Origin of the sequence: Sulfitobacter sp. TMED3, assembly GCF_002167505.1 — a bacterium.
In the GTDB taxonomy this organism is placed as follows: domain Bacteria; phylum Pseudomonadota; class Alphaproteobacteria; order Rhodobacterales; family Rhodobacteraceae; genus Sulfitobacter; species Sulfitobacter pontiacus.
Genome location: NZ_NHBI01000041.1, coordinates 1 through 57,671 on the forward strand (window position 1 = coordinate 1; position 57,671 = coordinate 57,671).

At 61.9% G+C, this 57,671-nt stretch carries 46 protein-coding genes and 1 pseudogene (1 of these 47 running past the window's edge); 24 read left to right on the forward strand and 23 right to left on the reverse strand.

Annotated elements, in window-relative coordinates:
• The 6 genes and pseudogenes from CBB63_RS11340 to CBB63_RS11365 form a co-directional block, all read left to right on the forward strand.
• Positions 1-566 (forward strand): annotated as a pseudogene (locus CBB63_RS11340) (cell division protein FtsZ); the annotation flags it as partial.
• Between the two features lie 349 nt (positions 567-915).
• On the forward strand, positions 916-1,839 hold the full coding sequence (gene lpxC / locus CBB63_RS11345; RefSeq protein WP_286699220.1) for a UDP-3-O-acyl-N-acetylglucosamine deacetylase: 924 nt from the start codon (positions 916-918) through the stop codon (positions 1,837-1,839).
• A gap of 211 nt (positions 1,840-2,050) precedes the next feature.
• Complete coding sequence (locus CBB63_RS11350; protein WP_286699221.1) at positions 2,051-2,923, forward strand: outer membrane protein assembly factor BamD; 873 nt, start codon at positions 2,051-2,053, stop codon at positions 2,921-2,923.
• 38 nt (positions 2,924-2,961) lie between these two features.
• The gene (gene recN / locus CBB63_RS11355) at positions 2,962-4,623 is read left to right on the forward strand and encodes a DNA repair protein RecN (RefSeq protein WP_286699222.1); all 1,662 of its coding nucleotides are present in this window, start codon (positions 2,962-2,964) and stop codon (positions 4,621-4,623) included.
• A gap of 79 nt (positions 4,624-4,702) precedes the next feature.
• Positions 4,703-6,388 carry a chloride channel protein gene (locus CBB63_RS11360; protein WP_286699223.1) on the forward strand — a complete coding sequence of 562 codons (1,686 nt, stop codon included), beginning with the start codon at positions 4,703-4,705 and terminating at the stop codon, positions 6,386-6,388.
• A 237-nt stretch (positions 6,389-6,625) separates the two neighbouring features.
• The gene (locus tag CBB63_RS11365) at positions 6,626-8,293 is read left to right on the forward strand and encodes a calcium-binding protein (protein WP_502695908.1); all 1,668 of its coding nucleotides are present in this window, start codon (positions 6,626-6,628) and stop codon (positions 8,291-8,293) included.
• Positions 8,294-8,350: 57 nt separating this feature from the next.
• On the opposite strand, the gene CBB63_RS11370 is transcribed toward CBB63_RS11365, so the two are convergent.
• The 5 genes from CBB63_RS11370 to CBB63_RS11390 form a co-directional block, all read right to left on the reverse strand.
• On the reverse strand, positions 8,351-8,695 hold the full coding sequence (locus tag CBB63_RS11370) for a DUF427 domain-containing protein (RefSeq protein WP_005854099.1): 345 nt from the start codon (positions 8,693-8,695) through the stop codon (positions 8,351-8,353).
• A 40-nt stretch (positions 8,696-8,735) separates the two neighbouring features.
• Positions 8,736-10,526 carry an aminopeptidase P family protein gene (locus CBB63_RS11375; RefSeq protein WP_286699225.1) on the reverse strand — a complete coding sequence of 597 codons (1,791 nt, stop codon included), beginning with the start codon at positions 10,524-10,526 and terminating at the stop codon, positions 8,736-8,738.
• Positions 10,527-10,583: 57 nt separating this feature from the next.
• Positions 10,584-12,461, reverse strand: a complete 1,878-nt coding sequence (gene cobT, locus CBB63_RS11380) for a cobaltochelatase subunit CobT (protein ID WP_286699226.1) — start codon at positions 12,459-12,461, stop codon at positions 10,584-10,586.
• A 155-nt stretch (positions 12,462-12,616) separates the two neighbouring features.
• Complete coding sequence (gene cobS, locus CBB63_RS11385) at positions 12,617-13,603, reverse strand: cobaltochelatase subunit CobS (protein ID WP_005854093.1); 987 nt, start codon at positions 13,601-13,603, stop codon at positions 12,617-12,619.
• 242 nt (positions 13,604-13,845) lie between these two features.
• Complete coding sequence (locus CBB63_RS11390) at positions 13,846-14,472, reverse strand: J domain-containing protein (RefSeq protein ID WP_005854091.1); 627 nt, start codon at positions 14,470-14,472, stop codon at positions 13,846-13,848.
• Positions 14,473-14,547: 75 nt separating this feature from the next.
• Here CBB63_RS11390 and CBB63_RS11395 point away from each other — a divergent pair, with 75 nt between their 5' ends.
• A complete protein-coding gene (locus tag CBB63_RS11395) occupies positions 14,548-14,805 on the forward strand; it encodes a BolA family protein (RefSeq protein WP_005854089.1) in 258 nt (85 codons plus the stop codon).
• Between the two features lie 21 nt (positions 14,806-14,826).
• On the opposite strand, the gene CBB63_RS11400 is transcribed toward CBB63_RS11395, so the two are convergent.
• The 3 genes from CBB63_RS11400 to gatB form a co-directional block, all read right to left on the reverse strand.
• Positions 14,827-15,384, reverse strand: coding sequence for a hypothetical protein (locus tag CBB63_RS11400; protein ID WP_286699227.1), 558 nt, complete (start codon positions 15,382-15,384; stop codon positions 14,827-14,829).
• A 46-nt stretch (positions 15,385-15,430) separates the two neighbouring features.
• Positions 15,431-15,898: a thioesterase family protein gene (locus tag CBB63_RS11405; protein WP_286699228.1), complete on the reverse strand. Its 468-nt coding sequence runs from the start codon at positions 15,896-15,898 to the stop codon at positions 15,431-15,433.
• Between the two features lie 79 nt (positions 15,899-15,977).
• Positions 15,978-17,489 (reverse strand): Asp-tRNA(Asn)/Glu-tRNA(Gln) amidotransferase subunit GatB, encoded by a 1,512-nt coding sequence (gene gatB / locus CBB63_RS11410; RefSeq protein ID WP_286699229.1) that lies wholly within the window; start codon positions 17,487-17,489, stop codon positions 15,978-15,980.
• 1,644 nt (positions 17,490-19,133) lie between these two features.
• Here gatB and CBB63_RS11420 point away from each other — a divergent pair.
• A complete protein-coding gene (locus CBB63_RS11420; protein ID WP_286699231.1) occupies positions 19,134-19,976 on the forward strand; it encodes a transglycosylase SLT domain-containing protein in 843 nt (280 codons plus the stop codon).
• Positions 19,977-20,008: 32 nt separating this feature from the next.
• Here CBB63_RS11420 and CBB63_RS11425 read toward each other — a convergent pair whose 3' ends face one another.
• Both CBB63_RS11425 and pepN read right to left on the reverse strand, forming a co-directional pair.
• Positions 20,009-20,503 carry a hypothetical protein gene (locus CBB63_RS11425; RefSeq protein ID WP_286699232.1) on the reverse strand — a complete coding sequence of 165 codons (495 nt, stop codon included), beginning with the start codon at positions 20,501-20,503 and terminating at the stop codon, positions 20,009-20,011.
• Positions 20,463-23,015 carry an aminopeptidase N gene (pepN, locus tag CBB63_RS11430; protein ID WP_286699233.1) on the reverse strand — a complete coding sequence of 851 codons (2,553 nt, stop codon included), beginning with the start codon at positions 23,013-23,015 and terminating at the stop codon, positions 20,463-20,465. Before pepN ends, CBB63_RS11425 begins: the two co-directional genes overlap by 41 nt.
• A 524-nt stretch (positions 23,016-23,539) precedes the next feature.
• Here pepN and CBB63_RS11440 point away from each other — a divergent pair.
• The 4 genes from CBB63_RS11440 to CBB63_RS11455 all read left to right on the forward strand — a co-directional run bounded on the left by CBB63_RS11440 (position 23,540) and on the right by CBB63_RS11455 (position 27,308).
• Positions 23,540-23,698, forward strand: coding sequence for a DUF2256 domain-containing protein (locus CBB63_RS11440; RefSeq protein WP_286699235.1), 159 nt, complete (start codon positions 23,540-23,542; stop codon positions 23,696-23,698).
• 106 nt (positions 23,699-23,804) lie between these two features.
• Positions 23,805-25,946, forward strand: a complete 2,142-nt coding sequence (locus tag CBB63_RS11445) for a malate synthase G (protein WP_286699236.1) — start codon at positions 23,805-23,807, stop codon at positions 25,944-25,946.
• Between the two features lie 85 nt (positions 25,947-26,031).
• A complete protein-coding gene (locus tag CBB63_RS11450) occupies positions 26,032-26,457 on the forward strand; it encodes a GlcG/HbpS family heme-binding protein (RefSeq protein WP_005854068.1) in 426 nt (141 codons plus the stop codon).
• A 74-nt stretch (positions 26,458-26,531) separates the two neighbouring features.
• Positions 26,532-27,308 carry a gamma-glutamyl-gamma-aminobutyrate hydrolase family protein gene (locus CBB63_RS11455; protein ID WP_286699237.1) on the forward strand — a complete coding sequence of 259 codons (777 nt, stop codon included), beginning with the start codon at positions 26,532-26,534 and terminating at the stop codon, positions 27,306-27,308.
• A gap of 272 nt (positions 27,309-27,580) precedes the next feature.
• Here the strand turns inward: CBB63_RS11455 and CBB63_RS11460 are convergent, their stop codons facing one another.
• Positions 27,581-28,333 carry an SDR family NAD(P)-dependent oxidoreductase gene (locus CBB63_RS11460; protein WP_009824896.1) on the reverse strand — a complete coding sequence of 251 codons (753 nt, stop codon included), beginning with the start codon at positions 28,331-28,333 and terminating at the stop codon, positions 27,581-27,583.
• A gap of 245 nt (positions 28,334-28,578) precedes the next feature.
• On the opposite strand from CBB63_RS11460, the gene CBB63_RS11465 reads away from it, so the two are divergent.
• The 4 genes from CBB63_RS11465 to CBB63_RS11480 all read left to right on the forward strand — a co-directional run bounded on the left by CBB63_RS11465 (position 28,579) and on the right by CBB63_RS11480 (position 34,029).
• The gene (locus CBB63_RS11465) at positions 28,579-30,153 is read left to right on the forward strand and encodes a Re/Si-specific NAD(P)(+) transhydrogenase subunit alpha (RefSeq protein ID WP_286699238.1); all 1,575 of its coding nucleotides are present in this window, start codon (positions 28,579-28,581) and stop codon (positions 30,151-30,153) included.
• Positions 30,154-30,166: 13 nt separating this feature from the next.
• The gene (locus tag CBB63_RS11470; RefSeq protein ID WP_286699239.1) at positions 30,167-31,600 is read left to right on the forward strand and encodes an NAD(P)(+) transhydrogenase (Re/Si-specific) subunit beta; all 1,434 of its coding nucleotides are present in this window, start codon (positions 30,167-30,169) and stop codon (positions 31,598-31,600) included.
• 124 nt (positions 31,601-31,724) lie between these two features.
• Entirely contained in the window at positions 31,725-32,624 is a 900-nt protein-coding gene (locus tag CBB63_RS11475; RefSeq protein WP_286699240.1) for an MBL fold metallo-hydrolase, read from the forward strand.
• Positions 32,625-32,745: 121 nt separating this feature from the next.
• The gene (locus CBB63_RS11480; RefSeq protein WP_286699241.1) at positions 32,746-34,029 is read left to right on the forward strand and encodes a DUF3422 family protein; all 1,284 of its coding nucleotides are present in this window, start codon (positions 32,746-32,748) and stop codon (positions 34,027-34,029) included.
• A gap of 2 nt (positions 34,030-34,031) precedes the next feature.
• On the opposite strand, the gene CBB63_RS11485 is transcribed toward CBB63_RS11480, so the two are convergent.
• The 4 genes from CBB63_RS11485 to CBB63_RS11500 form a co-directional block, all read right to left on the reverse strand.
• Positions 34,032-35,066 (reverse strand): YeeE/YedE thiosulfate transporter family protein, encoded by a 1,035-nt coding sequence (locus CBB63_RS11485; RefSeq protein ID WP_286699242.1) that lies wholly within the window; start codon positions 35,064-35,066, stop codon positions 34,032-34,034.
• A gap of 164 nt (positions 35,067-35,230) precedes the next feature.
• Positions 35,231-36,229: an ABC transporter permease gene (locus CBB63_RS11490; protein ID WP_286699243.1), complete on the reverse strand. Its 999-nt coding sequence runs from the start codon at positions 36,227-36,229 to the stop codon at positions 35,231-35,233.
• Positions 36,222-37,289, reverse strand: coding sequence for an ABC transporter permease (locus CBB63_RS11495; RefSeq protein WP_286699244.1), 1,068 nt, complete (start codon positions 37,287-37,289; stop codon positions 36,222-36,224). The genes CBB63_RS11490 and CBB63_RS11495 overlap by 8 nt, the downstream gene beginning before the upstream one ends.
• An 87-nt stretch (positions 37,290-37,376) precedes the next feature.
• Entirely contained in the window at positions 37,377-39,149 is a 1,773-nt protein-coding gene (locus CBB63_RS11500; protein WP_286699245.1) for a peptide ABC transporter substrate-binding protein, read from the reverse strand.
• A gap of 309 nt (positions 39,150-39,458) precedes the next feature.
• Between CBB63_RS11500 and CBB63_RS11505 the strand changes: the two genes are divergently transcribed.
• The 5 genes from CBB63_RS11505 to CBB63_RS11525 all read left to right on the forward strand — a co-directional run bounded on the left by CBB63_RS11505 (position 39,459) and on the right by CBB63_RS11525 (position 46,359).
• Positions 39,459-41,291, forward strand: a complete 1,833-nt coding sequence (locus tag CBB63_RS11505; RefSeq protein ID WP_037954453.1) for an ABC transporter ATP-binding protein — start codon at positions 39,459-39,461, stop codon at positions 41,289-41,291.
• Between the two features lie 12 nt (positions 41,292-41,303).
• Positions 41,304-42,464, forward strand: a complete 1,161-nt coding sequence (gene argE, locus CBB63_RS11510) for an acetylornithine deacetylase (RefSeq protein ID WP_286699246.1) — start codon at positions 41,304-41,306, stop codon at positions 42,462-42,464.
• 132 nt (positions 42,465-42,596) lie between these two features.
• The gene (locus tag CBB63_RS11515) at positions 42,597-43,943 is read left to right on the forward strand and encodes an NAD(P)/FAD-dependent oxidoreductase (RefSeq protein WP_286699247.1); all 1,347 of its coding nucleotides are present in this window, start codon (positions 42,597-42,599) and stop codon (positions 43,941-43,943) included.
• A 21-nt stretch (positions 43,944-43,964) separates the two neighbouring features.
• Positions 43,965-45,128, forward strand: coding sequence for a M20 aminoacylase family protein (locus tag CBB63_RS11520; protein ID WP_286699248.1), 1,164 nt, complete (start codon positions 43,965-43,967; stop codon positions 45,126-45,128).
• Between the two features lie 67 nt (positions 45,129-45,195).
• Positions 45,196-46,359: a M20 aminoacylase family protein gene (locus CBB63_RS11525; RefSeq protein WP_286699249.1), complete on the forward strand. Its 1,164-nt coding sequence runs from the start codon at positions 45,196-45,198 to the stop codon at positions 46,357-46,359.
• Between the two features lie 34 nt (positions 46,360-46,393).
• Here the strand turns inward: CBB63_RS11525 and CBB63_RS11530 are convergent, their stop codons facing one another.
• The 6 genes from CBB63_RS11530 to glmU form a co-directional block, all read right to left on the reverse strand.
• Complete coding sequence (locus tag CBB63_RS11530; protein WP_286699250.1) at positions 46,394-47,455, reverse strand: glycosyltransferase family 4 protein; 1,062 nt, start codon at positions 47,453-47,455, stop codon at positions 46,394-46,396.
• Positions 47,452-48,738 carry a 3-deoxy-D-manno-octulosonic acid transferase gene (locus CBB63_RS11535; RefSeq protein WP_286699251.1) on the reverse strand — a complete coding sequence of 429 codons (1,287 nt, stop codon included), beginning with the start codon at positions 48,736-48,738 and terminating at the stop codon, positions 47,452-47,454. Before CBB63_RS11535 ends, CBB63_RS11530 begins: the two co-directional genes overlap by 4 nt.
• Before the next feature lie 7 nt (positions 48,739-48,745).
• Positions 48,746-49,753 carry a GTP 3',8-cyclase MoaA gene (gene moaA / locus CBB63_RS11540; protein ID WP_286699252.1) on the reverse strand — a complete coding sequence of 336 codons (1,008 nt, stop codon included), beginning with the start codon at positions 49,751-49,753 and terminating at the stop codon, positions 48,746-48,748.
• Positions 49,754-50,421: 668 nt separating this feature from the next.
• Positions 50,422-51,171 carry a DNA alkylation repair protein gene (locus tag CBB63_RS11550; protein WP_286699254.1) on the reverse strand — a complete coding sequence of 250 codons (750 nt, stop codon included), beginning with the start codon at positions 51,169-51,171 and terminating at the stop codon, positions 50,422-50,424.
• Complete coding sequence (gene glmS, locus CBB63_RS11555) at positions 51,168-52,988, reverse strand: glutamine--fructose-6-phosphate transaminase (isomerizing) (RefSeq protein WP_286699255.1); 1,821 nt, start codon at positions 52,986-52,988, stop codon at positions 51,168-51,170. The genes CBB63_RS11550 and glmS overlap by 4 nt, the downstream gene beginning before the upstream one ends.
• A 2-nt stretch (positions 52,989-52,990) precedes the next feature.
• Positions 52,991-54,343: a bifunctional UDP-N-acetylglucosamine diphosphorylase/glucosamine-1-phosphate N-acetyltransferase GlmU gene (gene glmU / locus CBB63_RS11560; protein WP_286699256.1), complete on the reverse strand. Its 1,353-nt coding sequence runs from the start codon at positions 54,341-54,343 to the stop codon at positions 52,991-52,993.
• A gap of 118 nt (positions 54,344-54,461) precedes the next feature.
• Between glmU and CBB63_RS11565 the strand changes: the two genes are divergently transcribed.
• Positions 54,462-55,133 carry an HAD-IA family hydrolase gene (locus CBB63_RS11565; protein ID WP_286699257.1) on the forward strand — a complete coding sequence of 224 codons (672 nt, stop codon included), beginning with the start codon at positions 54,462-54,464 and terminating at the stop codon, positions 55,131-55,133.
• A 1-nt stretch (position 55,134) separates the two neighbouring features.
• Positions 55,135-56,340: a DegT/DnrJ/EryC1/StrS family aminotransferase gene (locus CBB63_RS11570; protein ID WP_286699258.1), complete on the forward strand. Its 1,206-nt coding sequence runs from the start codon at positions 55,135-55,137 to the stop codon at positions 56,338-56,340.
• Here CBB63_RS11570 and CBB63_RS11575 read toward each other — a convergent pair.
• Positions 56,337-56,738, reverse strand: coding sequence for a VOC family protein (locus CBB63_RS11575; protein WP_286699259.1), 402 nt, complete (start codon positions 56,736-56,738; stop codon positions 56,337-56,339). The genes CBB63_RS11570 and CBB63_RS11575 overlap by 4 nt on opposite strands.
• A gap of 139 nt (positions 56,739-56,877) precedes the next feature.
• Positions 56,878-57,348, reverse strand: a complete 471-nt coding sequence (locus tag CBB63_RS11580) for a pyridoxamine 5'-phosphate oxidase family protein (protein ID WP_286699260.1) — start codon at positions 57,346-57,348, stop codon at positions 56,878-56,880.
• 146 nt (positions 57,349-57,494) lie between these two features.
• Between CBB63_RS11580 and CBB63_RS11585 the strand changes: the two genes are divergently transcribed.
• On the forward strand, positions 57,495-57,671 hold the 5' portion of the coding sequence (locus CBB63_RS11585; RefSeq protein ID WP_009824873.1) for an isovaleryl-CoA dehydrogenase. The gene runs 987 nt beyond the window's last position; only the first 177 of its 1,164 coding nucleotides appear in the window; the start codon lies at positions 57,495-57,497; the stop codon falls past the right edge of the window.

Sequence of the window (57,671 nt, forward strand, 5' to 3'; positions counted from 1 at the left end):
CCGCACAGGCCGAGTACGAAGAAGAGCCACAGCAGCAGCTGTTCAAGGAAGAAGCCGCGGTCAACCACAGCGGTTTCTCTGACACATCCTATGAAGACGAAGCGTCGGACGCAGATGATCTGCCACCCCCCGCCTACCGTCCCGAGGTTGCGTCCTTCCAGCCGCGCCGCGAAGAGGTGAATGTCGACGCGCAAGAGCAAGAGGCGTTTGTCGCGCCACGCGCCCCTGCACCCGGCACCCCATCGCCCGAAGCACTGGCCCGTCTGCGCGCCGCCGCGCAAAAAGCGTCGCCAAGCCAGCAGCAACAGCGTCAGCCACAAGCGCAGCCGCAGCAGCAGCGTCAACAACCCGCCGCCGAGCAGGGTGAGAAGCGCTTTGGCATCAACTCGTTGATCAACCGCATGACCGGTCACGGTGAGGCGGAAACACAGCAGCAGCGCCCCGCACGTCAGCAGCCGCCGGTTCAGACCCGCGCGACCTCTGCCGCGCCACAGCCGCGCGACGTTCAGGACGAAGATCAAGAGCGGATCGAAATCCCCGCCTTCCTGCGTCGTCAGGCGAACTAAGCTTACCTAAGACGTCCTCGTAAACGTCCGAAAGGCCACCCTTAGGGGTGGTCTTTTTCGTTAGCGCCACAACTTTAAGCGTGCTGCGGTGCAGCAATTGGGGTGTGCGGGTCGATAACATTCGTTGAAATGTTGCTGTTATATGTTCACGCTTCGCCGTCGTTTCAGGGATGATCGGGAGCCTGAAATATATATATAACAATGGTTTATTGGGGGTATGCGCACGTTAACGCCCAATTGTGACAGTGATGTTTCAGACGGTAGCAATGATTGAATTGAGCATTAGGAACGGCCCCGTTAGGACAGAGTTCAACTTAGACAGATGATCTTTGGACAGTGAGTATTGACCGTGCAGACAACCATTAAGACAGCGATCAGCTTTAGCGGCACCGGCCTTCATTCAGGCCGTCCTGCAACTGTGACGATCCGTCCGGCTGGTGCGCATCACGGTATCTGGTTCTCGCGCAGTGACGTGGATGTTGGCGATCGCCTGATTCCCGCCCGCTGGGACGCGGTGAATCGCTCGCCTCTTTGCACCAAGCTTGAAAATGCGGCGGGTCTGCAAATCTCTACTGTTGAACACCTGATGGCCGCACTGGCCGGTTGTGGCATCCACAACGCGCTGGTCGAGATCGACGGCCCCGAAGTGCCAATCCTCGACGGCTCTGCCGCGCCCTTCGTGCGTGGTATCATGCAGCGCGGCGTGCGCGTGCTGGCGGCCCCTGTGCGNGCNTTCGAAGTGCTGAAAACGGTCACCGTGACGGATGGAGANGCNTCGGCCACNATCGCACCGGCAGANACCCTGAAGATCGACTTTGTCATNGANTTNGCCGANGCCGCCATTGGCCATCAGGAAAANTCGCTGGTCATGAACAANGGCAGCTTCGCCCGCGAACTTTGCGACAGCCGGACCTTCTGCCGTCAGGCGGATGTNGACGCGATGCAGGCGAACGGTCTGGCATTGGGCGGTCACGCTGGTGAAAATGCNGTCGTCTTCGACGGCGACCANGTGCTGAGCCCCGGTGGTCTGCGTCACGCCGACGAACCCGTACGCCACAAGATGCTGGATGCCTTGGGTGATCTGGCGCTGGCCGGTGCACCGCTGATCGGCCATTACACCGGCGTGCGCGCCGGCCACAGCCTGACCAACACGCTGCTGCGGGCGCTGTTCGCGACCCCCGGTGCCGTGCGCATGGTTGAATGTGACGCGCANATGGCGTCGCGTCTGCCCGGCTTTGGCCTTGAGTGGGACGAAATCCCCGCCGTTGCCTGAAAGCGGTAACGCGATGTCGCAGGGCAGGGCGTTAACGACGGTTGAAACTCCGGTGGGGCTTGGGTAATCCTTTGTTTACGATTTGGCCCGTCGACAGCCGCCCTTGCAGGGGACTGCCGAATGGTCGTTTTGTTGCGCGAAACCTTGTGCTAGTCACGGGCAAAGGCGTATCGTGAAACGTGACGCAGAGTTTAAAGCGAGGGTGAAACGCATGACGGGTACGATGTCGCGCAAGCGGGTGGTCGGTGCGGTGCTTTTGGCGGGCGTTCTTGGCGCGTGCGGTGGTGCTCAGGACACGGGTCGGACGACCAACAGCTTCTTCAACCCTCAGGAAATTCCGCTTGAAACATACTCGGCCGAGCAGATTTACGAGCGTGGCGAATTTGAACTGAACCGCAANCGCCCTGCCGAAGCNGCTGAATATTTCTCCGAGATTGAACGCCTNTACCCCTATTCCGAATGGGCCAAGCGGGCGCTGATCATGCAGGCTTTCGCCTATCATCAGGATCAGGATTACCCCAACAGCCGCTCTGCCGCGCAGCGNTATATTGATTTCTTCCCCGATGATGATGACGCNTCCTATGCAAGCTANCTTCTNGCNCTAAGCTATTATGACCAGATCGACGAAGTTGGCCGCGANCAGGGNNTGACNTTTCAGGCGCTGCAAGCNCTGCGTCGCGTGATCGAGGATTATCCNGACAGCGAATATGCGCGNTCTTCCGTGCTGAAATTCGATCTGGCGTTTGACCATCTGGCGGGCAAGGAAATGGAAGTGGGGCGCTATTATCTGCGTCGCAAACACTATACCGCGTCGATCAACCGCTTCCGCGTCGTGGTCGAGGATTTCCAGACAACCACCCACACCGCCGAGGCGCTGCACCGTCTGGTAGAGGCGTATCTGTCGCTGGGTCTCACGGACGAGGCGCAGACCGCAGGCGCCATTCTGGGGCACAACTACCAGTCCACCGAATGGTACGAGGCAAGCTATAAGCTGCTGACCGGTCAGGGNCTTGAAATGAAGTCCTTCGGCGATAACTGGTTGACCGCGATCTACCGCCAAACGATCAAGGGCGAATGGATCTGACCCAAGCGCCTTTTGACGGCCCACACGGATAGTGACCCATGCTACGCGGCCTAGATATTTCGGATATGCTGATCATCGACCGGCTGGAACTTGCGTTTCAGCCGGGTTTGAACGTTCTGACCGGCGAAACCGGGGCNGGTAAATCGATCTTGCTCGATAGTCTCGGGTTCGTGCTGGGCTGGCGCGGGCGCGCCGATCTGGTGCGTCAGGGCGCGTCACAGGGCGAGGTCACGGCNTGGTTCGACCTGCCCGAAGGNCACGCCGCCCACGCGGTGCTGGAAGAGGCGGGCCTGCCCGGCGGGGGCGAGCTGATCTTGCGCCGTATCAACGGGTCTGACGGGCGCAAAACGGCTTGGGTCAATGACCGCCGCTGCTCGGGCGAGGTGCTGCGCGCGCTGTCGGAAACGCTGGTCGAATTGCACGGCCAGCATGACGACCGCGGNTTGCTTGACCCCAAGGGCCACCGCGCCATTCTGGATGAATTCGCGGGCACCGCCCCGNTGCGCGACAAGGTGCGNCAGGCNTGGTCTGCCTTGGCTGCGGCGCGCAAGGCTGCCAAACAGGCCGCCGNCGANCGCGAGGCGATTGCCGCCGAAGAAGAATACCTGCGCCACGCCGTGGCAGAGCTGGACAAGCTGGACCCGCAAGCAGGCGAGGAAGAACAGCTCGACGCGCGCCGTCGCCTGATGCAAAGCGCCGAAAAGATCCGCAGCGATGTGGTCAACGCCTACGAGATGATGGGGCAGGGCGGGGCNGANACACAGCTGGGCGACGCCCTGCGCTGGCTCGACGGGGTGGCCCATAAAGCCGACGGCGCGCTAGAGGCCCCGATGGCNGCGCTTTCGCGTGCGATGGTCGAATTGGACGAGGCGATGGAAGGCGTGGTCGCCGCCATCGACACCATGTCGTTCAACCCGATCGAGCTGGAAGAAACCGAAGAGCGCCTCTTTGCGATCCGCGCCATGGCCCGCAAGCACGAGGTGCTGGCCGACGATCTGGCGGGCTTTGCCGAGACGNTGCGCGGCAAGCTGGACGCGCTGGACGCAGGCGAGGCCGCACAGGCGGGNNTGGAGAAAGCCGTGCGCGACGCCCAAGCCGCCTATGATGCCGCAGCCGACGCCNTGACCGATGCGCGCCGCAAGAAAGCGGGCAAGCTGGACAAGGCCGTCGCGGCAGAGCTTGCCCCGCTCAAGATGGAGCGCGCGGTNTTTGCCACGCAGATCACCGAGGAAACGCCCGGACCGGAAGGCCGCGATGCGGTGTCCTTTACCGTGGCCACCAACCCCGGCGCGCCTGCGGGCCCACTNGGCAAGATCGCATCGGGCGGGGAGCTCAGCCGCTTTCTGCTCGCGCTNAAGGTCTGTCTGGCCAAGGGGCAAACCGGCCTGACGATGATCTTTGACGAAATNGACCGGGGTGTCGGCGGTGCGACNGCCGATGCGGTGGGGCGTCGTCTGGCGGCGCTGTCGCAGGGCGGGCAGGTGCTTGTTGTCACCCACTCNCCCCAGGTTGCCGCTTTGGGCGCGCATCACTGGCGTGTGTCCAAGGCCGTGTCCAAGGGCATGACCCTATCGACCGTCACGCCACTGTCAGCGCCGGAACGCGTGGACGAGGTCGCGCGGATGCTGGCTGGGGATACGATTACCGAGGCCGCACGCGCTGCCGCGCGCGAGCTTTTGGGCGAAGAATTCGCCAGCTAGCGGCACAGTCTTGATTGCAGGGGTTTTAACGCAGGCNGCTCTGTCCTAGACATGGGTAAACCCTGACAGCAAAGCCGCCATGCCTTTGAAACCGCGCCCCTTTCTGAACCAGCAGTATGACACATTGTGCANCCATGCGCGTCTGGGGTGGGATGTGNTGCGTGANAANGGGCCGGGCAAGGTCACCTTCTGGTTCATCGCGCTTGCAATCGGNNTCTNNGCAGGCTTTGCCGCGCTGTTTTTTCGNAAAGGGATCAACGCATTACAGGCGTTTCTTTATGGNACCGAAGATGTGCAGCACCTGCATAGTTTTATCGGCAGCCTTGATTGGTATTGGGTCGTTCTGATCCCCACCATCGGCGGGCTGACCGTGGGGCTGATCTTGCATAATTTCACCCGAGACGCCCGTGTGCGCAGCGTCGGCGATGTGATCCTTGGCGCGGCNTTGCACGAAGGTCGGGTGGAAACACGGGCCGGTATTGCGTCGGCNCTGGCNTCGCTGATCACNCTNAGCACCGGCGGATCGTCAGGGCGAGAAGGGCCGGTGGTCCACCTCGCGGGGGTGATCTCGACCCTGGTGAGCCGCCGGATCAATGCCAGCGGTATTACCGGTCGTGANCTGNTGGGCTGCGCCGTTGCGGCGGCCGTCTCTGCCAGCTTNAANGCNCCGATCGCAGGCGCGCTTTTCGCGCTCGAGATCGTGTTGCGCCACTTTGCCGTGCACGCCTTTGCNCCNATCGTGATCGCGTCGGCCGCGGGCACTGTGATCAACCGGTTGGAATTCGGCGGTCTGACCGAATTTGAGCTACCCACCGTGGGCGATATGTCCTTCTATGCCGAGCTGCCCGCCTTCCTGCTGCTGGGGNTGACCTGCGGNGTGGTGGCGGTCTTTCTGATGCGCGGNATCTTCTGGGCCGAGGATTTCGGCAACTTNATACAGGCNCGCAGCAAGCTGCCGCGCTACCTGCGCCCTGCCGTGGCAGGGGNAATCCTTGGCGTGATTGCGCTGTGGTTCCCGCATATCATCGGCGTCGGATACGAGACGACGACCCGCGCGNTAAGCGGTGATATGATCCTGCACGAAGCCGTTGTCTTTGCCGTGCTCAAGATCATCGCGGTGTCGATCACCCTTGGCGGGCGGATGGGCGGCGGGGNGTTTTCGCCCTCGCTGATGTTGGGGGCGCTGACGGGGCTGGCCTTCGGGTTGATCGCCACGGGCGTCTTTCCCACGATGTCGGGNGCCACGTCGCTTTATGCGCTNGCGGGCATGGGCGCGGTGGCNGCTGCCGTTCTNGGGGCNCCGATCTCTACCACCTTGATTGTATTCGAACTGACCGGAGACTGGCAGACAGGTCTGGCGGTGATGGTCGCTGTGAGCATGTCGACCGCGCTTGCCTCGCGTCTGGTGCACCGCAGCTTTTTCCTGACGCAGATGGAACGCCGCGGTATCCACCTTGCCGCCGGTCCTCAGGCCTATCTGCTGGGCATGTTCATGGTGGGCCGCATCATGCGCCGCCCCGACGACCTGCGCGCTGCGAACGAAGAAACCTGCTGGGATCTGATCGGCGAGGGGACCTATATCGACGGCACCGCCACGCTAGAAGCCGCGATGCCGATTTTCGAGCAGACCGGCGCGGCGTTTATTCCCGTGGTCACGCTNAAGCCCGAATCGCCGCCCGAACTNNTNGGNGCGCTGTTCCATGTGGATGCGCTTAAGGCCTATAACCGCGCCCTGGCCGAGACAGCGGCCGAGGAACANTCNTGATTGTCGCTGTATTCGCGACAGTNGGNGCAGNNGGGCTGAACTGTCCTAAAATATTGAAATGCGTCTGAAATGCGGCGGTAATTTGTCTTTCTTGCGTTCCTCANCGTAAGCTACACTCTGGGTATAGCTTAGGGGGATTTGAACATGCTTGGATTGACTTTATTACCAGCGCTCGCGCTTTTGGGATTTGCGGGATTGATTGGCAGCGACAGCGATGACGANGATACCAATGACGACATGCAAGACGTGGCAGAGCCCGAGGTNGCAGACCCGCAGATCGCCACGCAGCAGGGCACCAACGGCCCTGATCTGGTCACGGGCACGGGCGCGGATGATGACATCGACGCGTTTGGCGGTGACGACACGGTAAACGGTTTTGGCGGCGATGACACGGTGCAGGGCGGCGCGGGCAATGACCTGCTGAACCTTGGCGGTGGCGACAATCTTGGCAATGGCGAAGAGGGNCGCGATACCGTCAACGGNGGGCCGGGTGCCGACACATTGCTGGGCGGGAACGGCGCGGACAGTCTTTCAGGCTTCGGGGGCACCGATGACCTGTCCGGCGGGCAGGGCAGCGATATGCTGCGCGGTGGTCTGGGTGATGATCTGCTCAANGGGAACAACGGCAGCGATACGCTTGATGGCGGGTCTGATAACGACACCCTGATCGGCGGTAGCGGCGACGATAGCCTTGGCGGCTTTGGCGGCGCGGATTCCCTCGTGGGCGGGCTCGGGTCCGACAATCTGGATGGCGGGGCCGACAACGATACGCTTCTGGGCGGCGGGCTGATGGACACGCTCTTTGGCGGTTCCGGCGATGACGTGCTGCGCGGTGGCACCAACAACGATCTGGTCAACGGCGGGTCGGGCGATGACGACGCCATGGGCAACTTTGGCGCGGATACCGTGCTGGGAGGGCGCGGCAATGACACGCTAAGCGGTGGCGAAGGCTTTGACTACATCGAAGGGAACGACGGCGACGACATCCTGATGGGCAACGAAGGCAACGACGGGCTTAGTGGCGGGCAGGGCAATGACACGCTGATGGGCGGGGTTGGCAGCGATACGCTGAGCGGGTTGGCGGGCGATGATATGCTTGACGGGCAGGGCGGCAACGACCTGCTGAACGGCAACACCGGGAACGACACGTTGATGGGCGGCGGGTTGAACGACACGCTGAATGGCAATGGCGGCGACGATGTGATCAGCGGCGGCACCCAAAGCGATCTGATCAACGGCGGCAGTGGCAATGATGCGCTGTCTGGCGACGCAGGTGCCGATACAATCAACGCAGGCCCCGGCAATGACACACTGTTGGGCGGCGAGGGGCCGGACAAGCTGGCGGGCAACAACGGCGACGATCTGATTGATGGCGACGCTGGCAATGACGCGCTATTCGGCGGCATGGGCGACGACACGTTGAACGGCGGGGCGGGGAATGACTTCCTGATCTCGGGGCTGGGGACCGACAGCATTGACGGCGGTGCCGGTGACGATGTGATCCGCGCGTTCGACTTCAACCTCAACGGCAATGTNTCNGGCGATACCGATACGATGGCAGANGTCGTGCTGGGGGGCGNTGGCANNGACACCATNAGCGCCAACGACGGCGATACCGTGACAGGGGGCGAAGGGGCCGACGTGATCAATGCCATCGGCTATGATCAAGTGGGCAAGGCCCCGGTCATCGTGACCGACTTTAATCTCGCCGAAGACGGGCTGTACCTGCAGGAAACCCAAGGCTCGCCTGCGCAATTTGCCCCCGGTGACGGGATGTTCGAAATCCGCGCCGCGGCCAATGGCACCGACAGTGAACTTGTGGTCAACGGCAATGTCGTGGTGATCGTGCAAAACACCAGCGCCGCCGATCTCAGCGCGGACACAAGCTGGCTGCTGAACGCATAAGAGGGGCCGCAGCCCCCCTTGCTTCGATCTTGATTTTCCAGGGCCCTTTCGGGGGCCCTAGATTTGTTCGACCGCAACCTCGGGCAATTGGTAGAATGCCAGATGGCCCTTGATCTCGGCGACATCCTCGCTGGGGTCCTCGTAGGACCATGCCACGTTTTCCAACGTCCGGCTTTTGGTCACGACCGAGAAGTAATGCGCATCGCCCTTGTGCGGGCAGTGGGTGGTCTTGTCGGTCTTGTCCAGAAACGCCATGGCGATATCCGAACGGGGGATATAGATCACCGCGTCGTGGTCGCCTTCGCGCAGCTCAAGCGCATTACGTGTTTCGGCCAGTACCGCGCCCCCTGCGCGCACTGTCCATGTTCCGTTCGACTTCAATATCTTGATATGGTCTGCCATTGCTGACCGTCCTCCCTGAATGAACTGAAATATATCGCGCTCAAACCGGCGCTGTTGCCACATCCAACCACAGTTTCGCAACCGGTGATAGCCGCGGCCCGATCTTTTCCGCAACGTCGCGATGATAGGCGTTCAGCCAGTCTCGCGCGTCTTGGGTCAGCATCTGCGGCACGATCAGCCGCGTGTCGATGGGCGCAAAGCTCAGCGTCTCCCACGACAGCATGGCGCGATGCGCGTCCCCGCCCGGAAGATCAGGCGCAGATTGCACCACGGCAAGGTTTTCCAGCCGGATGCCAAAGGCCCCCTCGCGGTAATAGCCGGGCTCGATGCTCAGGATCATGCCTTCGGACAGGGGCACCGTGCTCAGCTTGCTCAGACGTTGCGGCCCTTCGTGCACGCTCAGATAGGCCCCGACGCCATGGCCCAGCCCGTGATCGAAGTCCTGCCCCGCCATCCAGAGCGGCAAACGCCCCACAGCCTCGATATCGCGCCCGGCCAGCCCTTGGGGCCAGCGTAGACGGCTCATGGCGATCAAACCGTTCAGCACACGGGTAAACGCCTCTTTCGCCTCGACCGGCGGCGTGCCGATGGCGATGGTGCGGGTGATGTCGGTGGTGCCATCCAGATATTGCCCGCCCGAATCCAGCACCAGCAGATGCCCGTCTTGCAAAAGGCGATCGGTGTCCTCGGTCACGCGGTAATGCATGATCGCACCATTGGGGCCGGTCCCGGCAATGGTCTCAAAGCTGATCTCTTGCAAGGCCGGATCACGGCGGCGCGCGGTCTCCAGCTGGGTCACCACTTGCGTCTCCGTCACGCTGCCCGCAGGCTGCGCGTCCAGCCAGGCCAGCACCTCGACCAAGGCCGCCCCGTCGCGCAAATGTGCCGCGACAGAGCCTTCGATCTCCGCCGCGTTCTTGCAGGCTTTGGGCAGGGCGCAGGGGTCGTCGCCCCAGACGATCCTGTCGCCCAAAGCGTCCCAAACAGCCACAGGCACGGTGGCCTTCTCGACCAGCACGGGGCCCGACAGGTCGCCAAGAGCTCCCAAAAACGCCTCAGGCGCATGAAGGGTCACATGCGCGCCCAAATGCGCCTCTAGCCCCTCCAGCTTGGATGGGGCGACGAACGCGTCCACGNGACCCGCGCTGTGCAGCACGGCAAAGCCATGCACGACCGGATTGCGCGCAATATCGGACCCGCGGATGTTCAGCAGCCAACACAGGCTGTCGGGCAGGGTGATCACCGCCGCCCCNCGGCCCTTGTCGCGCAGCCCTTCGGCCAGCCGNGCGATNTTATCGCCATGGGCCTCGCCCGCATAGNCNATCGGGTGGACCTTGGCGGGGTTCATGGGCGGGGCGGGCTGGTCCTCCCAGATGCGGTCGACCAGATTATCGGTGCGGCGCAGCGTGATGCCGCTGCCGTCCAAGGCGTCCTCAAGCTGCGCGATCTGCCCGGCGGCATGCAGCCAGGGATCAAAGCCGATAACGCCACCCTGAGGCAGCTGTGCGCGCAGCCATTCGGCCAGCGAGACTTCGGGCCAGGCCACAGGCGTATAGACATCTGCCACCTGCGCCTTGACCTGCGTGCGGTAGCGCCCGTCGATAAACACGCCCGCCACATCGCGCAAAGCGGCACAGAANCCGGCCGATCCGGTGAACCCCGTGAGCCATTTCAAGCGGTCGTCACGGGGGGCAACATATTCNCCCTGATGCGCGTCGGCGCGGGGCACCAGAAACCCGTCAAGCGCCTCTGCCTGCAGCTCTTTNCGCAGCGCCGCCAGCCGTGGCGGCCCTTGTTCCGGCCGCGAGGTTACCTCGAACGATTGAAACATATCCCCACCCCATTCTTCATTTTGCTCTTAAAACTCCCCGCGGAGCGTCCCTGACCCTCAGCTTGCGCGGCGCATGCCCATGACACGGGCCCGCGCGCGGGGATCGGTATCAAACAGCGCCGCCAGCTGTTCGGTCATCGCACCGGCCAGCTGGTCGACATCGGTGATCGTGACGGCGCGGTCATAATAGCGNGTGACGTCGTGGCCGATGCCGATGGCCAGCAGTTCCACCGCCTTGCGTTTCTCGACCATGGCGATCACGTCGCGCAGGTGTTTNTCCAGATAATTCGCNGGGTTCACCGANAGGGTGCTGTCNTCCACAGGCGCNCCGTCGCTGATCACCATCAGGATCTTGCGCGCCTCGTGGCGGGCGATCATCCGGCGGTGCGCCCATTCCAGCGCCTCCCCGTCGATGTTCTCTTTCAGCAAGCCTTCCTTCATCATCANCCCCAGATTGGGCCGCGTNCGCCGCCAGGGGGCGTCGGCGGATTTATAGATGATGTGGCGCAGGTCATTCAGACGGCCCGGCTGGACCGGACGGCCGTCGTTCAACCAGGCCTCGCGGGCTTGGCCGCCTTTCCAGGCGCGGGTGGTAAAGCCCAGGATCTCGACCTTGACGTTGCAACGNTCCAGCGTGCGGGCCAGAACATCGGCGCAGATCGCGGCGATGGAAATCGGCCGCCCGCGCATCGAGCCGGAGTTATCCAGCAGCAAGGTCACACAGGTGTCGCGGAATTCGGTGTCCTGTTCGACCTTGAACGACAGCGGGGTTGTGGGATTGGCCACGACACGGGCCAGACGACCGGCATCCAGTGTACCTTCCTCAAGGTCGAATTCCCACGACCGGTTCTGCTGCGCCTGCAAGCGACGTTGCAGCTTGTTCGCCAGACGGCTGACCGCGCCTTTCAGCGGTTCAAGCTGCTGATCCAGATAGGCGCGCAGGCGTTCAAGNTCNGCCGGTTCGGCAAGGTCTTCGGCCCCGATCACCTCGTCATGATCTGTNTGGTACACCAGATAATTCGGGTCCGCGTCCGAGGCTTGNGGCGGNGCGGGCGGCTCCATCGGGGCGTCGCCATCGGGCATCTCGGCCTCTTCGCCAAGCTCCTGATCGGCGGTGTCATCCATCGACACCTGNGCCTGNGATTCATCCTGCTGCTGCTCTTGCGACTGCTCGGGCGAGGCTTCTGCCTCGTCGTCGTCCTGNTCGTCCTGACCNGTGCTATCGGGCTCTTGCTCTTCTTCGGTGCCTTCTTCCTCGGCGCTGTCTTGGTCGTCGTCGCCTTGGTCGGGGTCATCGCCCAGCTGATCGCCATAGCCAAGNTCAACGATCATCTTGCGCGCAAAGCGNGCAAAGGCGGCCTGATCATCCAGCGTGTCGTTCAACGTCTCGAGCGTGCCACCGGCCTGATCCTCGATATAGCCGCGCCACAGCTCCATCGCGTTGGCGGCNCCGGCGGGCATGTCACGCCCCGTCGCCAGATGGCGCACCAGATAGCCTGCCGCCGTCGCCAAAGGCACGTCCGAGGGTTGCTTGGCCTGATCATAGCCCTTGCGCAGGGAGTCGTATTTGATCTTGGCGTCGATATTGCCCGCGGTGCCGGGCATGTCGCGGGCACCTACGGCTTCGCAGCGGGCGGTTTCCATCGCTTCATAAAGATCGCGGGCCATGTCACCAGCGGGCATGTATTTCGAGTGGGTCTGGCCGTTGTGATAGCGCCGGTTCAGCGCCAGCGCGTCGGCGGTGCCGCGGGCCAGCAGGACTTCCTCGCGGGTCATGCGACGGCTGACCTGAGGCAGGCGCATGGAATCCCCGCTCAGCCCCGACGGATCAACGGAATAGCTGACCGTGAGATCAGGATCGTTCGACATGACCTTGGTCGCTTCGGCCAAAGCCTTTTTGAACGCGTCGGCGGGGTTATCTGATTGTTTGCTCATGTCATTCTCCCATCCGAGTGCGGCCGACCTGCGGCTTTGGTCACCGCGGCCACACGAAACGGGGCGCTGCGGTCAGACTGTCGTCCACCGATCAAGCTGCCGGTGGACGTCTTGTTCTTCATCCCTGCCAACGCGTGCACGGGGTGGATCGTAGCTTAGCCAAGGCTCAGGCTGGCGGCGGATTCCGGTAGCTCTTCGTCGAACAGACGCTGATAGAATTCGGCCACGGTCTGGCGTTCAAGTTCATCACATTTGTTGAGGAACGACAGGCGGAAGGCATAGCCCACGTCGCGGAAAATCTCGGCGTTCTGGGCCCAGGCAATCACGGTCCGCGGCGACATGACGGTCGAGAGTTCACCATTCATGAAGGCGGTGCGCGTCAGGTCGGCGACGGTAACCATCTGTTTGATCGTCTTGCGGCCTTTTTCGGTGTTGTAATGCGGGTTCTTCGACAGAACGATCTGGGTTTCGGCGTCGATGCTCAGATAGTTCAACGTCGCCACCAGCGACCAACGGTCCATCTGGCCTTGGTTGATCTGCTGCGTGCCGTGGTAAAGACCCGTGGTGTCGCCCAGACCCACCGTGTTCGCGGTCGCGAAGATGCGGAAATAGGGGTGGGGTTCGATTACCTGGTTCTGGTCCAGCAGCGTCAGCTTGCCGTCGACTTCCAGCACACGCTGGATCACGAACATCACATCGGCGCGGCCCGCGTCATATTCATCAAACACGATCGCTGTGGGGTTGCGCAGGGCCCAGGGCAGGATGCCTTCCTGAAAATCCGTGACCTGCTTGCCGTCTTTCAGCTTGATCGCGTCTTTCCCGATCAGGTCGATCCGGCTGATGTGGCTATCAAGATTGACGCGGACACAGGGCCAGTTCAGCAGGCTTGCCACCTGTTCGATGTGAGTGGACTTGCCCGTCCCGTGGTAGCCCTGAACCATCACGCGGCGGTTATGGTTGAACCCCGCAAGGATCGCCATCGTGGTGTCGGGATCGAATTTATAGGTGCTGTCCAGATCGGGAACGCGGCTTGTACGTTCTTCAAAGCCATGCACCACCATGTCGGTGTCGATGCCAAAGACTTCGCGAACGGAGATCTCTTTGGTGGGTTTGGTTGTGAGGTCCAATGAGGTCTCGGCCATATTCTGTACGTCCTTCATGCTTCTGTCTTGCGCACCGCTTGCGGATCAAGGGTGGCGTCCACGGCAACATATCTTTCCTGAGCGCGAGGGAAAGGGGCAATTCGCACCTGCGGCAAAACCGCGAATCCCCGGGACACATGCAAAAAGGGCGGCGCATTTCTCTGCGCCGCCCCATCCCTATGGCTTTTCTGCCCCATCACAGGCGGTTGCCGATGCCCTCGGCCCGCCGGAATGCCGCGGCGTCAGTCCTTGAAGTTGCGGCTGCCCTTCAGCTGGTCCCAAGCCCATACGACGAGCTGCAACTGCTCTTCTTGGCTGCGGTCCCCGCCGTTCATATCGGGGTGGAGCACCTTGATGAGCGCCTTATAGGCCTTGCGCACTTCGGGTTTGGTCCAGGTGTCCTTGGCTTCCAGAATTTCGAGCGCGCGGCGTTCTGTGGGGGGTAGGCGGCGACCGGCGGCAGGCCCTTTGCCGGGGTTCTGCGTCGCGTTCTTGCCCAGAACCTGATGCGGGTCCTCGATGCCCAAACGCGCCCAGGCCCGTGCTTCAGGGTCGCCTAGAGGCTTGGTCGTGCGCTCCCAGACTTTGTCCTTGGACTGCTGGGCGTTCAATTCGGCTTCTGTGGTGCCGTCAAAGAAGTTCCACTTGAGGTTATATTCGCGCACGTGTTTCTGGCAAAACCAGAAATAATCATCCAGCACGTCCGGTGCTTTGGGCGCGCGGTACTTGCCCGGTTCTTCGCAGCCTTCGTGCGAACAGACGCGTTGCGATGTCTCGGACGCACCGGACATCCCGCGACGGCCACGGGGATTTTTCTTTTTCGAAGACGACACGGACATGTCGAATCCAAAGGGATCACTTTTGGGCATGATATGGACCTTTCCGACTCAGGCCGGTCAGTTTAGACCTTGGGCTGTGAGATTGAAGGGGGGCTGAGCTAAAAAATGTCAGTGACACAAGAAATTGCCGACCGGCTGGAAGAGGCGTTCGCCCCGTCGGAATTAAGCGTCGTTGACGATAGTGAAAGCCATCGCGGCCACGGGGGCTATCGCGAGGGCGGCGAAAGTCATTTTAATGTGAAAATCCGGTCGGCCCATTTCAAGGGGCTGAACCGTGTCGCGCGGCATCGTGCCGTGCATGGCGCGCTTGGGCCCGATCTGATTGGCCGTATTCACGCGCTTGCGCTGGATCTCGACGTTTAAGCGCTGCGTCACGGTTTGCGGCTAGTCTGCCGTCTTATCCGTCTTTGCCGTTTCCGTTTTCGGGGCCGTGGTGTCTGCCTCGGTCTTCGGGGCGGGTTCTGCGGCTGTGGCGGGCGTTTTCACGGTGGTTGATTTGCGGCGCGACGCCAGCGCGTTCAGCAGGGATGGGGCCACCACGGCGGTCTTGCCGTCGTCTTTCGTTTCGCCATGCTCATCCTCGAAATAGGGCGCGTCGCCTGCGTCCTCTGCTTGGGCGGTTTCAGCTTCGGGCTCGGGCGTGTCGTGCGTGTCGGGCTGCGGCGGGGGAAGCAGCTCTGTAGTGACGGCTTCGTCCTCGGGCTCGGCCTCGCGGAGGCGGCGAAACACCAGCACATTGCGCCACTCTGTCGTGCTGCCGGTCAGACCCGCGCGTTCGATCGACGGCAGGGTCTCGGCGCGTTGATATTCCCATCCATACCCTGAAAGACCGTTCATAAGCTCTTGCAGCGCATGGGAAAAGCGCGCTTCTGCCCCTTTGACGTTCTTGGCTTTCAACCCTTTGGTCGGGGCGGGCACAACTTTGTATTCATAGCGTGGCATGGCGGCTGGCTTTCAAATCAATACGGGGGTGGGCAACGGGATACACTCAGCGTTTCAGACCAATCTTGCGGCCCGCCTGTTCNGGATANGGCAAGCTGGCATGGGCTGTTTTCATCGCCTCAAGCCGCGCCATGANGTCGGCGGGCATGGGGGCCACGCGGGGGCCGGACTGGTCAATGTGCAGCGTCAGCGCCTCGCCCGTGGCGGCAAGCCATCCGTCCGCGTGCCAAAGCTGCGTGAAGGAATGGAAACGTTTTTCATCAAAGTCGAGCAGCTGGAAGGTGCAATAGGTCGACGCCCCTTCGTGCAGCTCGCGCAGATAGCAGATGTGGAATTCGGCAACATAGGTGGTGTGGCCGGTCTTCTGATACTCTGGTCCGAACCCGATCTGGTGGTAGGCATCATCGACGGCGTTATCCATCAGCACCGAATAATAGGCCATGTTCAGGTGACCGTTAAAGTCGATCCATTCGGGCTGAACGATGCGCGGCGATGACCGGAAGGGCGTGTCCATAAATGACCTTTCACAGGATGTCGGAGGGGGAGCATGGCAAGAAAAGGGCCGGGGTTTTGGTAAACCCCGGCCCGATGTCTTAGCCGTTCAGTTTTTGCGCGACGATCTGGTTGACCGCTTTGGGGTTCGCCTTGCCGCCCGTGGCCTTCATCGTCTGACCGACGAACCAACCGGCGAGCTTTGGNTTCTCGCGCGCTTTGGCGACCTGATCGGGGTTCGCGGCGATGATCTCGTCCACGGCGGCCTCGATCGCGCTGGTGTCTGTGACCTGCTTCATCCCGCGNTCTTCAACGATCACCGCAGGATCACCGCCTTCGGTATAGACGATTTCAAACAGATCCTTGGCNATCTTGCCCGAAATCGCNTCNGAGGCGATCAGATCAATCACACCACCAAGCTGAGCAGGGCTGACGGGGCTGTCGGTGATGGCTTTTTCGTCTTTCTTGAGACGGCCAAACAGTTCGTTAATCACCCAGTTCGCTGCCATCTTGCCGTCGCGACCCTGTGCGGTCGCCTCGAAATAGCCTGCGCTGTCCAGATCCGAGGTCAGCACCGAGGCGTCATAGTCGCTGAGGCCGAAGTCGTTGATGAAACGCGCTTTCTTGGCGTCAGGCAATTCGGGCAGGTTGGCACCGATGTCGTCCACCCAAGCCTGTTCGATCACCAAAGGCAACAGATCGGGGTCGGGGAAATAGCGATAGTCATGCGCCTCTTCCTTNGAGCGCATGGAGCGGGTTTCCTGCTTGTCCGGATCGAACAGGCGGGTTTCCTGCACCACTTCGCCACCGGCCTCGACGATGGCAATCTGGCGTTTCGCCTCGACCTCGATCGCTTGCTGGATGAACCGCATGGAGTTCATGTTCTTGATCTCGCAGCGCGTGCCCAGATGGCTGAAATCCTGCGTTTCCTGATATTTTTCNTANTGNCCGGGCAGNCAGATCGACACGTTCACATCCGCGCGCATGGCACCGGATTGCATGTCNCCGTTGCANGTCCCCAGATAGCGCAGGATCTGGCGCAGTTTCGTCAGATAGGCGGCTGCCTCTTCGGGGCCGCGAATGTCGGGGCGGCTCACGATCTCCATCAGNGCAACACCGGTGCGGTTCAGGTCGACGAAGGACATGTTCGGGTCCATGTCGTGGATCGATTTGCCCGCGTCCTGTTCAAGGTGGATGCGTTCAACNCGCACCAGCCGCGCCGTGCCGTCGCCCAGTTCCACCAGCACTTCACCTTCGCCCACAATGGGGTGGTAAAGCTGCGAGATCTGNTAGCCCTGTGGCAGGTCGGGGTAGAAATAGTTCTTGCGGTCAAAGGCGCTGTGCAGGTTGATCTCGGCCTTCAGGCCNAGACCCGTGCGCACGGCCTGTTCGACNCAGTATTCGTTGATGGTGGGCAGCATGCCGGGCATGGCCGCGTCAACGAAAGCGACGTTATTGTTCGGCTCGGCCCCGAATTTGGTCGAGGCGGCGGAAAAGAGCTTNGCGTTCGACAGAACCTGCGCGTGNACCTCCATCCCGATGACCAGTTCCCAGTCATGTTTGGCACCCGCAATGGTGCGCACTTTGGGGGTGTCATAGGTCAGGTCAAGCATGGGGGCACCTTTGGCGTCAGAAACAGAACGCCTTGGTCATAAGACAGGGGGCGGGGTGCTGCAAGAGGCAGGCCGCGCCAATGCGCGCACGGACCGGCCAAGAGGTGCTGTCCAAAGGCGATCTTAGGCAGGCGTGGCCTGTGGCCCCTTGCTGGTGAACACGATCCGCTGCCCCGAGGCGAGCTCGGACCGGAACAGGCTGGTCATCACCTGCATTGCATCCTCGCGGCCGGACGCNGCGAANTTATGCGGCGACCGGATGCGCAGGTTGTTGTCAAAGCCNTGGGCGGCATGGGCCCAGATCATCGGGTGCAATTCTGTCAGATGNGCACGGATGATCCATTCGGTGCAGGCACCGATNCGGGCGCGAATGCTGTCGGCGCGTTCGTTTCCGCCGCCGCCAAAGCTGGTCATATTGGCGCAATAGGCCGCCAGCAGGTTCGCGAAATAGGCGGTGGAGTGATGGGCAAGGATGTCGCGCAANCCGTCGATGAAATAGTCAACGTCCAGATTGGCNCAGGCCGTATCATCAGAGCAGATCGCGTCAAACATCACCCAGGTATAGCCACCGGCCCCCCAGACATTCTGCACCCGCGCGGCGGTGCGTCGGGCTTCAAGCTCAAGCTCTGAATAGCCGCCGTGATGGCGCGGCAGCANGTGGTTGCCCAAGGCGCGCATGGGGCGCGGGTTCAGCGGGTTGAGCATANTCAGCTTTTCGTAGCTTTCGCGCAGCCCGCCTTGGTGGTTGAACGGCCCGCTCGCATGGGCGCAGCAGGTGGCCGCGACAAGCGCGCTGGTGGGATGCTGGGNAATGAAGGGGGCGATGATCTCTCCGGCGCGCTCNAANTGGGCGATGCAGGCGTCGCGGTTGCGTTGCGNCNGCACGTTGCTTTCGCCTTTGCCGCGCCACGCCCAGCCGATGTCGATATGCGCCTGTGCCACGACGCAGGCGACGACGTAATCGTCTTGGTGCTCGTCCAGCACATGTTCGAAATCCTCGATCCCGCTCAGCAAGGCTTTGGCAAAGCCGCTGTCCACGTCCTCGATCGCGTGCTCTGTCGCCATGACCACATCGGCACGGGCACCATAGGCGATCAGCTCGGCCACAGGCATGGACCCGGGGGTGAGCCTGCTATCAGCGTCTGCCGCGCGGATCACCTTTGACAGCGCCGCCCAGTTCTCCTGCCGCACCAAGCCTTGGCCCAGCTGGTGGTTTTCATCGCAAAGACGGTCCTCGGCCGTGGGATCAGGGCAGTCGATGCTGAGCATTTCATGGGGCGAAGGTGGCACAGCATCCGGGCGCGGCACGGCGGTTTGCGCGGTTTTCTGAGGGTGCGGGCGGGGCTCTTGCTTGCGCGGCGTTTGGCCAAGATCGTCAGAATCCAACAGCAGCGTCGGAACGCTTTTGCGTTTGAATAAATTCTTGAGGTGCCGCATCGTTTGTCCAGTCCTATATGAACCCGTCTTCTGCCACTGAAAATGGCGGGATAATTAGGCACCAAGATGGCATCGCGATGGTTAGTCTGGGATTTGCCAAGCGTCTGAACGCGGCTTTAAGGCTGAATAATGCCTGATTGTTCAAAGACCGGCGACGATGGCGCGGAACACGCTATGTTGTGCGCGAATACGACTGGGGGAGTAGGAATGTCAGCAAAGATAAGAGCACGCCGCAGCGACATGCGGCGCGGTGGTCTGGGGCGGGTGATTCTCGCGCCGGTGGTGGTCGCGCTACTGTCCGGTGGCGTGGCGCTGCCGCTGGTCGCCGAGACGGTGAATGTCCTGCGCCCTGTGGCCCGCAGCGCGGTCCCTGATCCTGACACCACGCCGCCGACCGCCGCCGCGCCGATCGAACCCGCGCCCGCAGTGCCCGGAGAGGGTGGCACAGCGGGCCCCGACCTTGCGACCGCCGCGCCGATCAATCTTTACGAGGTCTCGCCGCCTGCGCGCAACGGCGTGATCCCGCGCACAAGGTGGCAGCACCGGCGCGGGCATGCGGTCTGGACGCGCACGGCGCTGTCCGCGCTCAAGTCCCACGGCAAGCCTCTGGTTGATATGGTGCCCGCCGACATCAACGACTGGTGCCCGGCCTATCCCACGGCATCGGACGCGGACCGCAGGGCGTTCTGGGTCGGGTTCATGTCGGCGCTGGCGAAACATGAGAGTACTTATAAGGCGCGCGCGGTCGGGGGGGGCGGTCTGTGGTACGGGCTGCTGCAGATCCTGCCTGCCACCGCGCGCGGCTATGGCTGCAACGTCGGCACGGGCGCGGGGTTGCAGAACGGGGCCGCGAACCTGAGCTGTGCGGTGCGGATCATGGCGGTCACCGTGCCCCGTGACGGGGTGATCTATGGCCGCGGCGGGCGTGGTGTCGCGGCGGACTGGGGCCCGTTGCGCAGCCCTGCGAAACGTCGGGACATGTCGCGCTGGCTGAAGCAGCAAGCCTATTGCAAACCACTGGATGCGACGCGCCCCAAGCCGCGCCCCTGAACGCGATCCTGAACGCGCCGCCCGTGGCCGGCCTAGCCGCGCAGGCTAAAGTGGTGCCGCTGCGTGGGGACGCCAGCGGCGTGAAGCGCGTGCTCGAACGGGCGGTGCGGGGGCATGGTATCGGGGGGGATACGTAACCGCTGCCCCGAGCGCAGCACCACCGTCGCGCGTACAGAAAGGTCCAGCCGCGTATCAAGGCGGATGTGGTCGATGGTGTCGAGCGGGATCGTGACCTTATCCTTGCCCCGCTGCCAGACCAGCGCCTGCGGGGAGAGGCTCAGGCTGGCGATGGGGTTCGTCGCAAGATCCCATAGCGCGGGCAGGGTGAAGAGGGCGACGATCGCCAGTATCACAGGGGACGCCTCAATCACGACATAGGCCGTGACCAGCGCCAGCCAGACAGCCGCGACCACCAAAGCCGTCCAAAGGCTGCGCCCCGCCCGCCGATGGTGGAAGGTGCCCCGCGACGGGACACCTTCGGCGGCATCATGCACCGCGGATACGTGTAAGCATTTCGGTCGTGTCACGCGACAGGCCGGGTTGCGACAGGATGCGGTCCAGCTCTGCCTTGATCATGTCCTGACGGTCAGCGTCATAGCGTTTCCATGTCTGGAAGGCCGAACACATCCGCGCAGTGGTCTGCGGGTTCACCGGATCAAGCTGGATCAGCCAATCGGCAAGCAGACGATAGCCCGCCCCCGAAGAATGGTGGAAGCCTGCGTGATGCGCAGCAAAGGCCCCCAGCACAGCGCGGAAGCGGTTGGGGTTCTTCCAGTTGAAGTCAGGGTGTTTGGTCAGCGTCTCGACCACCTCGTGGGCGTCCTCGGGGTCGGCTTCCATCACCTGCAGGCCGAACCATTTGTCCATGACCAGACGGTCCGCTTTCCACTGTGCCTCGAAGGCCTCGACAGCCTTGTTGCCGCGACCGGCGCGGACCAGATTGGCCAGCGCGGAAAGCTGCTGGGTCATATTGTCGGCCGCGTCATATTGCTCTTGCGCGAGCACGCCGTCGTCATTGCGCGTCAGCAGTGACAGGGCGGCATTGGACAGGGCGCGCTTGCCCGCCTGCTTGGCGTTTGGCTCAAACGGGGCGTCGACGGTGTGACGGCGATAAAGCGTCGGCAACAGATCGGCAAAGGCGTCGGCCATCGCGGCGCGGGTCGCCTCGGTCGCGGCATAGATGATGTCGGGGTCNGGGGTGTCGCCNGCCTCTGANANCGCNCGCGCCAGATCGGATTGCGANGGCANCCCCAGCATCAGCGCGCGATACGCCGGATCAAGGGTTTCATCCCCGATCACCGCGCGGATACCGGCCAGCCAATCCTTGTTCGGGGCCTTGCCCTCGCGGATCATCCCAAGCAGCGAGCCATAGGCCAGCATGCGCCCCTGTTCCCAACGGTTGAACGGATCGCTGTCATGGGCCAGCAGATGCGCGCGNTCTGCGTCCGACAGGTCTTGGGTCAGCACCACCGGCGCGGAAAAGCCGCGCAGCACGGATGCCACAGGGCGCGTTCCCAGATCGTCAAAGACAAAGCTTTGTTCGGCCTGCGTCATTTCCAGCACCGTGGTCTCGTGCACCTCGTCCCCGTCCTGACCGATCAGCCCGACAGCGATCGGCAGCACATAGGGCTGCGGGTCGGCGGTGGCCGCGCTGGCGGGGGTGTGCTGCTTGAAATGCAACGTCAATGTGCCGTGGTCCCAGCTTTCGGTGACCGACAGCTGCGGCGTGCCCGCTTGGGAATACCAGCGCTTGAACTGCCCCAGATCGCGGCCTGTTGTATCCTCGAACACCTGTAGCCAGTCTTCGATGGTACAAGCCTGCCCGTCGTGGCGATCGAAATAGAGGTCAAGCGCTTTTGAATACGCCTCGTCCCCGACCAGCAGCTTGAGCATGCCAATCACCTCGGCCCCTTTTTCATAGACCGTGGCNGTGTAGAAGTTGTTGATTTCCTGAAAGCTCTCGGGGCGCACGGGGTGGGCCAGCGGGCCTTGATCCTCGGGGAACTGGCGGGCGCGCAGGTCGATCACATCACCGATCCGCTTCACCGCGGCAGAGCGCATGTCAGAGGTGAACTGGCTGTCGCGATAGACCGTCAGCCCTTCCTTCAGGCACAGCTGAAACCAGTCACGGCAGGTGATGCGGTTGCCGGTCCAGTTGTGGAAATACTCATGCGCGATNATCGCCTCGATCCGTTCAAAGTTCATATCGGTCGAGGTTTCGGGCGACGCGAGAACGGCGGAGGAGTTGAAGATGTTCAACCCCTTATTCTCCATCGCGCCCATGTTGAAGTCATCCACGGCAACGATGTTGAACAGATCAAGNTCGTATTCTCGGCCATAAACGTCCTCGTCCCATTTCATACTGTCTTTCAGCGCCTGCATNCCNAANGCGCATTTGCCTTCGTCACCGGGGCGCACATAGAGGTTCAGGTCAACCTTGCGGCCNGATTTCGTNGTGAAGCTGCCGGGGTGTGCGACCAGATCGCCCGCGACCAGAGCAAACAGGTAGGCAGGCTTGGGCCAGGGATCATGCCATTCGGCGGTATCCTTGCCGCTGCTGACGGGGTTGCCGTTGGACAGCAATACCGGATGTGGTCCGTTGATGGTCACGGTAAACACCGCCATCACATCGGGGCGGTCGGGGTAATAGGTGATCTTGCGAAAGCCTTCCGCCTCGCANTGGGTGCAATACATGCCGTTCGACATATAAAGCCCCTCAAGCGCGGTGTTGCCCATCGGGTCGATCTCTACCTCCGCTTCCCAGACGAAGGGCGCGTTTGGCACATCGCACGTCAGCCCCTGGGGCGTCACCTCGGGCGAGACGGGCGTGCCATCAATCNNGGCCGAGACNAGCGATAGGTTCTCCCCGTGCAGAAAGAACGTNTNGTCGCTTGCATCGGGGTTNGGGCGAAAGGAGATACGGCTTTTGACGCGGGTNTTGCGNGGGTCCAGATCGAANTGCAGCGCGACATCGTCGATGATAAAGCCATAAGGCGTGTAGTCGGCCAGATATATCGTCTGGGGGGCAGCGTCGCGCATGTTTTTTCCTTCTGTTTGGAACCAGATGTCCAGCGCTCAAGTTAGTCTTGCAACACGGCACCTGCAAGGTCGCCACCCGAGAAGATCAACTTTCACCGAACCCATCGGAGGGCATCATGTCTGCACCCGACACAAATATCGACAAGCAAGAGAAACAGCACAAACCCGCGCTGCTTGGCGTCAAAGGCGCGATGATNTTCGGCATCGTGATNNNNGCCATTCTTGGCTTCATCCTGATCGACAACGGTCGCGAAGACCGTCAGCCCGCTGCCGAAGAAGGNACGCAGGCCATCACCACTGACAGCACCGTCCCCGCGGTGACCGAGGAAGACACAAGCGGCGCAACACAGGCNGACGANACCANCGCAGCGCCTGTTGATCCCGTCGCACCGGGGACAAACGAAAGCAACTGAGTTTTATAAGCGCTTTTAACGATTGAAGATTTAATGATTTGGACGGCAGGCTTTGGTAACAAGGCCTGCCGTTTTTTATGATGATAGGGATTATCCGGGGGGTAAGGCGCAATGGCGAAAATGCGCAAGAAATCAGATCTGCCGACCAAGATATGCCAAAGCTGCGGGTTGCCCTTTAGCTGGCGGCGCAAATGGGCGCGCGATTGGGAGGTGGTGAAATACTGCTCTGACCGATGCCGCAGGGCACGGGGGGCNGNNNGCGCTCGGTAGGGGNTGCATTGGTAAGATGTTTTTACCAATACATGTTGCTCCACGGGGGGATACCTTCTAAGTCTTGTCGCAAAGCAAATTCCACGCGAGCGACAGGAGCTATGAGATGACACAGCGTACCGACAAGAACGGCCTTCAGGTTGCCGCTGAACTGGTTGATTTTATCGAGGGTGCAGCACTGCCCGGCACCGGCATCGATGCGGGAACGTTCTGGGCGGGGCTCAGCGATCTGGTGCGTGACCTTGGCCCCAAGAACCGCGCGCTGTTGCAGACCCGCAAAGACATGCAGGCCAAGATCGACAGCTGGCACAAGGAACGCGCCGGCCAGCCTCATGATGCGGACGCCTACACAAGCTTTCTGCGCGAGATTGGCTATCTGGTGCCCGAAGGCCCCGCGTTCGAGATTGACACGAAAGGCGTCGACCCTGAAATCGCACAGGTGCCTGGCCCGCAGCTGGTGGTGCCGATCACTAACGCCCGCTTTGCCCTGAACGCCGCCAATGCGCGGTGGGGCAGCCTGTATGATGCCTATTACGGCACCGACGCTTTGGGTGATCTGCCGCAGGGCAAGGGATACGATGCGGACCGTGGTGCACGGGTCGTGGCGCAGGCCAAGGCGTTTCTGGATGACGCGGTGCCGCTGGCGTCAGGCAGTCACGCGGACGTAACGGGCTATGCCGTGGTTGACGGCGCGCTGACACCTGCGTTGAAAGATCCGGCGCAGTTTGTCGGCTACCGTGGGGACGCAGCCGCGCCCGAAGCGATCTTGCTGCGCAACAACGGGCTGCACATCGAAATCCGGATCGACGCCGCGCATAACATCGGCAAGACCGATCCGGCAGGCGTGGCGGATGTGCTGCTGGAATCCGCGATGTCCACGATCATGGATTGTGAAGACAGCGTTGCCGCCGTGGACGCCGAGGACAAGGTCGTGGCCTATGGTAACTGGTTGGGGCTGATGAAAGGCGATCTGTCGGAAACCTTCGAGAAGGGCGGCCAGCAGGTCACGCGCGAGATGCACGGGGATCGCGACTATACCGCGCCAGACGGCAGCGCGCTGACGATCAAGGGGCGCTCGCTGATGCTGGTGCGCAATGTCGGCCACCTGATGACCAACCCTGCCATTCTGGACCGCGACGGGCGCGAGATTGGCGAAGGGCTGATGGATGCCATGGTCACCACGCTGATCGCGATGCACGATCTGCAAAAGACCGGGGGCATGCGCAACTCGGTCGCGGGATCGGTCTATGTGGTGAAGCCCAAGATGCACGGGCCCGAGGAAGTAGCCTTTGCCGATGAGATATTTACCCGCGTGGAAACCGTGCTGGGTCTGCCCGCCAATACGGTCAAGCTGGGCATCATGGATGAAGAGCGCCGCACCTCGGTCAACCTCGCGGAATGTATCCGCGCGGCCAAATCGCGCGTGGCCTTTATCAACACCGGCTTCCTTGATCGTACCGGCGACGAGATCCACACCTCTATGGAGGCAGGGCCGATGGTGCCCAAGGGCGAGATGAAAAACGCCCCTTGGATCAGCGCCTACGAGGATCGCAACGTTGATATCGGTCTGGCCTGCGGCCTGCAGGGACGTGCCCAGATCGGCAAGGGCATGTGGGCCATGCCGGATCTGATGGAGGCAATGCTGGAGGCCAAGATCGGTCACCCCAAGGCGGGTGCGAACTGCGCTTGGGTGCCATCGCCCACGGCCGCCACACTGCACGCGATGCACTACCACAAAATCGACGTGCTGGCGCGTCAGGACGAGATCAAACAGGGCGGGGCCCGTGGCACGCTGGCCGATTTGCTGACCATTCCTGTACTGGACAGGCGTAACCTGTCTGACGCGGATATCGCGCAGGAGGTCGAGAACAACGCCCAGGGCATCCTTGGCTATGTTGTGCGATGGGTTGATCAGGGTGTGGGCTGCTCGAAGGTGCCAGACATCCATGACGTCGGTCTGATGGAAGACCGCGCGACCTGCCGCATCTCGGCTCAGGCGCTGGCGAACTGGCTGCACCACGGGGTGATCTCGGAAGAGCAGGTCACGGCGGCTCTCAAGAAGATGGCCGCTGTCGTGGACCGGCAGAATGCGGGCGATCCGCTGTATCAGCCTATGGCACCGGGTTTTGACGGCATCGCCTTTCAAGCGGCCAGTGATCTGGTGCTGAAAGGGCGCGTGCAGCCTTCGGGCTATACCGAACCTGTCCTGCACGCCCGCCGGTTGGAGCTGAAAGCCGCGCAGGGCTGAGTTTGAAGTTTCGGAAAGGGCGAGGGGCCAGCCCCTCGCGCTCCCCGGAGTTTAGTTGGCAAAATGAAGTAACAATGAGGATAGCATGGCAGTCACATTAGAGCAGGCGCGCACGATGATCGCCGAGACGTTCAAGAAGGGGCATGAGCTGGGGCTGAAGCCCTTGTCGGCAGTGGTGCTTGATGCGGGCGGCCACGTGCAAGCCTTCGAGCGGGAAGACGGTGCCGCACCGGGGCGTTTCGGAATAGCCCACGGCAAGGCCTATGGCGCGGTGATGCTGGGGATGGCAGGGCGCGCGCAGATGGCGCGGGCCGAACAGCAGGCCTATTTCATGGCGGCAGTGAACGGTGTGTACGGCGGGGCGGTGGTGCCTGTGCCCGGCGGCTTGCTGCTGCGCGATGACGCCGGCGTGGTGATTGGCGCGCTGGGCGTGACGGGGGATACCTCGGACAATGATGTTAAAGCAGCGCTGGCAGGGATCGAAGCGGCAGGGCTGAAAGGCGAGGAATAACGCCCGCTTTGGGGTGTTGAGGTCGGATTGAGGACGCGGTAGGCTTTGAGCGAAATCAAACTCTGAGGCTGAATATGGCGCGTCCTGTTGTTGGTATTGTCGGAAACACCAGCCTGTTGAACGATCAATATCCGATCCACGCCGCCGGCACGATGAACACCATCGCCGTGGCGCAGGTGTCTGGCTGTTTGCCCTTGATCATCCCGAGCGACCCGTCGCTTGTGTCGGTGGAAGAGCTGTTGGAGACCTGCGACGGCTTTTTGCTGACGGGCGGGCGGCCCAATGTGCATCCCGAGGAATACGGCGAACCCGCGACCGAGGCGCATGGAACCTTTGACCGTGCGCGCGACGCTATCGCCCTGGGGCTGGTGCGCGCCTGCGTTGAACGCGGGCAGCCTTTCTTTGGTGTCTGCCGGGGGTTCCAAGAGGTGAATGTCGCCATGGGTGGCACGCTTTACCCCGAAATCCGCGAGCTACCCGGCCGTATGAACCACCGCATGCCCCCCGATGGCACGATGGAGCAGAAGTTCGAGCTGCGCCACGACGTGACCTTTACCCAAGGGGGCCTCTTCCACGAGGTCTTGGGGGCCCCGAAGGTGCGGACGAATACCTTGCACGGGCAGGGGATCAAGGCGGCTGGTCCGCGTGTGGTGATCGACGGTTTTGCCGAAGACGGCACGCCAGAGGCGATATATATCAAGGACGCGCCGGGGTTCACCCTTGCCGTGCAGTGGCACCCAGAATGGGACGCGGGCAATGATCCGGTGTCGCGTCCCCTGTTCGAACGCTTTGGTGCGGCGGCGCAGGCCTGGGCGGACAGCAAGCATCAGCGGATGTTGAAATCCGCCTGACAGGTTACCCCGACAGCGTGATGCGCGGCACATGCAAGGGGCCTGACCTTGCAAGATAGCGGGCGGTCAGCGTGTCGATCTTCTGCCAGAGGAAATCCGGCGGTGCGGCGGATCTTGGCTGCGGCGCGCGTGGTTTGCCCGCGTGCTGGGGGCATCGTTTGCGACAGCTTTGAAAAGCGACGGCGCTTGGGGGCGGGGCTATCGGGTATGTGATCTTGTGCATGGGGCGACCTTAGCCGCCCCAAAGTTAACAAATCATGACCGGTGGGGGATTACATCTCGCCGCCGGTGACCTGGATGCATTGGCCGTTGATGCTTTGCGACCCCGGACCGGTGAGCCATGCGGCCGCGGCTGTGACCTCGGACACCTCGATCAGCCGCTTGTGCGGGTTGGAGTTGACCATGATCGCGCGCGCTTTTTCTTCCGAGATACCAGCACGTTCCGAGATCGACGCCGTATTGCGCGACACGATGGGCGTGTCGACATAGCCGGGGCAGATCGCGTTGAACGTATAGGGTTGCCCCAGATAATCCGCCGCCAGCGATTTGACCAAACCGATCATCCCGTGTTTCGACGCCGAATAGGCCGCAGCCCCGGGCAGCCCCTTCAGGCCCGCCATCGAAGAGATCGCGATGACGCGGCCCCAGTCGGTATCGCGCATGGTTTTCAACGATTCGCGGATGGTCAGAAAAGCACCGTCGAGATTGGTCGACATCATATTGCGCCAGAAATCCATGTCGGTCTTATGCACGGCCTTACCCTCGGCGATGCCGGCGTTGGGGATGCAGATCTGGATCGGACCGTGGGCTTTGACGGCGGCGGCGATCTTGGCGACCACGTCTTCCTCGCTGCGCACATCCATTGCCATGCCGGTCATGTTATCGCCTGCGACCTCGTCCAGCACCTCTTGGCGTCGGCCTGTGATGGTCACATGTGCGCCCCGTGCGGCCAGATCCCGCGCGATGTCCAGCCCGATGCCGGTGCCGCCGCCCGTGATCAGCGCGTGTTTTCCCTGTAGGTCCATTCTGCTCTCCCTTATGAAATGGATCATCATGGGGGCATGCTGTCGGCAGCAGGGGGCAGGCGCAAGGGCGCACGGGTTTTCACGCAACGTCGTAAACCTAAAAATCGGGCTGTTAGCGCTATTGACGCTGCAAAACGCTGTTCTAATTATGTCCGTCTCTTGTACTATAGGAACCCAAGCGCTATCGCTCTGGGTAATATTATTGCGCCACACTGGGCGTAGAAGCACAAACGGGGGACTCTGGATTGAAGATCGGGACGCCAAAAGAAACATTTGAAGGGGAAAATCGCGTTGCGATGACTCCGGAATCAGCGTTGCAGCTGCAAAAGCTTGGTCATAGATGTATGATCGAAGCTGGCGCAGGCGAGGCGGCTGGTTTTTCCAACGATAAATATGTCGAAGCCGGGGTAGAGGTGATCGACACGGCGGCCGAGCTTTGGGAGACGGCGGATGTCGTGGCCAAGGTCCGCGTCCCCAACACGGAAGAAATGGCGATGCTGCGGTCCGACCAGACGCTGATCTCTTTCTTCAGCCCTGTGGCCGATGAGGCCAAGATGAAAGAGGCGGCCGAGAAAGGCACCACTGTCGTCGCGATGGAGATGATCCCCCGGATCAGCCGCGCGCAGAAAATGGACGCGCTGTCGTCCATGGCTAACATCGCGGGCTACCGTGCGGTGATCGAGGCAGGCAACAACTTTGGCCGCTTCTTTACCGGTCAGATCACGGCGGCGGGCAAGGTGCCTCCGGCGAAGGTTCTGGTTGTCGGTGCCGGTGTTGCCGGTCTGGCCGCAATCGGGACGTCCACATCCCTTGGCGCGATCACGCTGGCATTTGACGTGCGTCCCGAAGTGGCCGAACAGGTTGAATCGATGGGGGCCGAGTTTGTCTACCTCGATTTCGAGGAAGAGCAGCAGGACGGCTCTGCCTCCGGTGGCTATGCCTCTGTTTCCTCGCCTGAATTCCGCGAGGCACAGCTGGCCAAGTTCCGCGAGCTGGCCCCCGAGGTCGATATCGTCATCACCACCGCTCTGATCCCCAACCGCGAAGCGCCTGAGCTGTGGACCGAAGATATGGTCGCAGCGATGAAGCCCGGGTCGGTGATCGTCGATCTGGCGGCGGAAAAGGGCGGCAACTGCAAGCTGACCAAGATGGACGAGAAAATCGTGACCGAGAATGGCGTGACCATCATCGGCTATACTGATTTCCCAAGCCGGATGGCAACGCAGGCCTCGACGCTTTATGCGACCAACATCCGTCACCTGATGACCGATCTGACGCCGGAAAAAGACGGTGTGGTCAACCACAACATGGAAGACGACGTGATCCGTGGGGCGACCATCACCCATGACAAGGAAGTCACCTTCCCACCGCCGCCCCCCAAGGTCGCGGCAATTGCGGCGGCTCCGAAGAAGGACAAGCCGAAAGAGCTGACGCCGGAAGAGAAACGCGCCAACGAAGTGACCGCGTTCAAGGCACAAACCCGCAATCAGGTCGGCCTGCTGGCCATCGGTGGCGTGCTGCTGTTGGCGGTGGGTCTGGTCGCGCCGGCCAGCTTTATGCAGCACTTTATCGTATTCGTGCTGTCCGTGTTTATCGGCTTCCAGGTGATCTGGGGTGTGGCACACAGTCTGCACACACCGCTGATGGCTGTGACCAATGCGATTTCGTCGATCATCATTCTGGGGGCGGTCATGCAGATCGGGTCCGGGTCGTTCCTGGTGATTATTCTGGCCGCGCTGTCGGTCTTTATGTGCGGGATCAACATCTTTGGTGGCTTCCTCGTGACACGGCGCATGCTTGCCATGTTCCAAAAATCGTAAAGGGTTCAGGTAAATGGATTTTGGTTTTACAACAGCGGCTTACGTAGTCGCCGCCATCCTCTTCATCCTCAGCCTTGGCGGGCTGTCAGGTCAGGAAAGCGCCAAGCGCGCGGTATGGTACGGGATCGTGGGCATGGCTTTGGCCGTGGCTGCGACATTGATCGGGCCGGGGGCCGGCTTCTGGCTGCTGTCGCTGATCCTGATCGCGGGTGGCGGTGCCATCGGCTATCAACTGGCGACAAAAGTGCAGATGACGCAGATGCCCGAACTGGTTGCCGCGATGCACAGCCTCGTGGGTCTGGCGGCGGTTTTCGTCGGCTACAACGCGCATATCGAACTGGGCAACGTGCTGGCGATGGATGACACCGCCCGCAAGGCGACCGAAGGGTTCGCAGCGCTGCTGGCCAAGAAAGACAGCGTCGAGATCGCGATCCTGCGGGTTGAACTGTTCCTTGGTGTGTTCATCGGTGCCATCACCTTTACTGGGTCGGTCATCGCCTATGGTAAGCTGGCGGGGCGCGTGGATACGTCGGCGACAAAACTGCCCGGCGGTCACATCCTGAACGCGGCGGCTGCTGGCCTGTCGCTGCTCTGCCTGATCTGGTACTTCAACACCGGTGGTTTCCTGCCGCTGTTCATCATGACCCTGGCGGCGCTGTTCATCGGCTACCACCTGATCATGGGTATCGGCGGCGCGGATATGCCCGTGGTTGTGTCGATGCTGAACAGCTACTCTGGCTGGGCCGCGGCGGCGATTGGTTTCAGCCTTGGCAACGATCTTCTGATCGTCGTGGGGGCGCTGGTCGGCTCGTCCGGGGCGATCCTGTCCTACATCATGTGTAAGGCGATGAACCGGTCGTTCGTCAGCGTGATCCTCGGCGGTTTCGGCGGGACATCCGGTCCGCAGATGGAGGTCGAGGGCGAGCAGGTCGCAATCGACACCGACGGTGTGGCCACCCTGCTGAACGAGGCCGACAGCGTCATCATCATCCCCGGTTACGGCATGGCGGTCGCGCAGGCGCAGCAAGCGGTCAGCGAGCTGGTCAAGAAGCTGCGGGCCAAAGGCAAGAACGTGCGTTTCGCCATTCACCCCGTTGCGGGGCGTCTGCCGGGCCACATGAACGTGCTGCTGGCCGAGGCCAAAGTGCCCTATGACATCGTGATGGAGATGGACGAGATCAACGATGATTTCCCGTCAACCGACGTGGCGATCGTTATCGGGTCCAATGACATCGTGAACCCTGCCGCACAGGACGACCCCAACAGCCCCATCGCCGGTATGCCGGTTCTGGAATGCTGGAAGGCCAAGAACGTCATCGTGTCCAAACGCGGGCAGGGGACAGGCTATTCCGGCATCGAGAACCCGCTGTTCTTCAAGGACAACACGCGGATGCTTTACGGCGACGCCAAGGCGAGCCTCGACAAGCTGCTGCCGCTGATCGACTGATCACGCGACACGCGACAAACCAAGGGGCGGTGCAGCAATGCGCCGCCCCTTTTGCTTTTGGGGCGAAGGCAGTGGAACTCAAGCCGGTGGCACGTGTTGAATTGTCATATAGGAGGATTTGAATATGAAGTTTTCGCGCACCAGCCCCTCGACCGGCCCCGGTTCCCCTGAAGTGACCGGCTTTTACGATGACGATACCGGCAGCATCCAATATCTGGTGGCTGATCCGGCGACCTCAAAAGCGGCGGTGATCGACGTGGTTCTGGGCTTCAGCCCACAAAGTGCGGCGACTGACACGCAGCATGTCGATACCATCCTGCGCCACGCCGAAGCCGCGGGCTACGAGATCCAATGGATCCTCGACACCCACCCCCATGCGGACCATCTCATGGCCTCACACGTATTGAAACAGCGGTTGAACAAGCCCAATGCCATCGGGGCAAAGGTGAGAGAGATCGCAGAGCTCTGGCGTGACTATTACAACATGCCCGACGCCTTTGATCCCGCCGCCGATTTCGACCACCTGTTCGAGGATGGCGATACATTCACCATCGGCGAGCTGCCCGTGCGGGTGATGCTGTCGCCGGGGCACACGTTGGGGTCGATCACCTATGTTGTAGGCTCTGATGCGGCTTTTGTGCATGACAGCTTTATGCAGCCTGACGTGGGCACGGCGCGCGCCGATTTCCCGGGTGGCACCGCGGCTGAACTCTACCAGTCCCTGCAGGATATCCTTGCCCTGCCGGATGCCACGCGCCTGTTCATCGGCCATGACTATGGCACCGAGTATCGCAGCCAACCTACTTGGGAATCCACCGTGGCCGAACAACGCCGGCACAACGCCCATATCGGCGGTGGCGTGTCGCAGCAAAGCTTCGTCGACCAGCGCGAGGCGCGGGACAAAACCCTCGCGCTGCCCGACCGGATGCTGCATGTCTTGCAGATGAACCTTAGGGCAGGGCGCTTGCCGGAGGCGGAAGACAACGGTCACGCCTACCTCAAGATACCGGTCAATCGGTTCTGAAACGGGTCCGGTATTCCGCGGTATACGGTTAACCCTATGAAAGATATGTGAAATATCACTAGGCGAATGGCGGTGGTCACGATAGACTGCTTTGATTGACCCCTTGTAGAAAGCCCGCATCGTGCCCGCCCTCGACGATCACCCCCTGCGCTATACGCTCAATAGCGAGCTGCACGCCCGCCCGTTCCCCTCGCTCACCGCGCCCCATGTTGCGGCCTATCTGGCCGTGCGCCCATTGGGGGAGGCCGCGCGGCGGGACCGCTCTGTCGATCTGCAACAGCTCCGTGATCTCTTGGCCCATTATGGTGCGCCGCTNCCCGCCGNGGACGCGACCCATTATTTCGGNCCGATGGGGAAATATACGCTGAAGTGGGAGCAGCANACCGAGTTCGTGACCTATACNGTGTTTCTNGATCAGCTCGGCCAGCGCCCCTTTGATCCGGCAGAGTTTGATGTNTTCCCNCAGGATTGGCGCGCGGGCCTGAACGCGCAGCGGATCACCTCTATTCTGCTGCGGCTGGTGCCCCGCCCGCNACAGGACGCGCAGATCGCCGAGNCGTTGCAAGACTGGTTCGTCCCCGAAAGCCTCGCCGTGGCATCGGTGCTTGAAGATGCTGCCGTCATCGCCAGCGATTTCCGTATCGACCCCGCGGGCCACATGCGCATGGCAATCTTTGCCAGCGAAGGCACGGGCAGCCGCCGCTTGGGCCGCATCGTGCAACGTCTGTGCGAGATAGAGACCTATAAATCCATGTCGATGCTCGGCTTTGCCAAGGTGCGCGAATTCTCGGGTCAGTTGGACCGTATCGATGCAGAGCTGAACGATCTGATGGCGGGTATGGCAGGCACCTCTGCCATGGCCGAAGACACGCTGCACCGGCTGCTGGATATCTCTGTCGGGCTAGAGGCGCTTTCGGCCGATGCGTCTTACCGTCTGGGCGCGACAGAGGCGTATCAAGCCATCGTCGCACAGCGGATCGGAGCCTTGCGCGAAACACGGTTCATGGCGCGGCAAGGGTTTGATGAATTCATGATGCGCCGNTACGAGCCTGCGATGCGTACGGTCACATCCTCGGAAACACGGCTCAATAAAATGTCCGCCCGCGCCAGCCGCGCGGCCGAATTGTTGCGGACACGGGTNGATGTGGAACGATCCGCGCAAAATCAGGCNATACTGGCCAGCATGGACAAACGCTCTGACCTGCAACTGCGCTTGCAACACACGGTCGAAGGGCTGTCCGTGGTCGCGATCAGCTATTACGCGGTGTCGCTGGTGGGCTATATGCTNTACCCGCTGGCCGACCGTATCGGGGTCAGCAAGGGCACGCTCACGGCAGTGGCCGTCCCGGTGGTCGTGCTGCTGATCTGGGGGCTGCTGCGCCGCCTGCGCCACAAGATCAAATAGGGTCAGTTGCCCGCCGGTGTTGCGCGCAGGAAGGCATGCATCGCCAGCACGCCGACACCGATCATCACAATCGCAAGGATCGCGGCAAGNGACAGCGTNGGCACGCCGGACAATCCGGCCCCCAGCGTGCAGCCGCCCGCCAGTACACCGCCCACACCCATCANNGCNGCTCCGGTCAGATAGCGGCCNGTCTGGGCGGGTGTCTCGAAACTCTGCCAGCCAAAGCCGCCAAAGATCAGGCTCGACGCGCAGGCCCCCAGGGCCACGCCCCCCAAAAGCCCGACGCCAAAGCCCGCGGGGATCGAACTGCTGGCCACCACCCAGAACAGCGCATCGGCCGAAGGAGAGGTGAACGACAGGCTTTCCATCGCGATCGGGTCGAATTCGTCAAACAGGATAAACCCCGTCCCGACCCAGGCCAGCGGGACCAGCAGGCCAATCATCGCCGCCATCACCAGATGGGTCCAGCGGTTGCCCGATCGCAGCGCCACGGCAAGGGCCGCTACCACGATCAGCCCGCCCCACAGCATCACCCCCCCGGGCAGGGCGGCAAGGCTGACGTAATCGCCAAGCCCAAGNGTCACACTGCCAAGCGCCNCGCGCATCGGGGCCAGCACGCCTTTCAACGTGGCATGGGCCACNACNGCAAANACAACCACNACCAANGCCGCGCGCAAGTTGCCGGAGCCCGCCAGAATGGTCAGCCGAGAGATACAGCCCCGCGTCAACACCATCCCCGCGCCAAAAAGCAGCCCGCCNATGCCAATCGCCAGATAGGGCACATCCGGCACCATAAAGCGGTGGTCGGCAAAGCTGATCCAGCCCATGGCGACCGCGACCTGCGTCCCCAGCACGGCAAAGGCNAGCGCTGTCAGCCAGACCCCTTTTGCNGCGCGCCGGTCCTCGCCAATCAGTGAGCGGCGAAAACAGAATTTGGTGATCTGCCCGAGTATGCCAAAGATCACCCCAACCGCCAGCGCGAACCAGACAGCCGCCTGTTGCGGTGTGGTGGTCTCAAAACCGAATTGTTCAAACATCCCCGTGATCCCCTTGACGACAGCACGACAGTTCCCTGACGCGGAAANCGCCTAAGTTCAAGCCTTTTGCGCCCCCACGACAAAGGGAGGCCGCAGCCCCCCTTCACCCTTTCTCAAATACTCAANCCCGACNGAAGCCCCAAAAGGCGACGGTCCGATCCGGATCACCGTCCGCGCANCCGCGGGTCCAGCGCGTCACGTAGCCCGTCGCCNAGNTAGTTCACGCTCAGCACGGTCAGCGAGATCGCGACGCCGGGCAGGATCACCCGCTCGGGGAATTCCTGCATCCGTGACACGGCATCGGACAAGAGCTTGCCCCATGTCGGATAGTCCGACGGGAAGCCGACGCCCAGAAAGCTCAGCGCGCTTTCGGTGATGATCGCGGTCGCCAGTCCCAGCGTGGCCGAAACCATGATCGGAGAGATGACGTTGGGCAGCAGGTGCTTGCGGATGATCTTGCCCGACCGCGTCCCGATGGACCGCGCGGCGAGNATGAACTCGCGCTCTTTCAGCGCCAGAATGTCGCCGCGCACGATCCGCGCGGTCTGCATCCACGAGGTCAGCCCGATGATGCCGACGATCAGGATGAACATCCCGCCTTCGGGGCCAAACCGTGAGTTGAGCGGTTGGCGGAACAGGGTCACCGCCAGCAGCGTCAGCGGCAGGATCGGCAGCGACAGAACCAGATCGGTAAAGCGCATCAGCCAGAAATCGAGCCGNTTGAAATAGCCCGAGATGACGCCAATGGCCGAACCGATGACCAGCGCCAGCCCCATGGCCAGCCAGCCCACCGCCATAGACACGCGCCCGCCGGCGATCATCTGCGCCATGATATCACGGCCCAGCTGGTCGGTGCCAAAGGGATGTGCCCAACCGGCCTTGGCCTCGCTGTCGAACAGCAGTTGATACACGGGGCGCCAGTTCTTGTTGCGGATATCCAATGCCTTGGGGTCGACATCCCAAAGGTAGGGGCCGAACAACACCGCGAGGGTGATGAACAGCAGGAAGCCTCCGCCAAAGACAGCGCCCTTGTGCTTGCGGAACTGCTGCCAGACGTCGATCCACTGGCTGCGCGGCGGCTTTTGCGGCTCTTTATCGACCAGCGCGCCATAGAGTTCGATGTCGGCCTCGATCGGGCTTGCGGGGGTGGCTTGCTCAGTCATAGCGGATCCTTGGGTCAAGCAGGCCGTATAGAACATCGGCAATCAGGTTGAATAGAACGATGAGGATGGCGAAGATAAAGGTCAGCGTCATCACCATCGGCAGGTCGTTGGCAAAAAGCGCGGTCAGCAGCANCTGCCCGATACCATTCACNTTGAACACATTCTCGGTAATGATCGCGCCGCCAAAGATCGCGGGCATGCCAAGGGCAATCACNGTGACCACTGGGATCATCGAGTTGCGCAGCACATGNACCAGAACGACCGATTTCTCGCGCAGCCCNTTGGCGCGGGCGGTGCGCACATAGTCCTGGTTCAGGTTGTCCAGCATCGCGCCGCGCATATAGCGGCTGATCTGCGCGGTGGTTTGCAGCGCCAGCACCATCACGGGCATGATCATCTGCATGAACTGGAATTTGAANCTCTCCCAGTCGGTCACGACATGGGTCGTGTCATAGATCGACGGCAACCACCCCAGCGAGACCGAGAAAATCACGATCAGCAGCGGCCCGGTGAAGAAGGGCGGGATCGAAAAGCCGATCATGGTGACAAAGGTGCCCGCTTGATCGAACAGCGAATAGTGGCGGTAGGCCGAATAGATGCCAATCGGGATCGCGATCAGGATGCCCACGATATAGCTNAGCCCAACCACCCAAAGCGTCTGCGGCATCCGCTGGATCACGATATCCATGATCGGGCTGCGGGTCTGCCAGCTGATCGCACGCTGTACNGGACGCACAGCACCNGTGTCGGGGTCAATGAAGGTCGACAGGCTGGTGTCGGGCAGCCAGCCCAGCAGGAAGCTGTCGCGGGTGGNCCAGTCNATGAAGACCTGCGGTTCAACCCAGAAGAACTGGATCAGCCATTTATAGTATTGCACATAGATCGGCTGCCCGAGGCCAAGCGCCTCGCGCATTTTCTGTTTTACCTCTGGTGGGACTGTCAGCGGCACCTGGGCCATCGGATCGCCGGGGGCCAGTTGCAACAGCAGGAAGATTACCAGGCTGATAAACAAAAGCGTTGGTATCGACAAAAGTAGTCGACGAATGGTGAAGGTCAGCATGCACAGCGCCTTTGCAAGTCGGTCTAGGGGAGGGGAAGCATGTCAAAATCGAAGGGAGGCGCGATTTCGCACACATTCACACAGGCATCAAGTCATGAGGAGCACGCGCGCTGCGTGCTCCTCTGAGCTTGGGCGTGANTATTCTTTCACGCGGTACCAGTCGGCGGCATTCCACAGTTCGGANTCCCATNTGTTCAGGATCACGCCGCCCAGAGTGTTGGACGCAGCGGAAACCCGACCACGGTCGACCAGCGGAACGATGGTCATCGTGTCACGTGTGATGATGTTGTTCAGCTGCTTGGCGATATCGCCGCGCTTGTCCAACTCGCCCGTGCGCGACAGTTCGTCCAGCAACGCGTCATATTCTTCGTTGCAGAAACGGTTGATGTTCTCACCCTGCCACTGGCTGGAAGGCTTGGGCTCGTTGCCACAGCGATAGGCNGACAGGTAGGCCTGCGGATCGGTGCCGTCAAAGTTGTTCGCGTACATTTCAACGTCGGCATAGAACTTCTGGAAGGTATCGGGCGAACCGGGGTCGCCCCCAAAGAAGACCGACGCATCAAGGTTGCGCAGTTCGACTTCGACACCGATCTGGTTCCACCAGTCTTTGATCAGCGCTTGAAAATCCTGACGGACAGCGTTGGTCGAGGTCTGGTACAGCAGGGACAGNTTTTCACCGTCTTTGTCGCGGATGCCGTCGCCATTGGTGTCGGTCCAGCCGGCTTCTTCCAGCAGGGCTTTCGCGCCTTCCAGATCCTGCGTCAGACATTCGGTGTTGTCGGAGGCATAAAGCTCGGGCGCGGGCACGAGGTTACAGGTCGCGCGACCCGCCTGGCCATAGCCGACCTCGACCAGCAAAGGACGGTCGATCGCCATGGACAGNGCCTTGCGGACCTTGAAGTCGGACAGGATCGGGTGCGGATGCGCCACGGTGGAGCGTTCGCCCTCTGGCAGNTCCGGCGATGGGTCTGTCAGGTTCATCTCGATCCGTTCGACCAATGTCCCGAANGCAGAGATCGCCTGACCCTTGCCGCCTTCGGCCATTTTCGCCAGCACATCGGGGGCCAGCTGCATGTTCCAGGCATAGTCGTATTCGCCGGTTTCCATCACCGCACGACCCGCGGCATTCGCATCCCCACCGCCCTTGAGGGTCAGTGTCGCAAACGCNGGTTTGCTNGGGTCACGGTAGTTGGGGTTGGCTTCCATCTGGATCACGTCATTGGGACGGAAATCTGTCACGCGGAACGGGCCGGTGCCGATGGGGTTAAAGTTNGCTTCGGTACATTCGGGGGCTTTCGCGCCCAGGCAGTCCTTGAACTGCGCGGCCTGAATGATNGGNGATTGCGCGCCCATGAACGGGCCGTAAGGGTTTGGCTTGGCGTCGGTGAAATGAACGGTAACCGTCAGATCATCCACGATATCGATGCTTTCAACGCCATCGAACTTCGACGCCTGCGCGCAGCCGCCTTCGGGGTGCATACAGTATTCAGCGGTGAATTTCAGATCCGCCGAGGTCACCGGCGTGCCGTCGGACCAAACCAGGCCCTCTTTCAGCTTCCAGGTGATGGATTTCAGATCTTCGGCCACGCCGCCGTTTTCAACGGTGGGAATCTCGGTCGCCAGATAGGGGACCAACGCGCCGGTTTCGTCATAGCGGCCCATCGGCTCCAGCACGAGGCTCGCCGCCTCGAGGTCTTTTGTGCCGCCCGACAGATAGGGGGTCATGATCGAGGGCGCTTGCCAGTAGATAACTTTCACCTCGCCGTCGCGTCCACGCTCGCCCTCGTGGGCGGCGCCGAATGCGGCGGGGGCAATCGCTACCGAAGCCGCGGCTCCCAGTAACAGGGTTTTCATGTTCATAGCTTACTCCTTGTTGGACACCGTTGGTTTTTTGAGGTGCCTTTTTTTATGGTCTGTCTTTTCTGGCAATGCCAAAAACGTCAATCTTGATCACGGCCGGGGGCAGGGTGCTGCGACAGACAGGGATGCCCGCCAAAACGCCCGTTTTTCCAGCCACGCCAATAACGTCGAAGCATCGAAACAGGTTTGAAAAAAAATGCAAGCCTCCAAAGCAGCGGATGTTAGCGGTCCCTTGGACCGATTTGACACCAGATGACGAAGTGCCTTAGCGTCGTCAAATTGATTAAACGAGAAGCGCTGGAAAATACCATGCTAGACGAGGCAACGCCGACACCAATCGCGCAAATTCAAGAGCTTAGGGTCGAATTTCAAACCCAGGACGGACCCGTTCTAGGTGTGGAGAACGTCAGCTTTGACATCAATGCGGGTGAAACTGTCTGCGTTGTGGGCGAATCCGGCTCGGGTAAATCGGTGTCCTCGCTGTCGCTGATGCGTCTGGTCGAGTTCGGCGGCGGAAAAATTGCGGGTGGGCGCCTATTATTTGAGCGCCAGAACGATCCCGCTGTCGATTTGGCGCGCACAGATCAGGATGTGATGCGCGATATTCGCGGCAATGAGATCGGGATGATCTTTCAGGAACCGATGACAGCGCTGAACCCGGTCTTTACCGTCGGTCGCCAGCTGACCGAAGGGCTACGCCTGCACAAAAACATGTCCAAGGCGCAGGCAGAGGCCCGCGCGCTGGAGCTTCTGACCCAGGTCCGCATTCCCGAACCGGCCCGCCGTCTTGCACAATACCCGCACGAGCTGTCGGGCGGGATGCGCCAGCGTGTGGTGATCGCCATGGCGCTGGCCTGTTCGCCGCGGCTGTTGATCGCGGATGAACCCACCACCGCGCTGGATGTGACCATTCAGGCCGAAATCCTCGCGCTGATCGACCGGTTGAAACGCGAGACCGGCACCGCCGTCATGTTCATCACCCATGACATGGCCGTTGTTGCCCAGATGGCCGATCGCGTCGTTGTCATGTTCCGCGGCAACAAGGTCGAAGAAGGCACGGTCGAGGAAATCTTCGAGAATCCCCAACACCCCTATACCAAGGCGTTGCTGGCCGCCGTCCCCAAGCTGGGCGAGATGCGCGGCAAACCCTATCCCGAACCGATGAAACTGCTCGGAACTGCGGATAAAGAGATCAAACCCATCAAGGGCACAGAGGAAACGCTGCTGACGGTCAAGAACCTGACCACGCGCTTTCCGGTGCAGGGCGGCTTCCTGCGCCGCACCGTCGCCAATGTCCATGCGGTCGAGGACCTGTCGTTTACCATCAACAAGGGCCAGACGCTAAGCCTTGTGGGGGAATCCGGCTGCGGGAAATCTACGGCGGGGCGGTCCTTGCTGCGACTGGTCGAACCCCAATCGGGCGAGGTCAACCTCGATGGCAAAGACATCATGGCACTGGATTCACGTGGCCTGCACAAGGCGCGGCTGGACATGCAGATGATCTTTCAGGACCCGTTTGCCTCGCTCAATCCGCAGATGCAGTTGTCGGATCAGGTGGCCGAACCGATCCACAATTATGGCACGCTCAAAGGGGCCGAGCTGACCAAACGCATCGAGATGCTGTTTGACCGTGTGGAACTGCCGCGCAGCTTCATGCGCCGCTTCCCGCACGAGCTGTCAGGCGGTCAGCGCCAGCGCGTCGCCATCGCGCGGGCCTTGGCGTTGAACCCCAAGCTGATCGTCGCGGATGAAGCCGTGTCGGCGCTGGATGTGTCGGTGCAGGCGCAGGTGGTCAATCTGATGCTGGAATTGCAAGCGGAAATGGGGCTGTCCTTCCTGTTCATCAGCCACGATATGGCTGTGGTCGAACGGGTCAGCCACCACGTCGGCGTGATGTATCTGGGCCGGATCGTGGAAATGGGCACGCGGTCGCAGGTGTTTGAAAACCCGCAGCACCCCTATACGCAGGCCCTGATGAAAGCCGTCCCCATCGCCGATCCACGGCGTCGCAAAAAGGAAAGCGAGCTGAACTTCAAGCCGATCCCGTCCCCGATCCATCCGACAAGCTATGTCGCGGAACCCTCTGTTTACAAAACCGTATCCCCCGGCCATCAGGTCTTGATCACCGATAGCGGATACTAAAGGACCACATAAATGACTGCGCGCATGACCCCGTTCGAGCTGATGGAAAAACTCGTCAGCTTTCCCACTGTGTCGCGGGATACGAATATCCCGCTGATCGACTGGGTGGCCAATTACCTTGAAAGCCACGGCATCGCGTCCCATCGCTATATCCACCCCGATCAACCCAAACATGCGCTTTTCGCCCATGTGGGCCCGTGGGAAGAGGGCGCGGTGGTCCTGTCGGGGCATACCGATGTGGTGCCGGTGGACGGCCAGCCCTGGGACAGCGACCCTTTCACCGTGGTCGAACGGGACGGGCGCTATTACGGGCGCGGCTGCTGCGACATGAAGGGCTTTGATGCGCTGGCCATCTGGACATTGGTCGAGGCGCATTACGCCGACGTGCAACGCCCGCTCCAGATCGCGCTCAGCTTTGACGAGGAAATCGGCTGCACCGGTGCCCCTCCGATGATCGAGGCGATGCAACCGGTGCTGCCCAAGGGGGCGCTGGTGATCGTGGGGGAACCCTCGACCATGCAGGCCGTTACAGGTCACAAGGGCGGCACGGGCTTCAACACGCATGTGGTCGGCTTCGAGGTCCATTCCTCGCTCCTGCACACAGGCGTCAACGCGATCATGGCGGGGGCCAAGCTGATCGAATGGGCCAATGAGGTGAACACCGAGAACATGGCCCGCAAACCCAGCGAGCTTGCCGCGATGTTCAACCCGCCCTTTACCACCGCCCATGTGGGCGTGATCTCGGGCGGGACAGCGCATAATATCACCGCCAAGGATTGCCACTTCGCCATGGATTTCCGCGTCGTGCCGGGNGAAGACAAAGACGCCTGGGGCACCGCCTATCTGGAAAANGTGCGCGAGGTCGANAAGCAGATGCAAGAGGTCGTCCCCGAAACCTATATCGAGGTCACCCCCCGTTTCGACGTCCCCGCACTACAACCCGAAAAAGACGGGCTNGCCGAAACCTTCGTGCGCCAGATCACCGGCGACAATNCCAGCCACAAGGTCTCCTACGGNACCGAGGCCGGACAGTTCCAGGAAGCCGGGTATAGCGCGGTGATCTGCGGCCCCGGCGATATCGCACAGGCGCACCAGCCCAACGAATATATCGAGGTCGCGCAATTCGAGGCCGGCCATAGATTCATGCGCGACCTGCTTGANCGTTTGANATGACACAGCGCAGCGGCCCCCTTCTTCCAAATGGCATCACATCCCGGGGGAGGGGCCGCAGCGCGGCACCGGGGGCTGGCCCCCGATCCAGGCCTGCTTTGCCCGCGAACGCCCNCGCAATATAAAGCCTGACCCATGCAGCCTTTCCCGATCCATANGACCACCCCCGTCACCTATCCCGGCCCCCAGCCAGCCACGTCGGATATCGTCGTTATCGGCGGCGGGATCATCGGGGTCTGCACGGCGCTGTTCCTCGCCCGGGAGGGTCACTCGGTCACCTTGCTGGAAAAGGGNCGCATCGCCGCTGAACAATCCAGCCGCAANTGGGGGTGGATCCGGCAACAGGGGCGCGACCCNGACGAGATGCCGATCATGGCCGAGGCGCAGGCGCTCTGGCGCGANCTTGCGGGGCAAACGAANGTGGATATCGGGCTGCGGCAGGGCGGCATTGCCTATCTGGCGCAAAGGCCGACACAGCTTGCGGGCTATGAAAACTGGCTGCCCCATGCGCGGGCCAATGGCGCAGACAGCCGGATGATGACGGCGGCCGAGGTCTCCGCCATGTTCCCCGGCCTTGCGACACCTCAGATCGGCGCGCTGATCACGCCGTCGGACATGCGGGCGGAGCCTTGGGTCGCGGTGCCCGCTCTCGCCGGTATCGCCGCGCGAGAGGGCGTTCAGATCATCGAGAATTGCGCCGTGCGCTGCCTTGACATCGCGGCGGGGCGGGTTGCCGGGGTGATCACGGAGCAGGGGCGTATCGCGTCTTCGCAGGTGGTGCTGGCAGGNGGGGCGTGGTCGGCGCTGTTCCTGCGCAATCACGGTATCTCTATNCCGCANCTGTCGGTNCGCGAAAATGTGGCGGCGACCGAANGCTTGCCTGAAATTTACGCAGGGGCGGTGTCGGACGGGCGGGTCGCGTTCCGGCGGCGCGANGATGGCGGCTATACGCTNGCCCCTCCCGGCGCGCCCGAGCTNTTNGTGGGCCCTGACGCCTTTCGCGCCTTGCCCCATTACCTGACCCANTTGCGCGCCGATCCCTTTGGTCAACGGCTTCACCCTTTTGCGCCCAAAGGCTTTCCCGATGCCTGGACGACCAAGCGGCGCTGGCAGGCCGATACCCCATCTCCCTTCGAGGCGATGCGCATCCTTAATCCCGCGCCCAATATGGCCAAGATCCGCCGCCTGCTGCGTGATTTTTCAGCAATGTTCCCCGANNTGGGNCCGATAAAGCTGAAATCTGCCTGGGCGGGGATGATCGACACCATGCCTGACATTGTACCTGTCGTGGATACTGTGGCAGCACTGCCGGGGCTGACCATNGGCACGGGCATGTCGGGGCACGGCTTTGGTATCGGGCCGGGNATGGGCCGCGTTCTGGCGCGTCTGGCCACGGGGCAAAGCGCNGGNCANGATCTGACCCGCTTTCGCCTTGCACGTTTCACCGATGGNAGCCCGATGATCCTGGGCCCGAACGTCTAGACAGATAAAGGAACGCACGCGATGCCGATCAAGAACCGCTTTGCCGAAACCCATGCCGACATCACCGCGTGGCGGCGTCACCTGCATACGATCCCCGAANTGCAATTCGATCTGCCGCAGACCGCGGCTTTCGTCGAAGAGAAGCTNCGNAGCTTTGGCATCACCGATATCACCACCGGCGTGGCGCAAAGCGGCATCGTCGCGGTGATCGAGGGCAAGACCAATGCCTCGGGGCGCAGNATCGGCTTGCGNGCGGATATGGACGCTTTACCCATCACCGAGGCGACGGGGCTTGAGTATGCGTCCAAAACGCCGGGCAAGATGCATGCCTGCGGCCATGACGGGCACACCGCGATCCTGCTGGGGGCCGCGCAATATCTGGCNGAGACGCGNAATTTTGACGGGCGGGCGGTGCTTATCTTCCAACCCGCTGAAGAGGGTGGCGGCGGTGGCAACGTCATGGTCGAGGAAGGCCTGATGGAGCGTTGGTCCATCGACGAGGTCTACGGGCTGCACAATATGCCCGGCCATCCCGTCGGCGCATTCGCGATNCGCAGTGGCCCTTTACTGGCGGCGGCGGATGAGTTCGACATCATCATCACCGGGCAGGGCGGCCATGCCGCAGCCCCGCACGAGGCGATCGATACCAACCTTGCCGCGGCGCATGTCGTTGTCGCGNTGCAATCCATCGCCGCACGCAACGTNGATCCGATCAAGAATGCTGTCGTGTCGGTCTGNACCCTGCGGTCCGATACCGACAGCCACAACNTNCTGCCGCAAACCGTGCGGCTGCGCGGCACGGTCCGNACGCTGGATGCGGGCATCCGCGATCTNGTGCAGGACCGGCTGGAGGCNGTCGTGACCCACACCTGCGCCGCCCACCAATGCACTGCCGACATNACNTACGCGCGCGGCTATCCCATCACCGTGAACGCTGACGCGAACACCGCCTATGCCGCNGATGTGGCCGAGAATATCGCCCCCGGTGTGGACCGCGACACGCCTCCGATCATGGCCGGAGAGGATTTCTCGTATATGCTGAACCAGCGCCCTGGTGCCTATATCATGCTGGGTAATGGCGACGGGCCCACCGTCCACCACCCCATGTATAATTTCAACGATGACGCGATCCCCGCAGGTTGTAGCTGGTTCGCGGAAATGATTGAAACAAGATTGCCAGCCTAGCCGCCGGCTTTGCCCGAAAGGGGCGCTGCGCGTTCCCTTTTTTCACAGACTTCAAGGACTTCGAAAAATGCCCGTTAAGAACCGATTTGCCGAATTGCACAATGACATCACCGCATGGCGACGTGATTTGCATGAACACCCCGAGATCCTGTTCGAGACGCATCGCACCTCTGCCACCGTGGCCGAGAAGCTGCGCGCTTTCGGCTGTGACGAAGTTGTCGAAGGCATCGGGCGTACCGGTGTTGTCGGCGTGATCAAGGGCAATGCCACCACCTCGGGCAAGGTCATCGGGCTGCGTGCCGATATGGACGCGCTGCCNATCCACGAACAGACGGGGCTGGANTATGCCTCCAAGACGCCCAATGCGATGCATGCCTGCGGCCACGACGGCCACACGGCGATGCTATTGGGCGCGGCGCAGTATCTGGCCGAGACACGGAATTTTGACGGGACTGTTGTGGTGATCTTTCAGCCTGCCGAAGAAGGCGGCGGCGGCGGGCGCGAGATGTGCAAGGACGGCATGATGGAACGCTGGGGCATTCAGGAAGTCTATGGCATGCACAACTGGCCCGGCATTCCCGCNGGACAATTCGGCATCCGCCCCGGCCCGTTCTTTGCGGCCACCGACCTGCTGGAAATCGAAGTCGAGGGTCTGGGCGGCCACGCGGCCAAACCACACGAGACCATCGATACNGGTGTNGTCACCGCACATATCATCACCGCGCTGCAAACCATCGTCAGCCGGAACGCGGACCCCGTGGGCAATATCGTTGTCTCGATCACCTCGATCGAATCCTCGTCCAAGGCGTTCAACGTGATCCCGCAGCGGGTGAANNTGCTGGGNACCGTGCGCACCCTNTCCAATGACCTGCGCGATCTGGCTGAAAAGCGCGTGACAGAGATTTGNGAAGGCATCGCGGCAAGTTTTGGCGCGACNGCAAAGGTCAAATACGTGCGCAACTATCCGGTGATGGTGAACCACGACGAACAGACTGAATTCGCGGCNGATGTCGCGCGCGGCATCTCGGGGCAATGCGACGAAGCACCTTTGGTCATGGGGGGCGAGGATTTCGCCTTTATGCTCGAAGAGCGCCCCGGTGCCTATATTCTGGTCGGCAANGGCGACACCGCGATGGTGCACCACCCGATGTATAACTTTAACGACGATATCATTCCCGCGGGCTGCAGCTGGTGGGCNGGTATNGCCGAACAACGCATGCCCATCGGCTGATCACACAGGCATGGGGCGGGGGGAAACCCGCGCCCTATGCCGCCAGCAGCTTGCGATAGATTTTGACCAGCGCCGCCGCTTCGCGCGCGATAGAGAAATCCGACATCACATAGCTGCGCCCGGCCTCTGCCCATGCGGCCAGTCGGGTCCGGTCGGACAGGGCATCGCGCGTCGCAGCCTCGAGCGCGGGAATATCATCGGGGTCCACCAGTAGGCCCGTCGTACCTTGCACCACCAGCTTTTCAAAGGCACCCACACGGGTCGCGACCACGGGNACACCGCAGGCCATCGCCTCGATCGGGGTGAGGCCGAAGCCCTCCCACCGTTGGGGGGCGACGTAAAGGTCCAGCACGCGGTAGAAATCCGCCATATNGCCCACAGGCACCTCTGGCAGGAACAGCATCCGGTCCGACAGCCCTTCGGCGCGGGCGCGGTCTTTCAGGCCCTTNTCGAAGCTCTCGTATTTCTCGGTCGCGCGNCCCATCACAANGGCGACGACATCNGGGTTGTCCCGCAGGATNGGCAGCATCGCCTCGACAAAGGCATCGGTGCCCTTTTGGGCGCGGATACGGCCATAGCAGCCCACCAGCGTCGCGTTCACTGGCAGCTTNAGCTCGGCGCGCAGGGCGGCGCGGTCGGGCGAGGGGGCAAAGCCTTCGGTGTCGATCCCNTGCATGATCACATGGCCGGGGTTTTCCAGATAGGCGTTGGTCCGGTCCGAGGTCGCCACCACGGCATCCATCCGCCGGATCAGCCAGCGCGTCAGNCCGGTCTGTTCNCGNTGGCTGGCNGAGGTGAACATCAGCTTGAGCCGCTTNCCCAGCAGATANCGCAGCGCCAGCCCGCCCAGCATCTCGACGTTGCGCCGCGCGTGCCAGACCCGCCAGCCCGACGGTGACGGCCCGCGGCGCGACATGGTCACAAGCGAGGCCAACGGCACCTGCGGCACATCATCAGGCACAACGGGGCCCGTTGCCGCGATAGAGATATCGCGCGATTGNACCGGCACCAGCCGCATCACAGTGGCCGTGACGCCGCTGAGCCTGCGTTTGAAATTCGGCGCGATCACATCGGTGCGGGCAAGGGGGTGCGTCATGGGGTATCCAACTTCAATGTGGTGATCAGACGGCTGGCAATGGCATCAAGCTGGTCATCTTGTGCCGCGATGAAGCGGGCNGCGGCAGCGGTCATCGTCGCCAGCTCATCCGGTTTGGTCAAGAGCGCGGCAACGCGGGNGGCCAGATCATCGNCATCCGCCACGATCCGCGCAGCGCCTTCGGCCTCAAGCTGGGCATAGGTTTCCGCAAAGGCCGCAACGTGATTGCCCGACAGCACGGCGGCACCCGATTGCGCCACCTCGAACGGGTTATGCCCGCCAATGGGCAGCAGCGATCCGCCCAGAAACACGACATCGGACAGGCTGTACCANAGGCCCAATTCNCCCAGCGTGTCGGCCAGATAGACCTGCCCCCCGGGGGCATCCCCACGGCTGCGACGCTGCACGGTCAGCCCCGCATCCTGTACCAGCGCCTCTACCGCGTCGCCGCGTTCAGGGTGGCGGGGGGCGAGGATGAGACACAGATCGGGGATCTCGCGCAGCAGTTGCTTNTGCGCATCGAGCACGCTGCGTTCCTCGCCTTCGTGGGTGGAGGAGGCGACCCAGACCGCCCGCCCGCCAAGCGCTGTGCGCGCAGNNNCCAGCGCCTGNGCATCGACGGGCAGCGGGCCGGCCATGGATTTCAGGTTCACGCCCGGCGACACACGATCGGCGGGGGCATGCATGCGGATCATATTGCGCGCCATCGCGTCATTCTGCGTCACGATCAGCGTGAAGACATCGAACAGGTAGCGGGCAGTGCGGGGCCATTTCTCCCAGAACTCGACCGTNTTGTCAGACATGCGCGCNTTGACCAGCGCCATCGGCGCGCCGGTNGCGTGGGTCCGTCGCANCATCTGCGGCCANATCTCGCTTTCGACAAATATCGCGGCGTCGGGCTGCCAATGGGNCAGGAACCGCTTTAACGGGCCGGGGGCGTCCAGCGGGGCAAACTGGTGCAGGCTGCGCGGCGGCAGACGTTGGTCCACCAGCCTGGCCGAGGTCGCGGTGCCCGAGGTGATCAGGAAATGCGCGTCGGGCAGCATNTGCCCCATGCGGGTGATCAGCGCCAGCACCGACAGGCTTTCGCCCACGGAGGCCGCGTGCACCCAAACCAGCGCGCCGCCGCTTGGGCGCGGCTGTGTGGCGATGCCGCGTTTTTCGCCCGCGCGGGCGGCGGGCACGTCCTGCGCGTTCAGCTTGCGCGCCTCTGCGCTGGCGGCAAAGGGGATCAGGCAGCGGCTGGCAAGAACCCAGGCGCGGTACAGGAAAGGCGCGGACACGGTCGCGTCAGCCGCCTGTGTGGCTCATGTGNCGGGGCATCTGCCCATCCAGCTTTTGCCGTGAATAATCAAAGTCNTGGCCCTTGGGCTTAAGGTTGATCGCCGCGCGAATTGCGTCTTTCAAGGGCGCGTCGTCATCGGGGTGATTGCGCAAGGGCGCGCGCAGGTCGGCCACATCTTCCTGCCCCAGACACATGTAGATTTCACCGGTGCAGGTGATCCGNACGCGGTTGCANCTTTCGCAGAAATTATGGGACAGCGGCGTGATAAANCCGATCTTCTGGCCGGTCTCTTCCAGCCGGACATACCGGGCAGGGCCGCCCGTATTCTCGGCCAGATCGGTGACGGTGTAATGTTCCTCGTANGTGCGGCGCACATCCTTGAGCGACCAATACTGGCCCAAGCGGTCCTCGTTGCCCAAGTCGCCCATGGGCATCACCTCGATCCAGGTCAGATCAATCCCGCGATCCGCACACCATGCGGTCATCGACGGNAGTTCTGCCTCGTTGAAGCCTTTCAGCGCGACGGCGTTGATCTTGACCCGCAGCCCGGCATTCTGCGCCGCGTCGATCCCGCGCAGCACCTGCGGCAGACGCCCCCAACGGGTGATGTCGGCGAATTTCTGATCGTCCAGCGTATCAAGCGAGACATTCACACGGCGCACGCCCGCAGCATAAAGATCGGCGGCATAGCGTTCCAGCTGGCTGCCATTGGTGGTCAGCGTCAGCTCTTTCAGCGTGCCGGCGTCCAGATGGCGGGTCATGCTGTCGAAGAAGGTCATGATACCCTTGCGGACCAAAGGCTCACCGCCGGTGATGCGCAGCTTTTGCACACCCAGATCGACAAAGTTGGTGCACAGCCGATCCAGCTCTTCCAAGGTCAGAAGTTCCTTCTTGGGGAGGAAATTCATATTCTCGGACATGCAATAAACACAGCGGAAGTCACAGCGGTCTGTGACAGAGACGCGCAGATAGGTGATAGCGCGGGCGAACGGGTCAATCAAAGGTGCATTCATATCCCATAGGTAAACATCGGCCCATCCCGGGGCAAGTAGCATTTAGGAGATTGAAGCGGCAGGGGCGGAGCGTTAGATTTAANCCATGAAACATTATATTATTCTAGGTGTCGCTGTCGTTGCTCTGGCCGGATGTGCGGGCGTAACGGATCGTTTGGGTTTGGGCAAACGCGGGGCGGACGCNGCCCCNCCCACGGCCGAGGCCGAGGCGCGTGCNGAGGCGTCCCTGTCGTCCGCCACCGCGGCTGCCCGTCCGCCTGCTGGGGCNCGCACAGCCGACGCGCTTGACACCACCACGGCCGAACAACGCGCCGAGGCGTCAAAACCTGCTGNGGCAGGGGCNAAATCGCTGGGCACCACCGTCGCCTCGCTNGGCAGCGCGACNGAGCCGGGGCTGTGGATGAAAACACCGCTGGTGAAATCGGAAATGCAGGGCCGCGTGACGAACCCCGCGACGGGCAAATCCTCTACGGTTGAACTGATCCCGCTGGATGGGCCTGCNTCGGGCGGGAGCCGCATGTCGTTGTCGGCGCTGCGTCTGATTGGCGCGTCGCTGACGGATCTGACCAAGGTTGAAGTGTCCACCAACGGTTAAGCCGCGCNGTGANGGTGTAAGATACAAAACGGGCGTCCGAGGGGGAACCTTGGACGCCCGTTTTCGGTAGGGATCAGCTATCTGATGCGGGGGGGGCGTCTTCCGCCGTCACNTCCGCNGCCACCGGGGCTTCCAGCGGGAAATCCGGCATATGGCGCGCGGCTTCCTTGATCGCATAGGGTTTGAGGGTGGCGCGGTTGTCCTCGATAAAGGCGGCGGCGCGCACNGGGTCATGACGGCTGAGGTCGCGCACCCACCACGCGATGGCCTTTTGCAGGATGCCGTTCTTGACCGGCAGATACCCCGCTGCCCACCCAAGGATACGCTCGCGCGCNTCCAGCTCTTCGGGCTTGGGGTTGTTTTGCTTGGTCCAGGGCAGGGTCGCGACAAGCGCCGCCCGCTTCGACCAGAGTTCGCCCGATTGGGTCCAGGTCTCTACCACATCCAGACGTTGAGGGTCTGCCANCAACCGTTTTTGCGCCGCCATGCAGGCATGATCCGCGATGGCCCAGCTGTCGAAGTCCGGTACCCAGCTTTGGATCAACTGCCACGCGGGTTCGTCATCCGGGCGCAGGCGGGCCTGGGTCAACAGTTTGGCCGCCGCCACCCGCGCCTCGAAGATATCCGTNTGCCACAGGGCATCGGCCAGCGCGATNCGGTCGGTCAGCGACAGCTCGGCCCGCCACGCTTTGGTCAGATCGTTGATCTGCGGATTGGCNANGCCCAGATAGGGGCGATCCACCTTGTGATAGGCCTGCATCTTCTCGACAGCGGCGGGNNCAGCCAGTTCGTTCAGCTGNGCCATATAGGGGGCAAGGTTCATTCCACAGTCACCGATTTTGCCAGGTTGCGCGGTTGGTCGACATCGGTGCCTTTGGCAATCGCGGTGTGATAGGCCAGCAACTGCGCCGGGATCGCATAGAGGATGGGGGCGAGCGCATCGGCAACGGGTGGCATTTCGATCTGCCCCCACGTGCCTTCGGCGGCTTCATCCAGCCCCGCACGNTCCGAGATCAGGATNACCTTGCCCTTGCGCGCCATGACNTCTTGCATGTTGCTGACNGTCTTGTCGAANAGCGTGTCGTTGGGGGCCATGACCACCACAGGCACGTTTTCGTCGATCAGCGCGATCGGGCCGTGTTTNAGTTCTCCNGACGCATAAGCTTCGGCGTGTATNTAGCTGATTTCTTTNAGTTTTANNGCNCCTTCAAGNGCNAGNGGGAACATCGCNCCACGCCCCAGGAACAACACGTCACGGGCCGANGAAAGCTTGTAGGCTTCGTCNCGCAGGGCGGCGTTNTGTTCGAGCGCGGTGTTGATCAGCGACGGCATGGACCGCAGACCAGAGACATAATCGGCCAGCTCTTCCTTGGTGATCGCGCCGCGGTCCACGGCAGCTTTCAGCACCATCAGGAACAAGACGGTCAACTGGCAGGTAAAGGCTTTGGTAGAGGCGACGCCCACCTCGACACCGGCGTGGATCGGCAACGCCAGATTGCTTTCCCGTGCGATGGAGGATTCAGTCACATTGACCACCGAAGTGATGAGATCTGCCTTGCCCGCGCAATAGCGCAGCGCGGCCAGCGTGTCGGCGGTTTCGCCCGACTGGCTGACAAACAGCGCCATGGTCCGGTCCGAGATGGGCGGTTCACGATAGCGGAATTCCGACGCGACATCGACCTCGACCGGCATGCGGGCGATCTGTTCGAACCAGTATTTCGCGGTCAGGCAGGCGTAGAAGGCCGTGCCGCAGGCGACCATGGTGATACGGTCGATCTTGGTGAAATCGAGCCCCGGATCGGGCAGCATGATCTCTCCGTCCGCGGTGAGGTAGCGCGACAGGGCCTCGCCAATGACGGCGGGCTGCTCTGCGATCTCTTTCGCCATAAAGTGCTTGTGGCCGGCCTTGTCGATGCGGGTGGTATCCAGGCTGATCTTCTTGACCACACGGTCAGCAGGGGCATCATTGGCGTCGTAGATCTTGACCGACGTGCGGGTCAGCACGGCGCGGTCGCCTTCCTCGAGATAGGTCACACGGTCCGTCATGGGCGACAGCGCAATCGCGTCGCTGCCCAGATACATCTCGTTGTCGCCATAGCCGACGGCTAGCGGAGCCCCCTTGCGCGCGCCGATCATCAGATCGTCTTCACCGTCAAACAGGAACGCCAGCGCGAAAGCCCCATGCAGCCGCGCAATGGTCTTGGTCGCGGCGTCTACAGGGCCCAGCCCTTCGGCCATGTATTTCTGGGTGAGCAACACGACCGTTTCCGTGTCCGTTTCGGTCACGAATTCAACGCCGTCCTTGGACAGTTCGGCGCGCAGCTCACGGAAGTTTTCGATGATGCCATTATGCACGACAGCCACGGGCCCCGCCTGATGCGGGTGCGCGTTGGTGACCGATGGCGCGCCATGGGTCGCCCAACGGGTGTGCCCGATGCCCGACTTCCCGGCGAGCGGTTCGTGCACCAGCAGATCCGACAGGTTCACCAGTTTGCCGACCGCGCGGCGGCGGTCCAGCTTGCCCGCGTCAATCGTCGCGATACCGGCGCTGTCATAGCCTCGATACTCCAGACGTTTCAGGGCTTCGACAAGGGTAGGCGCAACTTCGTGTTGGCCAAGAATACCGACAATACCACACATGATTAGCTGCCTCTCTGCTGTTTGGCCTTCTTGGCCTTTAACATTTCCAACAATTTCCGCGCCATGCCCGGTTTTTCGACCTGATGCGCGCGCGCCAGCGCCAATGCGTCAGCCTCCACATCCGAGGTGATGACCGACCCCGATCCCGTCATCGCTCCGTCGCCGATATGCACGGGGGCCACCAGCATGGTGTTCGACCCGATAAAGGCGTTGGCCCCGATATGGGTGTGGTGCTTCATCACGCCGTCATAGTTGCAGGTGATCGTGCCCGCGCCGATATTGGCTTTGGCACCGATGGTTGCGTCGCCGATATAGCTCAGGTGGTTCACCTTGGCGCCTTCGGCGATCTGCGCGTTCTTGACCTCGACAAAGTTGCCAATGCGCACATCCTCGGACAGCTCTGCACCGGGGCGCAGGCGGGCGTAGGGGCCGATGACCCCGCCGCGTGCGACGTGGCAGCCTTCAAGGTGGCTGAACGCGCGGATGGTGGCACCGGATTCAATCGTCACGCCGGGGCCAAAGACCACATTGGGTTCGATCACCGTGTCGCGGCCGATATAGGTGTCGCGGGCGAAATAGACCGTCTCGGGGGCCATCAGCGTGATACCGTCCTCGAGCATGGCTGCACGGGCGCGCGACTGGAACGCGGCGTCGGCAGCGGCCAGATCCGCGCGGGAGTTCACGCCCATCGTTTCGGCCTCGTCGCAGGTGACGGCAGTGGCTTTCAACCCGCGTTCCCGTGCAATGCCGATGATATCGGTGAGGTAGTATTCTTCCGATGCGTTGTCGTTGCCGACCGCATCAATCAGATCAAACAGCAGGTCGGATTTGCACGCTACAACACCGCTATTACAAAGGGTTATAGCGCGTTCTTGATCCGTGGCATCCTTGTATTCAACGATGCGGTCAAGGCTGTCACCTTGCATTACCAAACGGCCATAGCGGGCAGGATCAGCGGCGTCAAAGCCCAGCACGACGACATCATTCGTCTCAAGTGCGGCGCACATGTTTTCAAGCGTTTCGGTCTGCACGAAGGGCGTGTCGCCATAAAGCACGATGGCCATGCCATCGAAGCCTGCCAGCGCCTCGCGAGCCTGACCAACGGCGTGGGCGGTGCCCAGTTGTTCCTCTTGCACAACGACCTGAGCTTCGTCGTCAAATGCCTGCGCTGCGGCGCGGACCTGATCTGCCCCGTGGCCTGCAACAACGACCGTGCGGGCAGGCGACAGTGCGGCACCTGATGCCATGGCGTGCTCTAACAGTGGTGCGTGGGCGACCGCATGCAGAACCTTGGGCAGATCCGATTGCATACGGGTACCTTTGCCTGCGGCCAAAAGGATCAGTGCAACTTCCATGTATAATCTCTTTAATCAATTTAATGTCTGCTCTCTTTACCTTGTTGGCGATTTTGCGCAAGGCTAGGGGTCATCAAAGAAGATTTCCGCCTGCAACACATTCAGCAAAGGAATGCCGATGAAAACAGTCGTATTCGACCTCGACGGGACGCTCGCGGACACCAGCGGAGACTTGATCGCCGCGGCCAATGCCTGTTTCCGCGACATGGGCGAGGGCGATGTGCTGGATGCCGAGACCGATGCAGGCACGGCGCTGAAAGGCGGCCGCGCGATGCTGCGGTTGGGCATGGAGCGTTTGGGGCGCGCCGACGACGCCGAGACCATCGACCGCTACTATCCCATGCTGCTCGAAGCCTATGGCCGCGAGATCGACACCCATACCGTGCTGTACCCCGGCGCGATGGAGGCGGTGGAGGCGTTGAAAGCCGCGGGCTACCGCGTGGCGATCTGCACCAACAAACCCGAGGGGCTGGCGCATACGCTGCTGACCAAGCTTGGCGTGCGCGATGCCTTTGGCGCGATGGTGGGGGCCGATACGCTGGCGATCCGCAAGCCCGATCCGGAGCATCTGTTCGAAACCGCGCGGCGTGCCGGGGGCGACCCCGCGCTGTGCTTGCTTGTGGGCGATACCAATACCGACCGCGAGACGGCGCGCGCGGCGGGTGTGCCTTGCGTGTTGGTCTCCTTCGGCCCCTCGGGCGATGATATGGCGGCACTTGGCCCCGAAGCCCTGCTGGACCACTATGACGACCTGCCCGACATCGTCACCCGTCTGATCGGTGCTGTCTGACATGATATCTGACACGGCAGAGGTGTTCGCCGGCAGCTTCACCCAGCAAGAGCCGATCCCCGAGGAAGCCATCGACGCCGCCGTCGCCGTGATGCGCCATGGGCGACTGCACCGCTATAACACCGCGCCCGGCGAAACCGCCGAGGCCGCGCTGCTCGAGCAGGAGTTCGCCGCGATGGTGGGCGCGCACTACTGCCTTGCCGTGGCCTCGGGCGGCTATGCCATCGCGACCGCCTTGCGGGCCGTTGGCGTCAAGCCGGGGGATCGGGTGCTGTCCAATGCTTTCACGCTGGCCCCTGTGCCCGGCGCGATTGCCGCGGTCGGGGCCACGCCGGTCTTTGTCGATGTCACCCAAGGGCTGGTGATCGATCTGGACGATCTGGCCGCCAAACTGGATCAGGCGCGGGTGCTGCTGCTAAGCCATATGCGCGGGCATATCTGTGATATGGACCGGTTGATGGCGCTTTGTGATGCCGCCGGTGTCACCGTGGTAGAGGATTGCGCCCATACCATGGGGGCAAGCTGGAACGGCGTGCCCTCGGGGCGGCATGGGGCGGTGGGGTGCTATTCCTGCCAGACCTATAAACACGTCAACGCGGGCGAGGGCGGGCTGCTGGTCACCGATGATGCCGCACTCGCGGCGCGGGCGATCATGCTCTCAGGGTCCTATATGCTTTATGACCGGCATCTGGCAGGGCCGCCGCCCGAAGCCTTCGAGACGGTGAAATACAACACGCCGAATATCTCTGGCCGGATGGATAACCTGCGCGCGGCGATCCTGCGCCCGCAGCTCAAGCGGCTTGAGGCACAGATCGACGGGTGGAATGCGCGGTATCACGTGGTTCAGGACGGCTTGCGCGAGACGCCCGGCCTGACCCTCATCGACCGCCCCGCGATGGAACGTTTTGTCGGATCGTCGTTCCAGTTCCTGCTGTCTGGTTGGGCCCCCGAGGCCATCACATCAGTGCTGACCCGCTGCGCCGCCCGCGGGGTGGAACTGAAGTGGTTCGGCGGGGCGGAGCCTGTGGGCTTTACCAGCCGCTACGATTCATGGCGCTATGCCGAACCCTCTGCGCTGCCCGCCAGCGATGCGGTGCTCGCCAGTATCATCGACATGCGCGTCCCGCTGACATTCTCTTTGGACGACTGCGCACTGATCGCACGGATCATTCGCGCGGAAGTCTCGGCGGTTTTCCAGCAGGGCTAGGCCGCGCCGGGGGGCGCCATCTGGATCAACTGGATGAGGTTCCCGCAGGTGTCGTCCAGTACCGCCATGCGGACAGGGCCGGCATCAATAGGGTCTTGGGTGAAGACGACACCGCTGTCGGTCAGCCGTTTGACTTCGGCATCCAGATCCTCAACCTGAAAGGAATGGGCCGCGATCCCGTCCTCCACCAGCGCCTGTTTGTAGGGGCCAACGGCGCGGTGATCGCTGGGCTCTAGCAAAAGCTCTGTCCCGTCGGGCTGTTCGGGCGATACCACGGTGAGCCAGCGGTGCGTCCCGAGGGGGATATCGTTCTTTACCTCAAATCCCAGCTTGTCGCAGTAGAACTTCTCGGCCTTGTCTTGGTCGTCAACGAAGATGCTTGTCACATAGATTTTCATATCAATTCATCCGTTCGTGGCTGTATCAGACAGGGTGTCGAGCAAAGGCCGCGGGTGTTTGGCTGCACCCTAGCATGGCATCGCGAAAAGGGCAGGCACAACGGCCCGCCCTTGCTACGATTGATGGCGTGTCCGCCGTTCAGAACCGGATCGTCCCATGTTCGCCCGCATCCGGAACCTGTTTGGTCACATTGGCTTTGGCGATTTCGTAAAGGAAGGACAGGCTGCCGCCGGTCAGCCAGACCTCCGCCTGTTTGAGGTCCATACGCACAAGTTGCACGTCGTCATCCTTGCGTCCGTCCTTGAACCAGGCGGCGGCAAAGGCGTTCCACAACTCGTCCAGTTTGGCAGCGTCGGTCACAGCCTGAACGGTACCGTCGATCCGGGCGTATAGGTGTTCGTCCTTGCTGGTCACCAGATATTCGGCCGCAGCACCGGTCTGGGCGGATTTCGCGAGATCGGTGTCCCGTGCGGTGATGAACCACAGGCAGTTGGCGTCGTGGTCGGCATAGTGGCTCATGGGGATGGCGCGGGCGGTATCGGTGGCCAGCATGCCGATGCGGGTGTCGTCTACGCGGTCCCAGAATTCTTTCTTCAATGACGTGCTCATATCGGGGCGTCCTTTCTATCCTGTGTCACGGGGGTAACATCGGCGGCGCGGGTGCAGTTCCGCGCAGCCTGCGACATTTGCTTGACCGAATCCGCGAGAAGTGTAGTGTAATGAACAAATGTTCAATAAACTCGGGGGAGGGGTCTATGTTCAACACCACCATGAAATTCGATCTGGGCGACGACGTGAACGAGATGCGCGATATGGTGCACCGTTGGGCGCAGGAGCGGGTCAAACCGATGGCCGCCGAGATCGACACCCACAACGAATTCCCGCCCGCGCTCTGGGAAGAGATGGGCAGCCTTGGTCTGCTTGGCATGACG

Excerpts from the sequence above, each read along its gene's own strand:
- CBB63_RS11390 (WP_005854091.1), bottom strand. The coding sequence starts at position 14,472 with ATGCCCAAAAGTGATCCCTTTGGATTCGACATGTCCGTGTCGTCTTCG.
- CBB63_RS11475 (WP_286699240.1), top strand. The coding sequence starts at position 31,725 with ATGAAGTTTTCGCGCACCAGCCCCTCGACCGGCCCCGGTTCCCCTGAA.
- CBB63_RS11505 (WP_037954453.1), top strand. The coding sequence starts at position 39,459 with ATGCTAGACGAGGCAACGCCGACACCAATCGCGCAAATTCAAGAGCTT.
- CBB63_RS11445 (WP_286699236.1), top strand. The coding sequence starts at position 23,805 with ATGACACAGCGTACCGACAAGAACGGCCTTCAGGTTGCCGCTGAACTG.
- CBB63_RS11565 (WP_286699257.1), top strand. The coding sequence starts at position 54,462 with ATGAAAACAGTCGTATTCGACCTCGACGGGACGCTCGCGGACACCAGC.
- CBB63_RS11570 (WP_286699258.1), top strand. The coding sequence starts at position 55,135 with ATGATATCTGACACGGCAGAGGTGTTCGCCGGCAGCTTCACCCAGCAA.
- CBB63_RS11400 (WP_286699227.1), bottom strand. The coding sequence starts at position 15,384 with ATGCCACGCTATGAATACAAAGTTGTGCCCGCCCCGACCAAAGGGTTG.
- CBB63_RS11470 (WP_286699239.1), top strand. The coding sequence starts at position 30,167 with ATGGATTTTGGTTTTACAACAGCGGCTTACGTAGTCGCCGCCATCCTC.
- CBB63_RS11450 (WP_005854068.1), top strand. The coding sequence starts at position 26,032 with ATGGCAGTCACATTAGAGCAGGCGCGCACGATGATCGCCGAGACGTTC.
- CBB63_RS11580 (WP_286699260.1), bottom strand. The coding sequence starts at position 57,348 with ATGAGCACGTCATTGAAGAAAGAATTCTGGGACCGCGTAGACGACACC.
- CBB63_RS11575 (WP_286699259.1), bottom strand. The coding sequence starts at position 56,738 with ATGAAAATCTATGTGACAAGCATCTTCGTTGACGACCAAGACAAGGCC.
- CBB63_RS11370 (WP_005854099.1), bottom strand. The coding sequence starts at position 8,695 with ATGGCAGACCATATCAAGATATTGAAGTCGAACGGAACATGGACAGTG.
- CBB63_RS11460 (WP_009824896.1), bottom strand. The coding sequence starts at position 28,333 with ATGGACCTACAGGGAAAACACGCGCTGATCACGGGCGGCGGCACCGGC.
- CBB63_RS11395 (WP_005854089.1), top strand. The coding sequence starts at position 14,548 with ATGTCAGTGACACAAGAAATTGCCGACCGGCTGGAAGAGGCGTTCGCC.
- cobS (WP_005854093.1), bottom strand. The coding sequence starts at position 13,603 with ATGGCCGAGACCTCATTGGACCTCACAACCAAACCCACCAAAGAGATC.
- CBB63_RS11420 (WP_286699231.1), top strand. The coding sequence starts at position 19,134 with ATGTCAGCAAAGATAAGAGCACGCCGCAGCGACATGCGGCGCGGTGGT.
- glmU (WP_286699256.1), bottom strand. The coding sequence starts at position 54,343 with ATGGAAGTTGCACTGATCCTTTTGGCCGCAGGCAAAGGTACCCGTATG.
- CBB63_RS11455 (WP_286699237.1), top strand. The coding sequence starts at position 26,532 with ATGGCGCGTCCTGTTGTTGGTATTGTCGGAAACACCAGCCTGTTGAAC.